The following is a 57,671-nucleotide window of genomic DNA, read 5'->3' as shown; positions in this document are numbered from 1 at the left end:
GGAGCCGCGCGTCCCATCCCATGGACGCCCGGGTCGCCGGGTCGCGCAGCAGCGCGAGCGCGGCCTTCGCCATCGCGGCGGGATCGCGGGGCGGGACCACCAGACCCGCTTCGCCGACCGCCTCCCGCACACCCCCGACATCCGTGGAGACGGTGGCGCGTGCGCAGGACATGGCTTCGATGAGGGTGAACGGGAAGCCCTCGCTGATGCTGGAGAGCATCACGACGTTCCCGGCCGCGTACGCGTCGCGGATGTCCTCGACGCGCCCCTCGAACGTCACCGCGTCGCCGACACCCAACTCGGCTGCCAGCGCGACGCATTGGTCGCGGTATCCCTCGCCGCCCCTCGGCGTTCCGCCGAAGAGCCGGAGCAGCGCCTGCGGGAGTTCGGCCCGTACGAGGGCGAAGGCGCGGATCAGGGTCTCCAGGTCCTTGATCGGGTCGACGCGCCCGGCCCAGCTGAGGGTGGGCACCGCGGGTTCCGGCCCGGCCATCGGGAAGGCGCCGGGGTCGACGCCGTTGTACACGGTGCGGATCCGGTCGGGCGCGGTCCCGCCGCGTTCCTCCCAGCGCCGGTTGTAGCGGCTGCCGGGGGTGACGAGTGCGGCGCGGCGGTACGACTCCTCGGCGAGCAGCCGGTAGAAGCCGAGCATGACGGCCTTGACGGGCCAGCCGTACGGGCCGGTCCGGTAGCCGAGATACCGCTCGCGCAGATAGACGCCGTGCTCGGTGAGCAGGAACGGTGTGCCGTGTTCGTGGTGCGCCAGCAGCCCGGGAAGGGTCGCCAGGCCGCCGCTGACGGCGTGCGTGATGCTTCCCGGCACGGGTTCGGCGGAGAGCGGACGCAGCGCGTGTTCCAGCAGGTCAGTGGCGGTGAGCGCGTCGTGCAGGGTGGGCCGCGCCGCCGCGGCGGCGACATGCGGCCGGTTCCAGACGTCGGTGAGGACGCGCAGGGCGTCCTCGGAGCGGAGCGCCGCGGAGAGCGATCCCGCGCGTGCCAGCGCCGCCAGCGCGTACAGCTGGGGAGCGAACTCCGCTTCCGCCGCCGGGTCGAGCAGGGCCAACAGGAAGCGTTCGTAGCCGGCGCGGAACAGCTGCGCCTGGCGGCCGCGGGGTGCGCGGCCGGTCGGCGGCTTGCCCCACAGCGGTATCTCGGTGAAGTCCCGTACGTTGCCCGGAAGATCCCAGGCGAGGGACTCCCGCCCCGTGCCGGTCACGGCTATCAGACGGAAGTCGAAGTCCGGTATTCCCCGGACGAGTTGGTCGCACCACACGCTCACTCCGCCGTGGCTGTGCGGATATGTGCCCTCGGTCAGCAAGGTCACCTGGGTCTGCATGGCGAATCGGTCCCCCCACGGGTCCGTCGGTGAATGCGCCGCGTACGGTCCTTCGCGGCACTGGAGGGCGCTGGAGCGCCGGCTGTGTGCCGGCGGCTCCAGCGCCTTTCCACGTGATCGTTCGGTCGTGCTCGGTCCTGCTCGGTGGTGCTGCGCGTGGTGCCTGTGCTGCTCAGCTGTGGTGCGAAGCCGTCGCCGAGCAGGCGCCGAGCCGGCGCTAGCGCCGTGCTGCCCTGGTGTTCTTGCGGTGCTGCTTCTGCTTGCCGGTGTCACCGGGGCCGTACGGAACCGGGTCGGTCGCACCCGTCGGCACGGGCAGTGCCTGTGCCGGGGCCTTCGCCTTGGCGACCTGGGCACTCTGCGCGGCCTTGGCCGGCGTCGCGGTGACGACGGCGGGTGTGACGGCGGCGGTGAGTTTGAGCGTCACCGAGCTCTGCAGCGATCCAGGGGCCACCCAGCCGGACAGCTGTCCGGCGTAGGCGCCGCCGAAGGCCGTGGTGCCGATGAGCTGTGCCTGGCGGGTGCCGACGGGCATGCTCGCGGTCGACTGAAGGCCGCTCGGCCCGGTGACGGTGACGGTGTCACCGATCCGGTAGGCGGTGACCTTGTTGGCCTTGACGGCCGTGTCCCAGGCGGCGCGCCTGGCCAGCTCGGCGGAGATGTCGGCCATCCGCAGGTTCACGATGGGCGTGCTGGCGGCGTACAGGTTCTTGTAGTCGCCGAGGATCTTCTCCATGACCGGATAGGCGATCCGGTCCTCGGCGAAGTTCGACTGGTGCACGTAGTGCGGCCGCGGGTTGTTGGACAGCACGTGCCCGAGGTCCGTCCGCGCCTCCAGCGGAACGATGTACGAGGCGTAGCCGGTCGCCGTGTCCAGCGGCGTGTCCAGGCAGGTGGACGTCGCGGAGCCCTCGCAGATGCCGCTGCCGCCGTCGGCCGCCCTGGTGTAGATCCAGTTGTACTCGTCGACCTCTTCGCTCGCCTTGCCCGCGTTGTAGAAGACGTTCATCGGGAAGCGCGGCACCGTCAGTGCCGGTCCGACCTTGCGCTGCTGCGGGTCGCGCGAGTTGTCGCTGCCCAGCACCGTCACCCCGGTCGCGCTCAGCGACGTGGCGAGGTTCGGGTTGTCGAGCGGCTGCTGCGGCAGGATCTTCAGGCCGGAGTGCTCACCGGTGAGCAGCTCCTGCTTGTTGACGGTGAGGCCGTGCTGCGTGGCCCAGGTCGTGTTGTCCTTGATCTGCGCGGTGATGTCCGCCTTGGAGGTCCACACCACCGCGCCGGTGGCGGTCGTCGAGCACTTCCACGGCACCACGGAGACGTCCTGGACGCAGCCGAGGTACGGGTGGGTGTAGGTGTGGTTGACCCAGCGGTAGGCGTTCTTGTCGGCGATGAGCTGCGTCGCGAGCGGGTCCGTCCCGCCGTGCTCCGCCTTGTAGCCCTCGCTGCCGCCGCCGTTGTACATCAGGTCCGGCGTGAAGCCGTTCGCCGCCGACCACTGCTTGAGGTACGTGGCGTCCGCGGGCGTCATCCGGATGGGGTCCGGGTCCGACTGGTCGGTGCCGACCGCGCAGTCCACGTCGCCCGGGGTGCAGTTGAGCGTGGGGTTCCAGCGGTCGTCGCCGAGGAGTACGTCGTCCATGTGCAGGGCGAAGTAGTTCCGGTCGGCGCCGAGGTGGATGCCCTGGGTCATCCACTCGACCATGCCGCGGGCGAGCAGCCGGAACTGCTGCTGGTACTGGTTGTAGACGAACGTCACGACCAGTTCGCGCCGGCCGTCGTGGCTGTACTCCCCGACGAGCGAACCGCGGGCGGTGCTTCCCTGGATCGGCGCGTCCACGTAACTGGTGAACGTGGCTCCGGCGGCCTGGGTCGCGAGCGGCGTGGCGAGGAAGGCGTAACTCTCGCCGACGGTGGGTGAGTTGTCCTCGAAGGGAACGTTCCCCTTGAGGTAGCCGAACGGCCCGGCGGTGGCGGTCGCCGCGGCGGTGACGCCGTCCAGCGAGCCGATGTAGCCGGGGTCCTGCGCGTAGTTCAGCCCGACCTCGGGCCGGGCGTAGGTGTACGCGTCGACCTGCGGGATGCCGAAGGCCGTCTCGTACGCGGCCAGTGCCGCCATCTCGGCGGATCCGGCGCCGAACGGGTTGTCGTTCGGCAGGACGACGGCCTGGAACTTGGCGCGCGGCCGTCCGCTGACCGTGTCGCTCAGATAGGCCGCGGTGATCTGCGGCCGTGCGGCGCTGTTCAGGTCGAGCGTGGTGTACGGCGTGCCCGCGCTGTCGAGTTCGGCGGTGATGGCCTGGGTGGCCGGCCCGCCGTCGTCGACGACGAGCACCCGCAGATCGATCCTGGGTGTGACGGCCGCGGCGGTCGCATCCGCGGAACTCGGGCCGGCTGCGGGCCAAGTGAGGGTGAGCATCGCCGCGGCAGTACACGCGGTGGCAAGGCGGGTCGTTCGACCCATGGATTCCTCCCCCGGGAGGGCACGCCAAGGCAGCCCTCTCAGGCGCCCCCGGCCCTCCCTATTCCAATGAACTGGGTTGCAGTGGGATAGGTGCGACCGTCAGATCTCCCCGTCTTGAGGTCGCCCGTGTCACATCGTGGAGCAAAGGGCAGGGTTTGTGGAGGGGAATCGTGAAGGCGGTGAAAAAGGCACAGCATTGTTCATTTCCGAAAGCGGGTTCTTGGCTCTCGGGGCAGCTGGTGGGGCGGGAGCGAACCGGATGGGGGGATGGGTTTCCGCTGGTTGACGTACGTGTGAGCGAATAGTAATCAGCGGAAATGTTAAAGCAATATCCCGAGGTCGGGGGTATCGGGATGCATAAATGTGCGCGCCGGGAGGCGGCGGGAATTCAGGGATAAGTTACTGTCCAGGATTTGTCTCCGCTGTGTTCTGATTTCGTAACAGCGGGGGGCGGCGGAGTTCTGGACGGAGTTTAGGGCGCGGCGCCGAATCGCGATTGCGGGTGCGGGGTGCGGGGTTCGGGTACGGGTTCGCTGCGCTGCGCTTCGGGGCGTCAGACTCCGTTGACGAGCCGGATGTACCGCACCCAGTCCCAGTTGGGCCCGGGGTCGGTGTGGTCGGTGCCCGGGACCTGGACGTGGCCGATGATGTGGTTGCGGTCCTTGGGGATGCCGTACTTGTCGCAGATCGCGGCGGTGAGCGCGGCGGAGGAGTGGTACATCGCGGCCGTGAAGTACGCCGGCTGGTCCACCCACCCCTCGTGCTCGATGCCGATGCTGCGCGTGTTGTAGTCCCAGTTGCCCGCGTGCCAGGCGATGTCGTGCTCGCGCACGCACTGCCCGATCGATCCGTCCGACGACTTGACGACGTAATGCGCGCTCGCCGCGTGCGCCGGGTCCTGGAAGACCCGGATGGTGTCGGCGTAGGTCTCCTGCGTGACGTGGATGACCACCAGGTTGACCGGGTAGCTCGTGATCCGGTTCGACGCCGTGTAGTTGCTCGTGCTCGCGGGGGACCAGACGGCCGACGGGTAATCGACGGTCGCGGCGTCGGCATGCTTCGAGCCGACGAGGCCTGCTGCCGCCACGGCGCCGAGGGCGAGGCCGCCGCGCAGCAGGGCGCGCCGGGAGGTCGCGGGGCTGCCGGGCGTGCCGGCGCTGCCGGGCGTGCTGGAGGTGCCGGGCCTGCGGTCCATGGAGGCTCCCTGGGACGTCATGGTGAGGTCGGGTGCATGACCATCGGGTGGGGCGTGACCATCGGGTGGGGCGTGACCATCGTGGGCCCCGCGCGCGAACGCTGCCAAGGGGCAGGGGAATTGGCAGTGGTCCAGACCGGTGAAGAGTACGCCGACGTGCCCTTCCGAGGCCGTTCCGCCATCGTTCCCGGCACGTCCTGGACCACTGCTTTCCGCTGTTACACGGAGGTGACGCTTCCCGCATGATCCAGGGATCGGTCGCGTGTGACGATCTCCCTACCGCAAGCCGCAGGGACCGAGCAGGAACGCTGAACGGAACGCCGCGCGGGGCGCAGAATCCAGCTCCACCATCCACGTTCACGTTCCCTGGGGGGATCACCATGTCTGCTCGCACCTTGTCGCGCCGTCCACGCCTCGCCGCCGCCGCTGCTGTCGCCGTGGCCGCCGTCTGCGGTACCGCGCTCATGCCGGCCGCCGCGTACGCCGACGCCCCGGCCACCAAGCCGCTGCACATCGAGTTCGGCACCCCTTCGCCGGCCGGCCCGCTCGCCCGGGGAGGGGCGACCGAGTCCTACACGGTCAGTGCGACGAACAACAACGACAAGGCTGTCGAGTTCAACGCGAACGTCTTCGGCATCCCCAGCGGCGCGAGCCCGCTCGACGGCTCCGAGGTGAAGCTCGCGGTCGTGCCGGTCTCGGCGCCGGCCACGGACATCGAGGTGGGGCGCCAGGACATGGCGATGGTGGTGCACCTCCACCCGCACGGCACGAAGTCCGCCCCCTTCTCGATCCCGGCCAACACCACCTACACCTGGAAGATCACTGTCGGGCTCAATGCCGACTTCCCCGCCAACGACGGAAATCTCACCCTGACCTTCGACACCGGCAACTACGAGGACAATCCCTCGCACTCGATCCCGTCGATCTCCTTCCAGGCCAGCCCCTCGATCAGGATCGGCACGATCAAGGATCACTTCGGCGGCGCCACCAAGGTGTCGGCCGCGAAGTCGGCGGTGTTCTCGCTCGATGTCGTCAACGAGGCGGGCGGTCACTTCAGCAAGCCTCTGCGCACCCAGCTCACCGCGTTCGGCGCCGGCGGCGACCCGGCGCTGGACCTGTTCGTGTGGCTCGAAGGCCGCTGGGTCGAGGTCGCGGCTCCGGACCACGTCAACACGTGGCTGCTGCCCGACATCCCCACCGGCTTCGCCGAGGGGACGTACCACTACAAGCTCATGTTCACGCTGCCCGCGGGCAAAGCCCCCAAGACGGCCAAGGTCCTCGAGCTGAACGCCCAGACCGGGCTGAGCAGCGGCAACACCAGCATCATCGCCGAGACCGACGAGAAGATCACCGTTCTCCCCACGGCCCCGGTCACCACTCCGACCGGCACCCCGTCGGCCACCCCGACCCCGTCGCCGTCCTCGACCACGAACAGCCCCGCCCCGTCGGCCCCGGCCGCCACGGACGCGCCCGTCGTCAACACCAAGGCCTCCCTCGCGCACACCGGTGCCAACGGCAGCAACGGCACCCTCGTCGCCGGCGCGGGCGCCCTGGTCGCCCTGGGCGCGGCCATGGCCTTCATCGGCCTCCGCCGTCGGCGCCAGCAGGGCTGACGCTCCGGTGTGACGCCCCCGTATGACGAGACCCCGGCCGGAATCCTCCGGCCGGGGTCTCGTCGTTCATCACGTTCCGTAGTGGGTCCACCCCACTCCGCATAACAACTGACCCACGCTCACATCACCGTCGTATCACTCCGATCACCCCTCTTCGTCCGATAGCATCCCGTCCGCCCGATTAGTCGCCACTGCCAACTCCTCCTTTCGGCTTGGAAAAGACCCCCGGCTCAATTACCGTTCGATAACGCAGCGCGGTCGTCACTGCCGCCGTAGAGGCGGCACCGTGCGCTTGCCGAATCCCGTCCGCGGGAACCGGGGACCCACTCATTGGGGTGAATCGGGCTGCACTTTGGCCCGTAGGAGACCTTCCTGCTCCGAACCCGTCAGCTAACCCGGTAGGCGAGAAGGAAGGAAAGGAGAGCGCCACCCGTGGCGTCGAACCAGTCTGCCTACGCCCCATCACCCGAGGCTCCGGAAGCCGGGGAATGGGACGAATGGAACCCCACCGCGGAGTCCGTCGCCCCGGATAGGGGCAACAAGCACCGGCTCCCCAAGCCGCGTTCCATAGCCCGTGGTTCGACCGTATTGAGCGTCGCGGCCGTGGCCGCGATGGGCGCGGGCGGAATGGCGGCGGCCGCCGACAAGTCGCCGGTGCCGATCTCGCTCCCGGACCTTTCCGGGCTGCCGGACGCGCCGGACCTTCCGAAGCTCTCCGAGATGCCGGGGATCAGCACCCTCGTGGGCGCGGACGACGCCCCGGTGGCCACGGCATCCACCGCCGCGCCCGGAGCGGCCACGACCTCATGGGCGACGGACGCCGGCGAGGCGCTCCGCACCCGCATCCTCGAACACGTCGCCCAGCAGCGCGACGCGGCGGACCAGGCGGTGCGCGACGCGGCCGCCGGACAGGCGGCGGCAACGGCCGCCAAGGAGGCCGCCGCGCAGAAGGTGCGGGACACGGCCGCCGCGGCGAAGGCGGAGGTCGCCGCCAAGAAGAAGGCCGCGGAGGTCGCCGCCGCGAAGGCCGAGGCTGCCCGCCTCGCCGCACTCGCGGCCTCATACACCAAGCCGGTCGCCTCGTACTCGCTCACCGCGAGCTTCGGGGAGTCCAGCTCCCTCTGGGCCAACACCCACACCGGCCAGGACTTCGCGGCGCCCACCGGTACGCCGGTGTCCGCGATCCACAGCGGCACCATCACCTCGGCCGCCTGGGCGGGCTCGTACGGCTACCGCATCATCCTGACCCTCGATGACGGCACCGAGATCTGGTACTGCCACCTCTCCTCCATGGTGCAGACCTCGGGCAAGGTCACCACGGGCGAGACCATCGGCCGGGTCGGCGCCACCGGCAACGTCACCGGGCCGCACCTCCACATCGAGGTCCGCCCGGGAGCGGGCGACCCGATCGACCCGATGCCGTGGCTGCGCGCCCGCGGCATCGACGTCTGACCGAAGGCGCCGGCAGCGCGGACTGGCCCAACCGCCCAACGGTCCAGCCGCCCAACAGTCCAACCGCCCAACAGTCCAACCGCCCAACGGTCCAACGGTCCAACAGTCCAACAGTCCAACAGTCCAACCGCAAACCCTGACGGCCGTGGTGACCCCCCGCTCCAGGGCCGTCGGCATGTCCGACCGTCCGACCGTCCGACCGTCCGACGAACTCTCGGGCCTATGACAGGTCGACGATGTCCTCCGCGTAGAGCGTCTCCAGGGGCCGCGGACCGATGTACTGCTGGCAGTTGCACGGCCGGGCCTCGTACGAGACGGGCTTCTTCTCGGCATCCCACGCGGTCGGCGTCTGGACCACTTCGTGGCACTTGCCCTGCTTGTCGTGCTTGGCCAGATGGTGCGTGCAGCCGCAGATCGCCTCCGGCGGCCGGTTCGCCGCCTGCAGCGCGCGCTGCTTCTCGCCCTCCGCGGAGATCAGCTCGACCTTCCGCTCATGCCGGGTGCGCATGGCGTGCCGGAACCGATTGCCCCACCAGCCACCGCCCGACAGGACGACCCACGCAATGGCCCACACGTACCAGCCCACGACCGACCGCCCCCATCCTCCGCTTGCACGCTCGCACCTCGTGTGACGTGAAGTTGCATCGTAGTAGCCGCAGCTGCCGCAATCACTGGGGCCGTATACCCCTACTGGCGATCTACCCGTCCGACCGCACGGCCGACTGCACGACCGACTACGCGGCGGAGTCCGCACGGCCGCGTGCCTCGGCCGAGCGCCGCCGCCGCACCCAGAACGCCAGCGGCGCGGTAGCGACGGCCGCGAGAGCTCCCGGCCCCTTGAACGTGTCCGGCACCGGCAGCGTCGCCCAACGGTTCATCGGCCAGGCGACCACGAACGCCCGCCCCACCACGTTCTTGACCGGAACAAAACCGTCACCGGCGCGCTGCCGCTGGTGGTACCGCGAGTCCTGCGAGCCGTTGCGATGGTCCCCCATGACCCACAACTTCCCCTGCGGCACCTTCACCGTTCCCACGGGATCGTCCCCGCACGGCGTCGCCCCGGCGAAGATGTACGGCTCGTCCAACGCCACCCCGTTCACCTTCACCGGCCCGCCGGCGTTGCACTCCACGGTGTCGCCACCCACCGCGATCACCCGCTTGATCAGATCCTTCTCGTCGGCCGACGGCATCAGCCCGATGAAGCTCAACACCCGCTGCGTCTGCCGCTGCACGGCATTCTGATGCTTCACCGGCTGGTCCTTCAGCCAGTCACCCGGGTCGTGGAACACCACGACCTCCCCTCGCTCGGGCTCGGCCCCGAACCACGGCGTCAGCTTGTCCACCAACACCCGGTCGCCCTCCTGCAGCGTGTTCTGCATCGACCCCGAGGGAATCGAGAACGCCTGCACGAAAAACGTCTTGATCCCCAGCGCCAACACCAACGCCACCCCGACCAACAACGGCCACTCCACCCAGGCGGGCCGCCTCCGCTTCACCCGCCGAGCCCTTATGCCTGTCGCGCCCCCGACAGCACCCGTCTCCGCCACCACCGCGCCCCCCCGCTCTTCCTCCGTACACACCGTCGGTTATCCAACGAACGAGGGTTCCCGCGGGCGTTCGACTGTTCCTACGTCACGATGGCTTATCGTCCCTCGTGATGCGCTCGATGGTAGGCGAGGAATTCTTCCGCAATCAGATGGGAAGGGCTCTCACGCAGATAGTCATTTCCCTGCGGGTTTCCGTGGATGACGATCCTGCGGTCGGTCGATATGGTGAGCATCCCCATGTCGAAGAGCACATGATGATTGGGGCAAAGACAGAGGACGTTGCTCGAGATGTCGGGTCCATCATGCGGGCGCCCCAAGGGGCGGATATGCGCCGCCTCCGCGTAGGCGCCTGAGGGAGTGACGAGTCGTGTATCGCACACCTGGCAGGTGTAGTTGTGAATCCGCTTGACGTGGTTGGCGACGGCGGTGCTGCGGATGATCCGCTGGGTGGAGACGCTTGCCCGGCCAGGAGCCAGCGTGCCCGGGGGCGGTGTGCGGGCGATGTTAGTGGCAGCATTCGCATCAGCGGACGTCGTATCGGCGGTGATTGCGCGTAGCCGATAGCGCCAGACGAGGAAGTTGGATTGGCCCCGATCTGACCAGTATTCTTCGACACGAAATAGCCCATCGTAGCGGAGTCCAGATGCGGGCGAGTGCTCCTTATCTCCCCCTTTTCCGCGTATGACTCGAACCGGCGTACCGGAGGATATGCTCGTTACCAACGCGGCGTTGCCGAGCTTAAGTTCTTGGTCGTGAGTGTGGCGATTCGAGCCAGCGGCCCTTCCTCCTTGGCCCGTATAAATAATCTCGTTTCCATAATCTTCGTCGTCTTCGTAGCCTCCGGAGACGACAATGGATTCGGCCCCTCGATCTGCTTTCCCGCATATGCCCGCCTGGTGCGGCCGGTGAACTTTGGCAGCTGCAAGGCTCTTCCGGTTGGCGAACTCGCTTCCCACGGGAACGTTCGGAGGATGGCCGAAGCCGTCGAAGGAACCGGGGTGCAGGCTGTCGGTCACGATTGCTGCCTTCGTCTCTATCGCGGTCGCAGTTCGGCGGGTTAGGCGGTGCCCGGGCGGCCGCAGTGTTCTGCGTACGGGATCTGGGCGCCGCACCAGCACGGGCTTGCGTGGGGTGGGGGCCAGGGGGTGGCGTGGCCGCGGGCGGCCAGGGAGGTGGCGTAGGCCGCGGGGAGGGACGGGGTGGCCGGCGGGAGGGTCTGGGTGCGGGCGTAGGCCTCGTACGTGGGGAGGGTGGCGGTGACGACGCCGAGGAACGGGGCGCCCGTCGCCGAGAGCGCGTGGAGGGCCTGTTCGACGCTGCGCAGGTGCTCGGGGTAGCTGCCGTAGTCGGCGGCGAAGACGGGGTACCGGGTGAGCAGCGCGATGAGTTCGGCCTCGGGCCAGTACAGGACCGCCAGCGGGTAGGGGCGGGACAGGGCGGCCCGGTGGTCGGCGAGTTCGGTGCGGAGGCGTTCGATCTCGCGGCGGACCTCGGCGGGGTCGTCGGAGCCCAGGGACCAGAGGCGTTTGGGGTCGTGCAGCTCGTCGAGGGGGACCGGGGCGCTGTGGACGTAGTCGGCGAGGTGGTCGCGGTCGTCGTGGGACTCACCGAGGAGCCGGCGGACGCGGTGCCGGGTGATGAGGATCCTGCGGGCCTCGTAGGTGACCTCGTCGGGGGTGAGGAAGTGGTCGGTGGCGTCCTCGAACCAGGCGGCGGCGGCCGGCAGGTCGTCGTGGACCTCGAAGGTCTCGCCGATGATCTGCCACGGCGGCAGGCTCGCCGGGGCCTGCGCGCGGACGGTGACGGCGAGCTCGCGGGCCTGCTGCTCGGCGCCGGTGTCCCACAGGGCGGCGGCCTTGAGCGCCTGGACGAGCGCGGGGTCCGAGACGGGGTCCGAGGCGGGGTCGAGAAGTGCATCGTAGAGGGGCAGGGCCTCGGCCGGGCGCTCGGCGAGGATCCACTGCGCGGCGGCGGCGAGAAGCAGCTCCTCGCGGTCGTCGGGTTGCTCGGGGACTTTCCGCAGGAGCCGCTCGGCTTCGGCGGCATATTCGCGCTGCTCGGACATGGTTGGACGCTACTGCGATGTGCCGTCGCAGGCCAGGGTGCGGGTGGGGCGCGGGCCGGGCGCAGGGAAGCGTCGGGTGGGTCAGATGTTCTGACCGCCGTACGGGGGCGGTTGCTGGCCGTAGGGCTGGGGGCGGAGGGGCTGCGGCCCGGGGGACGAGGGTCCGAAGGGCTGGGGCCCGGGTTGCTGCGGGCCGTAGGGCTGCTGTCCGTAGTGCTGGCCGTACTGGCGTTGCGGATACGGCCCGTACGGCGGTTGCTGCCACTGGCCCCAAGCCGGCGGCACCGCCGGGCGGGTCGCCCAGGCGGCGTGGGTGAGGGCGGGCTGGGCGACGTCCTTGCGCTGCCAGAGGTGGTGGAGGAGCTCCTGCTCGCGGGCCACGAAGTGCGGCCCGGCGGTGCCGCGGGCGGCGGCGGCGCGGAGGAAGGCGAGATGGGTCGCGAAGGCGATGTACTCGCGGACGGTGCGGGCCGCCGCGTCGCCGTGCGCGCGGCGGGCGGCGGCACGGGCCACGCTGCGGGCCTTCATCGAGGCGAGCGCGACGGGTTCCGGCGGGGTCAGCCAGCCGGCCATCGCGTAGACCGGCAGCTGGGCGCGGATCAGCCCCAGCTCCTTCGACCTCGACCAGATGGCGAGCCACACCACGAGCGCGAACACCGGGATCATGATCGCGCCGTACATCGCCAGGAAGCCGAGCGGGGCGAGTGACGCCGAGCTGTTCCAGACGCCGTGCAGGAGCATCGCGAGCAGCCAGCCGCCGATCGGGGCGAGCCAGCGCCAGGGGCGGCCGGGCCGGGTCATGGCGGCGATGGCGAAGCCGGTGCCGGTCATCGCGGTGAAGAGCGGATGCGCGAACGGCGTCATCACGACCCGGACGAAGAAGGTCGCCGCGGTGGAGGACTGCAGGCCGGAGGAGCCGTAGGCCTGGTCCTCGCCGAAGGCCGAGCCCAGGTACAGGATGTTCTCGGTGAAGGCGAAGCCGGTCGCGGTGAGGCCGGCCACCACGATGCCGTCGACGATGCTCTCGAAATGCCGGCGCCGGAAGAGGAACAGCAGCAGGATCGCGGCGCCCTTGGCCGTCTCCTCGACGAGCGGGGCGACGAAGGTCGCGCCCCAGGTGTCGGTCTGGGACGGGCTCGCGGTGAAGGTCGTCGCGAGGAGCTCGGTGGCGTACTCGTTCGCCAGTATCGCCACCAGGGTCGCGGCGCACGCGCCCCAGGCGAAGGCGAAGACCAGGTTCTTCCACGGACTCGGCTCGACCCGGTCGAGCCAGATGAACGCCCAGATCAGCACCGGCACCGGCAGGATCGACAGGGCGAGGCCGACGAAGAACCCCTCCGTCCCTATCTGCTGCCGCACCAGCGCGAGGATGATCACGCCGCACAGCGCGAGCAGGGTGAAGAGGGCTCCGGCGCGTACCGCCTTGCTCTCCCAGAAGGCGCGGCGCGGCTTGTAGTGCCACTGTTCCGGAGCGGTCGGGACGGTGGTGAACTCGGGCGCCTTCTGAGCGTGCTCTGGGTACTCGGGGACCGGGTGGTTCGAGGAGTCGGGCGAATGCGAGTACGAGGACACCAGTCGACAGTACGGGGGGATGGAGGGTGTGCGCGATGCCCTTCCCCATACGTCTTCGGCTGCGGCCGGAATCGACCGTTCCGGATTCCGCTTAGGCCGGGGGCGCCTCCCAGCGGCAGCAGGGGGCAAGGCTTAGCGGCGAGTGAACAGCAGGTCGTGGACGATGTGGTCCTTGGCCAGTCCCTGGCGCTCGAACTTGGTCATGGGACGGAAATCGGGGCGCGGGGCGTAGCCGTCGCCGTACTGGTTGGTGAAGTCCGGGCTGCCGGAAAGCACCTCCAGCATCTGTTCCGCATACGGCTCCCAGTCGGTCGCGCAGTGCAGCGTCGCGCCGGGGCGGAGGAGCGGCGCCACCAGGGCCAGGAACTCGGGCTGGATCATCCGGCGCTTGTGGTGCTTGGCCTTGGGCCACGGGTCCGGGAAGTAGATCCGCAGACCCGAGAGGGACTCGGGAGGGAGCATGTCGCGGAGCAGCACGATCGCGTCGCCGTTGGCGACCCGGACGTTCGTCAGGCCGTACTGGTCGGCCAGATTGAGCAGATTACCCTGGCCGGGGGTGTGCACGTCGACGGCCAGAATGCCGGTGGCCGGGTCGTCGGCGGCCATCCGCGCGGTGGCGTCACCCATCCCGAAACCGATCTCCAGGACGATGGGCAGGCCCGGGTCCCCGAAGAGCTTGGCCAGGTCGAGGGGGGAGCCGTCGAGCTCCACGCCCCACTCCGCCCAGTGCCGCTCCAGCGCGCCGGCCTGCGCGTCGGTCACCCGGCCGCGGCGGGCGTGGAACGTCCGGATGCGGTGCTCCTCACGCGAGCCCGCCGGGTCCGGAGCCGGACCGTCGGGGAACTTCGCGGGCCGGGCGGCGGGGCGGCCGGCGGAACGCTCGGAGGCCGGTGCTGCGGCCGGGGCCGGGGCCGCGGGCTCAGCGGCCGTTGCCGGTATGGCCACGACGACGGGCTCGGCGTGCGCGGCAGGAACCAGGGACTCGGCCGCGGGGGTGCTGGGGGGCGTGGGTGAACTAGACACGATGGGCCCAATTCTACGGGCGGGTGGAAGCACCCCCGCCCGGCCGGCGGCGGGGCCGGTCGTCAGCCCCCGGCCCGGCCCCTCCGCCCGCGAGCCCGGACCCGGCTACGCCGTCTGCAGGGTGGCCAGTGCCGACAGGGCCCGGCGGGCCACTTCGCGCCCGATCGGGAGGGACGCCGTCGCGGCCGGCGAGGGCGCGTTGAGGACGTGGACGAAGGGGCCGGAGCCGCCGAACAGGAAGTCGTCGACGAGGGTGCCGTCACGGAGCACCGCCTGGGCGCGGACGCCGGCGGGCGCCGGTATCAGGTCGGACGTGCGGAGCGCGGGCAGCAGGCGCTGCGCGGCGGCGGTGAAGGCGCGTTTGGACAGCGAGCGGTGGATCTCGCCGATCTCGTACCGCCAGTGGCGGCGGGCGATCCGCCACGTGCCGGGGTAGCCGGCGACCTCCGCCATGTCCCGGGCGCGGAACGTGCGGCGGTGGTAGCCCTCGCGGGCCATCGCCGGGACCGCGTTGGGGCCGAGGTGCACCCCGCCGTGCACGTCCCGGGTGAGGTGGACGCCGAGGAAGGGGAAGGCCGGGTCGGGGACCGGGTAGACCAGGCCGCGGACCAGGCCGGTACGGGACGGCTTCAGCTCGTAGTACTCGCCGCGGAAGGGGACGATGCGCATCCCGGGCTCGTCGCCCGCGAGGCGGGCCACACGGTCGCAGTGCAGGCCCGCGCAGTTCACGAGGGTCTTCGTACGGATCTCACCGGTGGTGGACTCGACGACGATCCCGGCGCCGTCCGGCCCGGAGCCGCGGGTGCGGGTGATCGAGCGGACCTCGGCGCCGTACTGGATCCTGGCGCCCGCGTCGGTGGCGAGCCGGGCCATGGTCGCGGCCACCGCGCCGTAGTCGCAGATGCCGGTGGAGCCGACGTGGATGGCGGCCAGGCCGGCCGCCTGCGGTTCGTACTCCTGGATCTGGGCGGGGCCCAGCTCGCGCACCGAGATGCCGTGCTCCCGGCCGCGCTGGACCAGAGCATGCAGCCGGGGCAGCTCGTCCCGCTCCGTCGCGACGATGAGCTTGCCGGTGATCTCGTGCGCGATGTCGTGCTCCGCGCAGAACTTCGCCATCTCGGCGGAGCCCTGGAGGGCGTAGCGCGCCTTGAGCGACCCCGGGGGGTAGTAGATCCCGCTGTGGATCACTCCGCTGTTGCGGCCGGTCTGGTGCCGGGCCGGGCCGGGCTCCTTCTCCAGGACCGTCACCCGCGTGCCCGGTGCCGCACGGGTCAGCGCGTAGGCCGTGGACAGGCCGACGATGCCCGCCCCGATGACGACGACATCGTTCACATCATCGGCGTACGGTCCCATGCCACCTCCCCGGCTCCGCGCTTCTGACCGGACGGCCAGTCGCCCCCATCATGGGCCCCCATCATGAGTCCCCTTCATGAAGCCCCCGCCATGACGCCATGAAGTCCTCGACCTGAAGACATCCCCATCATGAACTGGCCCACTGACAATCGTCGCAAACCCTTGCGGGGCAAGGTGTGCGACCCGTGGACGCAGTCCGTGGACCGCACAGGCGGTCCACGGGCGGCTCACGGGTTCGTGAGTTCCCGAACTCACGACGTCTACTGCTACAGCTACAGCTACAGCTACGGCTACAGCTACGACCAGGGCGACAACATCGGTTACGGCTTCGGTTGTGCCTAGGGCGGCATCACGCCGGCGCCGCCAGCAGCGGCCTGGCCCGTTCCCGCAGCTCGACGACCCGCGGTTCGTTGCCGTACGGCTCCAGCCGGTGCAGCAGATCACGGACGTACTCCGTGGTGCGCGCGGACGAGATGCGGCCGGCGACCTCGACCGCCTTGGTCCCCGCGGCGCAGGCGGCGTCCAGGTTCCCCGACTCGAGTTCGGCGACGGCGGACACGACGAGGCGCAGTCCGTGCGAGCGGACGTACTCCTCCGTGGGCCGGGCCAGCGCCTGTTCGGTGAACCGCTGCACCTGGCGGGGTACCCGCAGGTCGCGGTAGCACTCGGCGGCGTCGGCGGCGAGCCGGTCGTAGGAGTAGAAGCCGAGCCAGGCGGGATCGGCGTCGCCGTCCCGGGAGCGCTCCAGCCAGGACTCGGCCGCCGCGAGGGACGTGGCGCACGCGGCGGCTTCGCCGGCCTTGGCGTGGGCGCGGGCCTCGACGAGCTGGAAGAAGCTCATCGTGCGGGCGGTGGCCAGACCGCGGTTGCGTTCCAGGGCGGCCTGCGCGAGGTCGACGCCCTCGTCGGCGAAGTTCCGGTACGTGGCCTGCAGGGACATCGACGCCAGGACGTAGCCGCCCAGGGGGACGTCGGCCGCCGCGCGGGCCAGCCGCAGGGCCTGGATGTAGTAGCGCTGCGCGGCCTCCTGCTGGCCGGTGTCGAAGGCCATCCAGCCGGCGAGCCGGGTGAGTTCCGCGGTGGCACCGAAGAGCGAGCGGCCGACCTCGTCGCTGTACGAGCCGAGCAGCAGCGGTGCCGCCTCGACCCGCAGGCATTCGGGGACCATGCCGGAGCGCCAGTCGCCGCCGCCGTACTTCGAGTCCCAGCGGCGGGCGTCGTCCGCGGCCTCGCGCAGCTTCGCCACGTCCGAGTGCCCGACGTGGGCGGTGCCGGGCGCGGCGGCGTCGCGCGCGACCAGGGCGTCGGCGGGGGTGATCAGCCAGCGCGAGGCGGGGGTCACGTACGCGCTGACCGCGAAGGAGCCCGCCAGGCTCTGCCAGATGCCGGCACCGCCGGGGCCGCGGCGGCCGGCCAGGTCGAGCCGCCACAGGTCGGTGGCGGACTTCACCGCCTCGCCGACGTCGCGCGGGAAGGCGAGCCCGACCTCGGGCGCCGGATCGGCGTCCGCGAGCCCGATCTCGTGCAGCGGGACGGGACGGCCGAGCTTGCTGCCTATGGCCGCGGCGATGAGGTGCGGTGCGGCGCCCTGCGGCACCATGCCCTTGCTGACCCAGCGGGCCACCGAGGTCTTGTCGTAGCGGAGGGTCAGGCCCCGTTGCGCGCCCAGGTCGTTGACCCGGCGGGCGAGGCCCGCGTTACTGATGGCGGCCAGGGCGAGAAGGGTGCCGAGCTTTTCGTTCGGCCCGCGATGTTCCTTGTTCACTGCGGTTCACCTCGCGATGCCGCTGGGGGCAGGCCGGACGGCCTGGTTGTCTCTCGGGGGGTCGGTGCAGACGGGAGCCCGGGTGAGAACCCGGTTCGGTACTCGGTCCGGTCCCGGGTTCGGTACTCGGTCCGGTCCCCGGTTGGGTACTCGTTTCGGTCCCCGGTTCGGCACCCAGATAGGGGACCGAGGGGGGATGCGGGCGAGAACTCGGGCGAGAACGGGGGGCGGCGGAAGCTGCCTCCCGGGAGAGCACAGCATGGCCACTCCTCGTCGGACGCACCGGCCGTACCGGGCGCACCGGGCGCGACGGCCGTTCCCGGCGAGCCGGTCGGGCCGGACGGGCGGGTCGCTCTGATCGGGCCGGATGAGCCTGGGGCATCGGATGAGCCGGAAATGCCAGGTGCACCGGATGAGCCGGGTGGGCGAAGTGCACCGGGTGGGCCGGGCGAGCCGGAAGGGCCCGGTGGTCCTGAGGCATCGGGTAAGCCGGGGGTATCGGCGGGGCCGGGGACGCCGGCCGGGCCGGGGATGCCGGTGGGGCCGGGAACAGCAGCCGGGCCGGGAGTGTCGGACGCGCCGGGGATGCCGGACGCGCCGGTCCGTCCGGACACACGAGGGCCGCGCACGTGGACCACGCTCTTGCCACCCCCTCGACACAAAGAACGGCCGCCCCAGCCCCCTTGTAGAGGCTGTGATGTCTGTGGAGCCCGATTCGGCCAATGTCGAGGACAAACCGGGCCCCGAGATGCCGGGGCGTTCGCTACTCGGGTACACCCAGCGTAGTTCGCCGCATCCCGACCGTTAAGAGGCCTGTCCCGGATGGCGAGATTGCAGCCCCCAAAAAGTGCCCGTGCTCCCGGTATATGTGGCTGTGCGCCCGCCCGTGCGCTCTTTGCCGTCCTGATCAGGAGCGCTTCCATGGACGGGTGGGTCGGCCCGTGGCCTCGACAAGCGGCAATGGCAAGAGACGGCGGGCCAGGGGGCTCCGCCGCCACAATCCCCGCGGGCGGCGGACCGGTCCGGGAGGCGTGCGGACGCCTCCCGGACTGTTGTTTTTATGCGGCGTATGTCCCGTATATGAGCCCGTTCGACCACGCATCCGGCGACCGGCATATCAACTCCGGCATGTGCCAGCCACTTTGGCGTGAAACCGACGTTTGGCTTCACGCGGACGACCCGGCGCTCCTCCCTGCGCCCATGCGCCTCCTTGTGCGCCGTGCCATGGCAGCATGTTCCTCAGGCGGAGCGGCAGTTCGCATGCCGCACAGCCAGTGGTCCACAGCCTGTGGAGGCGGCGATGCGGTGGTTGGTGGGGTGGAGCAGTGCCGCCGCGGGGTCACTCCCGGGCACTAAGGCCCGTACGGTCCTCCCGGTTGGCGCGCAACTTCTGTGGGGCGACCCGGATCCGCTGTGGGCGGTCGGTGACTGGCGTGCTGACGAAGTCCGCGTGATCCACGCCGACCCGGCCGGCGCCTCCTACCAGGGCGGCAGCAGCTATTCCGGTTCGGGATCCAGCTCGGGTTCCGGGTCCGGGTCCGGTTCCGGCGCGGCCTACGGGAGCGGGTACGGCAGCGGCTCCGGAAGCTACGGGGACGGGAACAACGGGTACGGGAACAACGGCTACAGCGGCAACAGCAGCCGCGGAGCCTCCAGTTACCAGAGCGCCAACGGCTACGGCGACAGCAACGGCAGTACCTACGGCGGCGGTCACGGCAGCGGCTACGGCAGCAGCCACCCCGCCATCGCCCGGATCGCCATCCTCGGCCGCTGCCACGCGAGCGACGCCCAGCTGCGCGTCGGCCTCTTCGCCGCCCGCGGGGGCGCCCTGCGCCACCTCACCGCATGGCCCGGCAGCTACACCGCCGTACTCCAACTCGGGCGCCGCATCACGATCCTGGGCGATCTCGCCGGCGCCCGGCCGGTCTTCCACACCCGCTGGGCGGGCGGTACGGCCTTCGCGACGGCCGCTCTCCCGCTCGCGGACCTCACCGAGGCGGGGCTGGACGTCACCCACCTCGCCGCCACCCTCGCCTGCCCGGACTCGCCCGAGGCACTCGGCGACGGGACGCCGTACATCGGCGTCCGGCGGGTGCCGCCGGGCCACGCCCTCATCCTGCGCGACGGCGTCCCCGAGATCAGCGGCTACGAGGCGACCGCGTCGCTCGCCGTCGGCAACCAGACCTCCGCCTCCGACACCGAGGCGGCGATCACCGGGGTCCGCGACGCCCTCGTCGACGCCGTACGGGCCCGGCTCGCCCAGCCGCGCTTCATCCCCGAGGCCGGCGAGGCACCGTCCCCCGGCATCGGCGCGGACCTGTCCGGAGGCAGCGCCTCCGCCACTCTCGCGCTGCTCGCCGCCGGACTGCCCGGCATGCCCGGCACCCCGCTCGGCCACGGGTCCTCGGCCGGGCAGCGGCTGCTGGCCGTCACCTTCAACGATCTGGCGGGCGGCGGACTGCAGTCCCGCGACGCCGAACTCGAACGGGCCAGGGCCATGGCCGCCGACCCCCGGCTGCACCACGTAGTGGTGCCGGGCGGCACCGAGGCGCTCCCGTACGCCGACCTCGGCTCGGGCCCGCTCACCGACGAGCCAGGACCGTCCCTCATCACCGCGGAACGGCACCGCCGCCGGCTCGCCGCGGGCGGCGCCGACCACCTCGTGGGGCACGGCGCCCGCCAGGTCCTCGACGCGCACCCGGCACGCCTCGCCGACCTGCTCCTGGACCGGCACCGCCGGCACATGCTGCGTCCGGTGGCCGCGCTCGCCACGGCGGACGGCCCGACCGGCCGCTCCGTCCTCGTCCCCTTCACCGTCTACCGCGCCGCCCGGCGGCTGGCCCGTACGCCTTACCAGCAGGGCGTGCAGGACGCCGCGGCCCGGCTGTTGCGGCGCGACTTCGGCTACGGCTCCGGCTCGTCCGCGGCCTCCGGCAACGGCTTCGGTCCCGGCTCGAGCTCCGGTGACACAGGTCCTGGCGCCGCGCTCAACGCTTCCCTCGCCGCGCTGGCCTGGGTGCGGCCGGGCCCGGCCGCCCGCTGGCTCACCGGCGAGGCCCTCGCCGAAGTATCGGTTCGCCTCCAGGAGGCGGCCGCCCGGCCCGGACCGGTGGAACGTCCGGGCGACCGGCGCGCGCGGGCCGCGCTGGCCCGGCACGCCGCCGACCACCGCGTCTTCGAGCAGGCCGTCGAGGTGCGCAGCCAGCGGCTGCACGCCCCGTTCCTCGACAACCAGGTCGTCCGCGCCTGCCGGGCGCTGCCCGAGGCGCTGCGCGTGCAGCCCGGGGCGCGGGTCTCGGTGCTGCGGGCGGTCCTGGCCGGCTCCGGGATCCGGGAGCTGCCGCCGGGCTGGGGCGCCAACTCCCATGTCTCGACCGCCGCCGCGTTCCGCACCGGGCTGCGGTCCTCCGTCGACGACCTCATCGAGCTGTTCGACACACCGCTGCTCGCCGACGCCGGGCTCGTCGAGGCCCGCGTCGTCCGCCAGGCCCTGCGGGCCGCCGCCGACGGGGAGGCGCTCCCGCTGGACGGGCTCGGCGAGCTCGTCGCGACGGAGGTCTGGCTCCGCCGGCTGCTGGCCCGCCGCGGATCCTGCTGGACCGGGGCGGACGCTCCGGAGCAGCGCGCTGTGGCGGGCGGGGTGCGCCGGCTCACGATGTGAGCGGTAGGGCGGTTACACGATGTGAGCGGTAGGGCGGTCAGGGGTCGGCCGATGGGAGGCGATCCGTTGTCAGTGCGATGCCCGACAATGGTGTGCAGGTCCGATGGCATGCGATGGCAACGGGCGATGGAGCGAACGGCGACCGCAGAGGACTCGTAATGGCGGTGTGGGACGACCTGGTCGGCCAGGACGCGGTGACGGCGCAGCTGTCCGCGGCCGCGCGGGATGCCGATGCCCTGGTGACGGCCACGTCGGCGGGCGCGAAGGGCGCGGCGCTGCCGACCGCGTCCAAGATGACGCACGCCTGGCTGTTCACCGGCCCGCCCGGCTCCGGCCGCTCCACCGCGGCCCGCGCCTTCGCGGCGGCCCTGCAGTGCACGAGCCCGGACCGGGCGCTGGGCGGGGTACCGGGCTGCGGGTTCTGCGACGGCTGCCACACGACGCTGATCGGGACGCACGCGGACGTCGAGATCGTCCGGACGGATCTGCTGTCGATCGGCGTGAAGGACACCCGTGACCTGGTGCGGCGGGCCGCCATGTCGCCGGCGGGCGGCCGGTGGCAGGTGATCGTCCTGGAGGACGCCGACCGCCTCACCGAAGGTGCGGGGAACGTGCTGCTGAAGGCGGTCGAGGAGCCCGCGCCCCGGACCGTCTGGCTGCTGTGCGCGCCCTCGGTCGAGGACGCGCTGCCGACCATCCGCTCCCGGTGCCGGCTGCTGAGCCTGCGGACCCCGTCCGTGGAAGCGGTCGCCGACGTCCTGGTGCGGCGGGACGGGATCGACCCCGAGCTGGCCGCGACGGTCGCCAGGGCGACGCAGGGCCACATCGGCCGGGCCCGCCGGCTCGCCACCGACGAGCAGGCGCGGGCGCGGCGGGCGACCGTGCTGCGGGTACCGCTGCGGGTGGACGACGTGGGCGGGTGTCTGAAGGCCGCGCAGGAACTGGTGGACGCGGCCTCGGACGACGCCAAGCAGGTCGCCGTGGACGTGGACGGCAAGGAGACCGAGGAGCTGCGGGCCGCGCTCGGGGCGTCGGCGGGCGCCGGCAGCCGGATGCCGCGCGGCACGGCGGGCGCCATGAAGGACCTGGCTGACCGCCAGAAGCGCCGATCGACCCGTACCCAGCGGGACACGCTCGACCTGGCCCTCATCGACCTGGCCGGCTTCTACCGGGACGTGCTCGCGGTGCAGGTCGGCTCGAAGGTCGGCATCGCGAACGTCGAGGCGCGCGACGCGATCGAGCGCATCGCGGCGTCCTCCCGTCCGGAGAACTCGCTGCGCCGGATCGAGTCGATCCTGGCCTGCAGGCAGGCACTGGAACGGAACGTCGCGCCGCTGCTGGCGGTGGAGGCGATGACGCTGTCGCTGCGGGCGGGCTGACGGGGGCGGGCCGACGGGGCTTTCGCCCTCCTCGGCCCGCTGTCGTCACCTCGGCGTCTTTGGTGCCTTTGGGTGATCAACGGCAGGGACCCGTAACGCCGACCGCCCACCCGGCGTGCCGCGTTGCAGGCTGCTGACAGTGCCGCCGGAGCCCACCCGGGGGCCGTAGTCGTCCCTGAGGTGGTCCGTACCGTGGCTGATGCCGTCCTGTTCACTCTGCTCTTCCTCACCACTGCCGCCGCCGTGGCACTCGTGCGCTCCGCGCTGCGCTACTGGTGGTCGGAACGGTCCGGCCGCGTCTACGAGTTGGCGCAGGACCGCACTGGTACGGCGCTGCGCGCCGCCGCCGCGGGCGTGGCCGTCCTGGCGGTGGTCGCTGTCGCCGTGCCGCTGCTGTCACCGGGAGGCGGCGGGGGCACGGTGACGGCCGCCGCCCGTACGGCGGTGGACCTCCGGGTGCCCGCGCCTCCCCGGCCGCCCGCCCGCGCGGCCGCACCGCCCGCGTCCGGGTCCGGGTCCGCGGCGCCCCGTACGATCTCCCGCCCGGCGGGCGGCGTCCTGCAGGAGCTCGCCGACGGCACACGCGTCTGGACGCCACAGCAGTACGCGTACCCCCGCGCCGCGAAGGTCTCCTTCCCCGTGGTGGTCGCGGAGGTCGGCGCCGGGGACCAGGAGCTCTACGCGGGCTTCGCCGCCCAGGTCCAGCGGCGCCTGGCGGACCCGTTCCTGCTCGTGATCCCGCGCACCTGCGGCGGCGCGGGACCCGATCTCGACGCGGTCGCCCGGCACTACCGCACCCTGACGACCCGGTCGGCGCGCGCGATCCTGGGCGTCGGCGACCGTGCGGCGTGCGCGGTCCGCGAGGCGTTCGCCCACCCCGACCGCTACCGCGCGGTCGCCGGGATCTCCGGCCGGTACGAGGGCGTCGCCGTCCCGCCCCCGTCCCCGGCGGGCCGGCGCCCCGCGCTCCTCATCGCCTCCGGCTCCGGCGAGAGCGCCTCCCGCGACTCGGCCCTCAGGTTCCGCACGGCGCTGCGCCCCCGCGCCGACGAGGTACGCGTCATCGACGGCGTGAGCGGCCGCCGCGAACTCTTCGCCCGCGTCGCCGGCTACCTGACGGAAAAGGTCGACGGCCCGAAGCACCCGTAGCGGGAGCGCACCACCCGGCGCAGGCACCCCGCGAGACCCCTGGCCCCGGACACCCGCCCCCGGACACCCGCCGGGACACTCACCCGGACCCAGCCGCTCACCCGGACCCAGCCACTCGATCAACCCTCAAACGGCCCACAAAAAGCCTACAAATAGCCCATGAGCGGGCGGCGGAGCCCGCCTCCACCCCAGCAGGACGGATACGCTCCCCCTCACCCGACGGGAGGACCCGAGCCGCCGATGTACTCCAAGAGCCCGCTCCGTATCCCCGCCATCGCCCTCGCGGTGGCAGGCCTGCTCCTCTCCGGATGCAGCAGCGGGGGCCCGGGCCACAGCGCCGCCGCCTCCACCACCGCCAGCTCACTCGGCCCGCTCCCGTCGGCCGGCGACGCGAGCCTGGCGCCGTACTACACGCAGAAGCTGAACTGGCACTCGTGCGGCGTCCCCGGCTTCGAGTGCGCCACGATGAAGGCCCCGCTGGACTACGCGCACCCCGTCGCGGCCGACGATCTGAAGCTCGCCGTCGCCCGCAAGAAGGCGGCGGGCCCCGGCGCGCGCCTCGGCTCGCTCCTGGTCAACCCCGGCGGTCCCGGCGGCTCGGCCATCGACTACCTGCAGTACGCGGCGCTCGGCTACCCCGCACCGGTCACCGCCCGCTACGACATGGCCGCCATCGACCCGCGCGGCGTCGCCCGCAGCGAGCCCGTCGAGTGCCTCACCGACGCGCAGATGGACGCCTTCACCGCCGTCGACACGACCCCCGACGACGCCGCCGAGACCGGCAAGCTCGTCACCGCCGACACGGGGTTCGCGGCCGGCTGCGCGAAGCGCTCCGCCAAGCTCCTCGGCCATGTCTCCACGGTCGAATCGGCCCGTGACATGGACGTCCTGCGGGCCCTGCTCGGCGACGACAAGCTCACCTACGTCGGCAAGTCCTACGGCACCTTCCTCGGTGCCACCTACGCCGGACTGTTCCCGCAGCGCGTCGGCCGGCTGGTCCTCGACGGCGCGATGGACCCCTCGGTCTCCGCCCTCGACAGCAGCCGCACCCAGGCCGGCGGCTTCGAGACCGCCTTCACCGCCTTCGCGAACGACTGCATCAAGCACACCGACTGCGCCCTGGGCACGAAGAGTGCCGACGACGCCGGGCACCGCCTCGACGAACTCTTCCGCTCCCTCGACGCCAAGCCCCTCCCCACCGGCCAGGCCCGCCAGCTCACCGAGGCGCTCGGCACCACCGGCGTGATCTCCGCCATGTACGACGAGGGCTCCTGGCCGACGCTCCGCGCCGCCCTGGCCAAGGCCCAGCAGGGCGACGGCGCCGGCCTCCTCAAGCTCTCCGACGAGTACTACGAGCGCGACAGCAGCGGCAAGTACTCGAACCTCATGTTCGCCAACGCCGCCGTCAACTGCCTCGACCTCCCCCCGGCGCTCTCCTCCCCGGCCGACGTCGAGCGCGCCCTCCCGTCCTTCCGCTCCACCTCCCCGCACTTCGGCACGGGCCTGGCCTGGGCCAGCCTGATCTGCGGCTACTGGACGGTCCCGGCCACCGGCAAGCCCCAGCGCATCGAAGCCAAGGGCGCGGCCCCGATCCTCGTCGTCGGCACCATCCGCGACCCCGCCACCCCGTACTCCTGGGCCGAGTCCCTCGCCTCCCAGCTCTCCTCCGGCCACCTCCTCACCTACAACGGCGACGGCCACACCGCCTACGGCCGCGGTTCCGACTGCATCGACACCGCCGTGAACCTCTACCTCCTCGAAGGCACCACCCCGCCCAAGAACAAAAAGTGCGACTGACCCGCTGACCTGCATTTCCGCCCGATCCACCCCTGCACGGAGCACCCCCAACAACCCTGTAGACTTGGCGCCGCTGCTCCCGCCACACTGGCCGAGCGCAGTATGCCGCCTTAGCTCAGTTGGCCAGAGCAACGCACTCGTAATGCGTAGGTCTCGGGTTCGAATCCCGAAGGCGGCCCCACAGGAGAAGTCCCGGTCAGCTTGCTGACCGGGACTTCCTCGTTCTACTGGATGCGGCGACGGCGCCGTGCACGGGCCGCCCGGGTGTCGCCTGTCTCAGTAGCGGTCTCAGTTTTCGGCTTTTCGGCCTCCCCCATCTGGAGGGACTGCGCCATCTTCAGCACCGCGGCGCGGGAGAGCGGACCGGTCGCGTGCACGTACCGCTGAGCCATGCTGAGCTGCGAGTGTCCGAGGATCGCCATGATGGTCCGGATGTCCACCCCCAGCTCGTTGAGGATCGTGCCGGCCGTGTGCCGACTGTCGTGCGGCCGGGCATCCCGAAGCCCTGCCTCCTTCAGCAGGTCTTTGAACTCCTGCCAGTCGTCCCGCGGCGAGATCGGCGTTCCGTCCGGTCGCGCGAACACCACGTCGTGCTCCTCCCACATCTCGCCGGCCGCGGCCTTGTCCACCTCCTGCTGGAGCCGGTGCGCGGCAAGCAGCGGGATGAGCGGCGGCGGTAGGGGGATCGTGCGGCGGCTCTTCTTCGTCTTGGGCCGCGTGAACACCAGCCCGCCATCCTTGCGCTCCGGACACACGCTGGCGTGCCTGGTGCACGTCGCAGCGCAGGGAGCGGGACACCCGCGCTTGTAGCGCTTGTGGGTGGTGCAGTCCGCCGGGCACGGCTCGAACCGGTGCAGCCGCGCGCCGCACGCATGAGGGTCTGAGCAGCCATGCCGCCACGTGAGCCGCTGAAGCTGCCAGAGCGTCTTCATGACACCCGCCTCCAGATCGACGTACGCCCACCGCAGACCGAGCGCTTCCCCCTGCCGAATGCCGAACCCCACACCGATCGCCCACCGCAGCGCGGTCGGCCGCTTGGCAGCAGCTTCGAGGAAGGCCCGCGCTTCGTCCTGCGTGAAGGGGTTGATCTCGTCCTCATCGACAGTCGGCGGATCCACGAGGGTGGCCACGTTCCTGCCGACCAGCTCCCGGCGCAGGGCGATCTTTAAGGCACGCGACAGGATGCGGTGCACTTTCAGCACGTGCGACGGCGCGTGCCCGTCGTTGAGCATGTCGGCGTACATCTTGTCGAGGTGCTCAGGTCGCAGCCTGTCCAGCCGATGCTGGCCGATGCCCGGCACGATGTCGTTGCGGGTCTTGGACCAGTAGTCATCGAGCGTCCGCGGCTTGAGCTTGTGGACGACGATCGTGCTCAGGTAGGTGCCCATCCACGTCTCGACCGTCGGGGCCCTGCCTGCCTTGGGCGCTCGGCCGGCGTCCCGTAGCTTCTCCAGCGTCTTGACCTTGCGGGTGACCTCGGCTTCCGTCTTCGCTGCCCGGTGCCGGCGGTCAGGGCTGCCGTCGCTCTTGATGCCCATGGTCACGCGACCGTGCCAAAGCCCGTCCGCGCCCTCGTAGATGGACGACTCCATGTTCGGCTTACGGGTACCCACGTCTTCCTCCCCATGAGAAAGGCGGGCCGGGCGTGGACCCGGCCCGCCTCCTGTGTGGTGTGACTAGTTGGGCTGTGCGGTGAGGCTTTCTACGAAGGCGACAAGATCGCTCGCCTTGATGCGACGAGACCGGCCGCGCTTGCACCACTTCAGTTCGCCGGAGGCCATCAGCTCGTAGACCGTGGAGCGGCCAAAGCGGAGAGCTACAGCAGCCTCTTCGGGGGTGTAGAGGAGCTGGGCAACGTGCGTGTTGGCGGAGCTCATGGGTGACGTCACGTGTTCCTCCACAGCAGATCGGATGCGCTCTGAGAACCGGACAGCCCGGACAGCTGCGTTTTTTGCTGTCCGGTGAGTTCTTGCAGGTCAGGTGGGGTAACCGGACACCCGGACAGTTGGGACACCTCCGGCAGGGTGGCTGTCCGGGTCTCGGTGTCCGGGTAGTACCGCCCGCTGCCGTCCTTCGTGACCTGTCCGTCTGCGGCCATACGCGAGCAGGTGCGACGGACGGTTTCGACATCAACGCCCGGAAGGCCCGCAGCCACGTCTTTCGGCTTCGCCCCGGGGTTGGCCCGCACGAACCGCAGGATCGCGGCGCGGGTGTCACCCACGGTGTGATCCGTAACGGGGCCGTCCAGCATGTGCCAGGCCCCGGAATCGGATTGGAACTGAAGCGCGTACTCGGCTTCGTCCACATCCCGCCCGGTCACGTGCAGGATGCCGTCAGCCTGCCCACGGGCCCGCTTCAGGACGAGCGTTGCGTCTGCGGCGCCGGCGATGCCGTTGGTCCCGGAGACCTCCGCGAGGAAGTCCTCGGACGCCATCTTCCGGACGTGATGAACCAGTACGAGGGCGACCCCGTAGTGGTCCGCGAGCCGCTTGGCGTAGCCGACCGCGACGTAGTCCGCGTCGTATGCGGAAGCACCCTGGGGGGAGGCTCCGCGCATCTTGGCGAACACGTCGATGACGACCATGCGGGCGGTGGGGTTGCGGTCAAGCCATCCGGCGATGGCTTCCACACCGCCCTGTGGAAAGGGCGGGCATTCGGTGACGAGCGTCAGCCCGGCCGGCGCTGGTTCGCCCTGGAGGAGCTTGGCCATACGGGTCTGCAGTCGGCGCGGCGTGTCCTCCAGCGCGAGGTACAGCACCGGTCCGCCCTGCACGGGCAGGGAGTTCAGCGCGGTACCGCCCGCCGCGACGGAGAGTCCAAGGCCCAATGACAGCCAGGACTTCCCGACTTTCGGCGGACCTGCGAGCAGGCTGACGCCTTCGGCGAGGATGCCGGGCACGGCCCATTTGGGCTCCGGAAAGTTCGCGGCCATGAGTTGATCCGCGGTCCATGCGGTCCGGGGCCGTTCGCGTTTCGGAGGGAGCTCCGTGACGGGCTGTGGGTCGCTGGGGACGGAGTACAGGTGCAGCGGGGGAATCGGGTTGCCGGTCATGCCGCGACCTTTCGGGGGCGCTTAGCTCCGGTCCGCAGCCCTGATGCGATGGTGCGGAGTGCTTCTCTTTCGCCTTGCCCAACTCGGAGAGCGGCGGTGAGAAGCCGCCCGGTCACGTCGGCATCGGACAGCTCTCCTCCGGCAACGAGCTGTCCGAGCGCGATTGAGGCGAGGTAGAGCGCATTGTTGTGCTCGTCCGATGCGGATTCGGTCACCCGGTCCATCTCGCCCTGCACGGCGGCGTTCAGCCATGCTCCGTGCCGGTCTGTGGCCAGTGCCACCACTACAGGGTGCTGAGGCGGCAACGGTGTGGGCTGCAGCAGTTCGGTAAGCCACTTCGGCAGCGGCGCGGCCACGGCGTCGCAGGCGACCCCGTACGACCGGCCGTTGACCGTGCTGCCAGGACCGACGACATATCCGCCGCCCGCGCGGGTGTCGACCTTCCACCCGAGGGTTCCCGCGCTGTTCCGTAGCTCCGTATCGGCAGGTGCCGTGAAGTACAGGTGCGTCCCGCCGCTACCGGTTCGCACTGTGTACGTGTCCGTGGGGTAGGGCTGGCCGTGACGCTCGCACAGCGCGGCGAGCACGTCCGCGCCATCCGTGATGCCCGGCAGGTTCCACGGTTCGCGCGGCCCGTCGTCGCTGTCTTTCGGGGTGTCCAGGTCGACAACGACCAACCCGGCCGGGCCGGTAGGGATGCCGACGTTGTACGGCGCGTGCGTCCAGCAGCGTTCGATACGCGCCGGATCAGTTGTTGCGCGGCTTTCCCACTCTTTGATCGCGGGGCGCTTGTCAGCAGGACGCAGGGGGAAGACCGGCCATCCAAGAATGGCGGTGTCCATAGCGGCCCGCAGCAGCGCGGCGCATTCGGGATGAGGCATTCTGGAGTTCTCCTGTCTGTCTTCGGGCGGGCGGGGAGAACCGCGGCGGCGGGCGACCTTGCTGGGGAGTCCCGCCGCCGCGGCGTTGCTACTGGTCCTTGTGCCAGGCTGCGTACTCCTGGCGCACGTACGGGCGATAGCTGGGGTCCCACTCGGTGGAGTCGGGACCATGCGGGCCGGCTACCGACGTCGGCTGCCCCAGGTCGAACGTGACCAGGAGCCCGGCCGTCTCAGCCGCGGCAGCGATGGCGTCCGCAGTGGCGTCCTCCAGTGCGACACGATCAAAGAGGGCGGCTTTGCGGAGCCAGAACTCCCGGTCGTCGACCGAGGCAGGGGTTAGGCCCAAGCGCCACTCGGTGGATCGCTTCGTGATCGAGGTGAGTACCGCGGTGATCTCGCTCGGAATGCTCGGCGCATCGGCATAGGCCAGCGCGGGTGTGGGGGCGTCGAAGCCTTCGCCTGTCTGCGGATCGTTGATCATTTGGGTCCTCCAGTGATGTCGAGGGTGGGCTGGTTCCAGGACGGGAGTCCGTTCAGGGCGCGGGTGCGCCATTGCAGGGCGTAGGGCTGGCAGTTGGCGCAGTTCTTGTGGGTGTGGCCGGGCAGGGGTGGTCTGCGGCGTGCGTGGGCTGACCAGGCGAGGGAGTCGGCGGAGGTGAGGGAGCTCCCGCAAACGCCGAGACCGTGGGTTTTGAAGCCGAAGCCATGCAGCGCTATGCCGCGTCCTGCGAGCGTGGTGATGATCGCGGCGGCTTGTGCGGTGGCTTGGCGGCGGCAGACGGAGCCGACCCCGACGACAGGTTCGCCAGCCAGGTCGATTCCGGCACGGGTGTAGAGATCGGCACAGTCCTCGTAGTCCGAGACCTCCCAGCCCTGAAGGACCGGGATGATCGGCAGGTCCGGAGCGAGAGTCCGCAAGTGCAGGAAGTTGTCCACGGTGCGGCGCTGGTGTTCGGCAACGCTGAGGTGCGTGCCAGCGAAGTACTGCCCGCCGTGCCAGCCGCCGTGAATGATCGCGGGCTCGCACATCCAGTCCATTGGCGCTGCCCAGTCCAGCAACCCAACCTCGTCGCGGACCCGGCGCACCTCCTTGACGTACTGGGCGGGTGTGACGGTCCACTGACCGTGCTTTTGGATCTCGGTGAAGCCGGAGGAGTCCATGGCGTGGCGGACCGTGGCTCGCGGCAGCGTGACACCCTCCCGCCAGGTCCGCACCGAGATGAACAACGGCACCCCAGCCGTCTTCACCCAGTGCCGCTTGTGCGTGCCCAGGTAGAACATCACCAGCGCTCCCCTTCCCGAGCCGGGAGCTCCGGCAGGCCGCCAGCGGTCAGTGCTGCAGGATCGAATCCCGGCAGAGCCGCACGGGCTGTGAGCGCAGCGGCCAATGCCGTTGCGTAGGCGCCCCCTTCACGGGCGGTTTCGATCTGGGCATGAGCCCGAATGCTTTCCACGCGTTCGACGTGCGCGTGTTCCTCGCTCCGCACGGCGGAGTGTCGTTCGTAGGCGAGCGCGTCGCGTCGGTCGGTGCGCCAGTAGCGGGCGGCGAGCCCGTAGGCGACGGCGGTGGCAAGCGCCCACAGCAGCAGCGGTAAGGACATCCCGTCGGCGTATCCGGCGACGCCTGCCAGGGCGAGCGCTCCGGAGGTAGCGAACGCGGTTCCCGCGATGACGCTGTCGCCGGCGCGGCCGGCTGACGCGAAGGCGCCGGCCGCTGCGGCTCCGGCAGCGAGCACGACCATCAGTGCGGCATTGCCGATGGAGTGCTGAGCGCCGTTGGCGTTCCACACGCGGGCCAGGATCAGCACGGTGGTTGTGGCGATGGCCGGGGCCGCTTTGGGGGTGGCGCTGGCGAGCCAGTGACGGGCAGTGATCTGTTCGTTCACGGCCTGCCTCCTTAAAAGTTGGTGGAGCGGATCGAATCGATGACGTCGGCGGTCAGGTGGTTGATCGGGCCGGCCGCTCCGGTGGAGGCGAGGAAGAAGCCGAACCCGATGGCGATGAACGCGGCGCCGTAGCTGAGGGACTTGGAGCGGAGCAGGAAGAACAGGACGAGCCCGAACAGGGACACGACGGAGACGGTGACGGCCATGAGCGGAACCTCTTTCGGGTCGCTGGGCGGGGTGGTCAGCGGTTGCCTTCGCGGTAGATCCGCTGGGCACGGTTGAAGATCCAGCGGCCGATGCGTATGCGTTTGCCGGTGGTCTTGCAGCGGCGGCAGCTTTTGCCGCGCTGGGGCCGTCCCTTGCGGTCGGTCTTGATCGAGTAGCCGAAGCCGTTGCACTTGCGGCAGCGGCCGAACGGGCTGCCCGCGCACATCGCCGCGTAACAGACCGTGATGATGAACAGGCAGGCGATAGCAGCGGCAATGGGGGTCATCGGAGCCCTCCCAGGGCGGTTCTCGGGGTTTTCGCAGGTGGGGTGCTATGTGCTAGATCGCAGATGGGACCTGAGATGGGGTGCTAGCGGGGGTGCTACCGGTAGCAGGTCACCCCGCTACCGGTAGCGGTCGAACGGGCCTACGCCGCGCCTGCCTTTCCGTCACGCTCCGCGATGGCCTGGATGACGTCGGCGCGGACGATGCCGCGGCGCGTGGTGCGGGCTCCGTCGTCGGTCGTGCCGGCGATCCCCTGGGTCTTGATGCCGTGCGGCTTGAGCGCGCTGGTGACGTTTTCGCCCTTCCAGCCGCGGTAGACCTCCGGCCGCAACTCCTCCAGCCGGGCGGCGATCCGCTCGTTCCACACGCGCTCTTCACTCGCGGGAAGGACGGCCACGACGTCGGCGAGCAGGTCGTACGTCGGGCCTGCGGCGGTCTCGCTTGCTTCCCCCAGAGCGTGTCCGGACAGCGTCCCAACGGCCTTGCGCAGCGCCAGAGCCCGCTGGGCGTTTGCGTCGGTAGCCGGGCCGTTCAGGTACGCGGTGCGCACCACGGACGGCATGGTGCCGGCGCCGGCGAGGTAGCCGTTGCCTGCGTCGATCTCCGGACGGAACGCCGTGGCGCGCACGCCGTTCTTGTACGCGGAGGTGCCGAGGATCATGTCGTTCTCGATCTGACCTGCGACTTTGAGGCAGAACCGGATGGAGACGTTGCCGCTGATCCCGGTCGGCAGGGAGTCCTTGTCCGGTCGCTGGGTGGCCAGCACCAGCATCACGCCGAGCGCGCGTCCGAGCTTGATGATGAACTCGGCGTCCTCGCCTGCCTGCTTGCCGTATTTGGCGTGCGCGAACAGGTTCTGGCACTCGTCAAAGATGGCCAGCAGCGGCCAGAGCTTCAGCGACCGCTTGTCGGCGATCTCCCGGGTGATGCGCTTGTCCGGGCACAGGTCCCGCGGCAGCTTCTTGATGGCCGCGGCCCGCCGCATGACCTCCTTGCGGAGCAGCGCCAGGGACTCGGCCGCGTAGGCGACGGCTTCGTCATGGATGCCGGAGACGAAGCGGTGGGAGACGCATTCGAGGGCGTCCAGGTCGCCGGTGCCCTTGTTCTCGTGTAGCCACAGTTCCACGCTCGGATCCATCGCCGCACCGCAGGCCAGCACCCGCACGGCGCTGGTCTTGCCCTGCCCGGGAAGCGAGCCGACCAGTATGTTGTGCTGGATCATCGGCACCGACTGAGCCCGCCCGCGCGGGTCCACTCCGAACGGGACGCGACGGAAGATGTCGTGCCGCTTGGCGTCGGACAGCGCCCATTTGACGTCGCCCATCTTGGACAGGTCCCGGTCTCCGACCCACAGAACGAGCCGCCCTTCGTGCTCGTTCGGGTCGGCGTCCGGCCACACGCAGCCCAGCGGGCGACGGAGCCCGGAGGCGAGGCGTGAGCGCCGGTCGGCCACGTCGGCGACCGTCACACCGAGCGGCAGGTCGATGTCCGCCCGCCAGCCCAGACCATCGCGGGTGATCGGGGCGACGAACTTGATGCCGTCCCCGCCCTTGGCGACCGCGGAAGCGATCTGGCCAATGCCGATGGAGGCCATGGCCTTGACGACCATGTCGCCGGTCAGCTTCTGTACCTCGGGCTTGATGACCGCCCGAGAGGATAGCGGCGCATCGGCCGGCGCCCCCGCCCACCCGAACCCGACGATTGCCACCGCGGCCGCGATGAACTGTGTCATCGGTCCCGCCCCGCACACGAGGTAGATGCCTGCGAGCAGCGCGGACAGCGAACCGAAAAGGGTGACGATCATCCGCAGGCGTACCCGGCGGTCGCGCTGCCGGGACAGCTTCAGGTACAGCTCGGAGTTCTCGCGGCGTGCTTCGGCCTGCCGTAGCGGGTCTCCCTCGGCGTCGACCGACCAGCGGGCCACCCGGGACAGGGTGGTGAGCAGTCCGCGGGGGGCGCGGATCACGAGCTTGGGCACGTACGTGGTGAGCGTGCGGAGCGCGTGATAGCGGGCGGTGTGCCAGAAGTGCCCGACGAACCAGCGCATCGCGTCCCGGAACTCCGGCATCGACTTCATCCACGGCGGGACGATCGCGAGCCGCTTGGAGGTCTTGATCTGATCCAGCAGTCCCGGGCCCGACGCCGCGGGTGCGGTCAGGTCGACCAGCGTCGGGCGGGAGTTGCCCGACGCGTCGGTGTCCGGGTCGGTCGACTGCGGCGGGGTGGAGTTGCCTCCCTCGTCGGGCGACCGGTCGGGCTTGGCGTCGGTCGCATCCGCGCGGGCGGATCGCGCCTTGTCCAGGTCGACTACGTCGCCGTGGGAGTCGGCGTTCATCTCGGCTTCCAGCCGGTTGAACAGTTCGTTCTCGTCATCGGGGTGCTTCACTGGTTTTCCTTCCAGTGCGAGGGATGACGGGCCCGACCGACGCTGTGAGAGGTGAGCGGTCGGGCCCTGTCGTTGGCGTTACGCGGCGCGCTGTTCCTCGGGATAGGCGCAGGTCACGCACGTCCCCAGCGATGTGGGGATGACGTATCCGGCGTCGGTGTGGCACTGCGGGCAGGTGCGGCGGGCGGTCATCGCCTTGGCGAGCGCGGCGCGCTTCGCCGGCGTCATCGGCCGGACGGGCTTGGCGTCGGTGATCGCGTACAGGTATGCGACCAACGGCCCACGGCGGTAACGCGGGAGCATCACCTGTGCCCGGACGGGCTGGCCTCCGGGCCGTAGGCCCAGGGCGCGCAACTGTCGGCGGGTGGCCATGCCGTCAGGGGCGAGGCGCCATGGGTAGGTCGGTATCCCGTGCGTTGCGCCGTGGGGGTCGTAGCACTTGCCGACGATCCAGGACATCAGGCCACAGCCTCAGCGGAGGCGTTCTCCTGAACGGGGTGCAGGCGCCGGTTGTCGGCTCGCTCGGTCAGCAGCGCGTCGCGCAGGATCCGAGAGTTGGCTGCCGAGCAGCGCAGCGTGGTGCGGATGGCTTCGGCGTTGATCCCGTCGTCCGGCCATCCGGCCGTGGTTTCCCGCGCCTCGGCCAGCAGCTCGGCCGGTGTGCGAGATGCCTTGGGCGCCTTCGCCCTCGCCTTCCCGCTGCGCTTGCGCGCCGGCTTGGGCGCCGGCGCCTGCGGCAGCTCGGGTACCGGCGCAACGACCGGCGGCAGGACCTCGGCCGCGGGGACCAACTCCCCCAGCTTGAGGAGCACGCGCTCCCGCCGCGGGGTACGCGAGCGCCACCGCCGACCGTGCCGCTCCCGGAGCTCCGCACGGGCGAGCAGGCGTTCCCGCTCCCGTCCCAGCACCTCGGAGTAGGAGGTGATCTCCCACAACGTCATCCGGCGCCAGAGGGCGAAAGTGGACAGCGGGGCGAGCAGCCAGCGGGAGCGGCGGATCTTCTCCATGCGCCGGCCGGTCACCGCTCCGATCCGCGAGGCGTACACGTGCGCGGCTACCTCGGACAGGACCACCCACAGCAGCGGCATCGTGCCGTGCGCGATCTTCGCCGACAGGGACTGCCCTGCGGCCACGTTCAGCCAGCAGGTCACCGCGGTCAGCGCCCACGGTAGGAACCGCACCCAGCCCAACGGCATGTCCGTGCGGATCAGCAGCAGAAATGCCGCGGTGAAAACGGGAATCGCAACGTCGATACCGACGGGCAGCATCCACGGGGACGCGAAGCCCCAGCGAGCGCCGGCACCGGAGACCGCCTCGAACGAAGAAGCCAACCCGAGCCCGCCCACTCCGGCTGCGAGCACGGCGACTACGCCTAACAGCCACGTCTCGGACTCCGTGAGGGGCGGGACCGTGGGCCGTACGGTCTCGGGTGCGGTTGTCATGCCGCCACCCCGTTTCGCCGCGCCTGCCGGCGCCGGCCCTGGTTGCTGGGAAGCGGGACGACATTGAAGAGCTCCGGGGCGTACGCCTCGATCGCCTCGGCGGCGATCTGGCTCACGCGGTCGGGAAGGTCGGGATCGTCCGCGAGGATGTCGCGGGCCGCGGCCAGCCGGGCCGCTCGTTCCATCTCGGTCTCGCCCTCGACGCCGAGCCACAGTTCGACCGGTGTACCGAGGGCCAGTTCGACGAAGTCGGTGTCACTAACGGCCTGGTGGCCGCCGATATACGTACGCATGGGGCTCTCCTGAAGACGAAGGAACAGGGAGAACCCGGCGGCAGGCGACCTTGCTGGGGGAGTCCTGCCGCACGGGCAAGTACAGGCGCGCATCATTTCTTGATCCAGATTGACCTAGGCTCATTTGTTGGACATGAAGCTACTCAGGTCGATCCGGATCGTCAAGACAGGGCGGAGGATGAAATTGACCTAGCCCAGTTACGCTCGGACGCATGGAGAAGAGCCCCGGCACACCGCGCCCCACGGCCAAAGACATCGCCGCAGACGTTCGACGATTGCTCGTGCGCGGAGAGCTCGGCCCCGGCGACCAACTGCCGGCAGCCCGCGAACTGGCGAAGAAGTACGGGGTGACCATCGTCAAGGTGCAGAACGCCTACCGAGAGCTTGGAGACGAAGGCCTCGTGTTCTCCGAAGTGGGACGCGGCACCTTCGTGGTCGATCCTTCTCGGCCCGTCGATGGCGCGCAGCGCGATGGATCCGCGTTCCTCACGCTCGCCACTGAGATCAGCGCTATGCACGAGACGATCCGTCTTCTTGGAGAACGCCTTGAGCGCCTTGAGCAGATCGTTGACTCAGACGGTTCAGCACGAGCTCGGTGACGGTATCGGCTCGATGAACCAGCCGCTCCGTCTCCATCCGCGCCTTGTTGAGACTCGCTCTGATCAGGGCGCACTGAGCGGGCGTGAGGCCCGCTTCGCCGCAGTTCCGTTCGAACGTCTCTGACATGTGGAACAGCCTGAGCTGGTGAACGACGATGGACCCGGACAGAGTGTCCGGGTCCATCATCGTTGCAGGTCAACCGTATTGACGGAACGTCATTTCGTCGCTTGCTCCACTGCGTCCAGGACTGCGCTCCACGGGAGCTCCCGTCCGGCCGGTGCATCGCGAGGTTCGTACAGCGGCCACACGTCCGCTCCGTAGACGAGGTGAACCTCCGCCTCCGTCAGCACTTCGAGGTGGCGCCGCCACATCGGATGTCGCGCATGCGCAGCGTTCACCCGAGGAAAGAGGACGACCGGCAGGCCGAGCGTCCCAATGGCTTCGCCCACCTGGGTAAGCGCCTGATTGTCCGCGATGCCTGCCGCGATCTTGGCGACTGTATTGGCGCTGGCAGGGGCAACGGCGTAGCAGTCAACGAGCGGATGCGGGCGGGCTTCTCCGGGGAATCGCGGTGCATCCCGTACTGTCAGACCGGTCAGCCTCTCCAGTCGCTCCACCTCGCCGTTCTGGCGCAGCCAAGCCCCCGCGGTAGGCGTCAGGGTCACGGCCACCTGCCAGCCGCGCTCGATCGCCGGCTCGACCAGCCCCGTGCGGAGTGCTTCCACTCCGCCTGCGGCCGAACCCACTACGCCGAGAACGCCACGCTTCCCTGTGCTCACTGCACCGCCCTGCACCGTTGGGCCATCACGAACACTTCCGACGAGCGAGAGCCCGCAGTCACGGGAGACTGCTTGGTCAAGTCCCGCAGCGTCTCGCGCACCCTTGGATTGTTGCGTACCAGCTGCGGCGAAGTCCGTTCCGCCTTGCGCAGTTCGGCGAAGGCATCATCGCCATGCCCCGTGAGGGAGAGGGCCCGCGCGAAATCGATCCGGTGCGAGACGCTGCGCTCCTGCGGCATGTGATCAACGTTGATCCGCCCGTTTTCCACAACATACGAGACGTTGTCGAGATCCAGCTCCACAGATAGCCGGTGCAGGATCACGTTCGTCGGGCCAAAGCCGGTCTGCCAGTAGTTCTCATCCGAGCCCAGATCGTCCGCGAGCTCCGCGGCACGGCCCAAGAGGCGAGTGGCAGTGGGCCGATCCTGATGGCGCGCTGCGGCGACCGCGGCCCGCAAATGAATCATGCCGAGCAGGCTTAACGCCGCAGGGTCGTTTTCCCCCACACGTGGAGCCAGCCAATTTGCAGTCGCATCGCCCAACGACATCGCCGCTTCGTACCGTCCGTTGGCCAACAGGGCATGCGTCCCGGACCGCGCAGCAGATGCCAGGACCAAGGGATCGTCGGAGGCATCGGCCGCTTGCATGGCGCGCTCCGCAGCAAGCCATGAGATGTCTGATTCTCCGATCTTCGCGAGGGTCGTTGCGGCAAGGTGGTGTGTCCGCGCGGATACCGCCCAGCAGTCGTGATGGTCCTCCTCACGGCGCGCAGCCCGGTCTTCCAGCTCTTGAGCAGCGAGGAGAAGCGCGGGAAGGGCAGCGAGAACGCTTCCGAGACGACCGCCCTGGTAGTCGCTCCATGCCTTCTCAACACGGACCGCGGCCGGCGCGGGTGTCGGGAGTTGAGCATCCACCTCCGGCCCGAACAGCAGACGCGAGAGCCGCCGCGGGCTCATCAGCGCATCACGTACAGCAGGCACGTCGTCCTGCTGCTTCTCGTCTTCCACGAGCATCGACTGACCCACGAGGTCCCCAAGCGGAACCCGCAGGATGCGCGCGAGCTCCGCGAGCATGTCGATCCGCGGCGGCCGGCGCCGCCCAGACTCCGCCTTCGCCAACCAGTCCGTACTACGTCCCACCAGCCCGGCAAGCACTTCTTGCGTGTACCCGCGGCGCTTCCGGTAGAACGCGATCCGTTCGCCGATGCTGAGGTGATCTCCAAGGCCACGCATGGGTGTTGCCTCCCGCTGCCGAGTAGGGGCGTCTCTCACGGTACCGACCTGGCGTTGGATCGGTGACTTCGATCAGGTCTCGGCACCCAGCGTGATGGGTCTATCGGGAGTCGACCCGGACAGAGTGTCCTGGTCTATATATTCGAATTGGATCAATCAATCCTCGTTATTTAGATCCGGAGTGATGTTGGAGCGCTGGATCTTGCGGTAAATAGCAAGAGGAGTTACTGCGATGGCAGGCCATGTTGGTGCTTCACTCAATCCCATTCCTTCCATAGCCCTGCTGGCTTCCTGAATCATCACTTCTAGAGCTCTCCGACTGATGGAATCGGGCCCATTTTGGAAAGCGCTCTGAATCGAGTTCATAGCATTTTCAAATCGAGTGCTTGGCGGCACATTATCTCGCGATGGAATCCTGCTAATAGAGGCGACAACGGTCCATTCTTGCGGGTCTGCCCCCAGTCGAGAAAAAAGCGCTGACCGCTCTGCCGCCAGATACCCTCCAGGGTCGGCAATCAAACCGCAGTATTGATACTCCCATTCATCCACTCCACAGGGAAACACCCTCAAGGCCAGATGGCCCCGATACATTGCCTCAGTGATGGCTACTACATTTTGCGAAAACGAACTATCTTCGCTAAATTTATCAAAAGCAGACGCCGATGCCGCAAATGCCGACGGGTCGATAACCTGAGTGGGGCCAGTTACTCGAATGAGTGAGCCCAACAGAAGTTCTCTATGAAGTCGCCCCAGGTTCCAGCTCTTCTTTTTTTGGGAAATTCCGCTAACATCAACCAGCATATCTAGCGATTCAGCGTCCTCTTCCAGCATGGCAACGTGGAGGTCCGCGAGCGATCGGTATTCCTGTTCATTCGACCCCTCTACATTCCCCAGTTCTTCGACCTCCGCAAAAGAAGCAGTCCAATTTCGCGTTCGCTCCGAGCGGCGTCCTTCCGGAAGTCCCGCGCCGAATTGTGTTAGCAGAGTTCGAACCCTGGGTGTGTCGACATAGAGGTATTCGCGCACATCCGAAACGCCGCTTCGGAGTTGACTAGTCATTTAGACCTCCCGGTAGCTAATTCCTCCTCAAATCATAGCCAGAACCTGCGTATCATGTGCAATATTCGACAGATGCTAGCAAAATTCCACACCCTGTGGTACGGGGACTTGCCATGAGATCCGCATGCGAAAGATCCGAGTAGATGCGGAGCTCACCCTGAAGCGGTAAGGTTGCAGGCGTGGACTTGACGATCAAGGATAACGCCCTTCTCGAATATGTGTGCGATCAGACACGCGACGACATTCGTGGTCGCGTTGATCTACAGAACGCACCAATGGACCACGAAGTCGCGATATCCAGTGCCCGCAAGTTGATTGCCGAGGGTCTGCTCATACTCCCTTCCGTGGGTGACGATGTAAGCATCACCCCATTCGGAAGAGAGTTCTGCTCGCGCATGCGCGAGCAGAGGAACAATGCCCCTGCTCGCATTGTAGCTCTTCGGCTCGCCATTCTGCATTGGCTTTATGATCACCATCTCCACAATGCAACCCCGCATAGCATGGCGGATTTTAGCGCGTCACAGCACGCCATCTACGCTGGCCAATATTTCACATCTTCTGATATCGCGCACGTCGTATCATATTTGCGCGAAGCTAGCCTCATCTTCGGCGCGCAGAGCGAACAGGAATCTCACCTTACTAACCCTGCATTGACAGCCAGGGGTGTAGCCTGCTCAGAAAGCGAGAAATCAGTGTCTGAATTTTTGAACCCGCCTGCATCCAGTGGGCCAAAATTCGACGTTAAAATTGAGGGATCTCAGAACGTTGTCGTGGGAACCCAATCTGACTTCACGCAGAACAGCAATCCCGGAATTGATCCGGACGTGTTGGTCCGACTGATTCACTTCGCAACAGTTGCTCGCGAGGGACTACCGTCCCTTAGTTTGGATGAGGCACAGCAAGCCGAAGTTGAATCCGTCTCAAGGGAACTTGAAGCGGCAGCCGGAGAAAGCGAACCCGAAAGAGGACGCCTCCGTCGCCTGACTAATAGACTGGTGACAGCCCTCGAACCCGCTACTGCATCTGCCCTAGGGGCTGTTGTATCGGCCCTGGGGCAGCAGGCGGCAAGTTCGATCTCTGGATGATTCCTGAATCTATCCGCATTGCTCATCTGTGACGGATGCGAAGGAGTGGCAGTAGGTGTCTTGAATCTCCGCCTGCTACTGCCACTCCTTTGGCGCGATCAGGTGCCCGGAAGGGAAACGGGCTTCGACCTTCCCGATCCCTGCACCGCTCACCCAGAGCACCGGCCCTTCGGCCGTGCTCAGAACGGGAGCACGGCCGGCTTGGTGGTTCCGTAGCCCTTCTTCTCTGGCCACATCACTGCGCAGCCCTGGCTCTCAGCGAGATCCAGGAGGTCCTGGCGAGGCTTGGACGGCAGGAGGATGGCGCGGATGGTGTGGTCTACGAAGCGGCCGTAGTCGGCGAGCTGGCCGATGGCCATCCGGACGTTCTCCCGGGTCACGCTGCCCTTGGCCTCGACGAGCAGACCGAGCTTCTTGGCGTACAGGTCGGTGAAGAGGGGCCGGGTCTCGCCGAGGGGGAGGATCCGGTGGCGGCAGGTCTGGTGACCCTTGTTGCTCAGGTAGTCGGCGAACGCTGAGACGAGGGCTGCTTCCTTCCGCTCAGCCTCGTAAGGCTCACGGTTCGGGTCGACGAACGTCTTCTCCGTCTCGTTCCGCTCCAGGGCCAGTTCATCGACCGTGTTGGGGTCGCTGTTCAGCAGCCGGCCCAGCCGGGTGACCGGGGCCTGAGGGTCGGTGTCGACAGGCACCAGCCGGAAGACGATGACCTTCCGCAGGGGCCCATCATTGGTCTCCGGCGCATCGGCTTCGTACCAGGGGTTTTCCTCGTCAACGACGAACTCGCCCCGGTAGGTGACCGTTCCGCGGGCGCCCTGGAAGACGCGAAGTGCGCGCCCTTCTGCCTTGTGGTTGAGGATGCTGGCGTTGCCGGAGATCATCCGCTGATCGCCGTACTGTCCCTCACCGCTGTAGTGGAAGCGCCCGTCGGGCATCCAACCGTCGTAGTAGCCGTGCTTCTCGCCCGCTACGGGGTCAGTGAAGATCATGACGTTAGGCGTCTTCGCGGACGGGCCGATGCCGCCCTGCGTGCGCCCGCCGAACGTGCCGTGCAGGACCTTGCGCTCAATGGTGTCGCCCGGCTTGAGGGTCCAAGCGGGCTCTGAAGGATCGATGGTCACGGGCCACCTCAAGGGAGTTGTCCGGCCGCGATCGCTGGTGCAACCACTTCTCGCCGTGATCCAGATCTTTGCATATCCACATCGCATGTGGCAATCGGATGACGTATTTCGGCATCGGATTTGGATACGCGCCAGGCTCCGGATGTGTCGATTGGCACCATCGCCCCTGCCGGCGCCAAGGTGTCCCAGCTGTCCGGCTGTCCGGTCACCCCACTTGACCTGCGGAAATTAACCGGACAGCAAAAAGGGGAGGTGTCCGGGCTGTCCGGTTACAGAGGGCTGCAACACCAGGGGGTGTTGCAGCCAGTCGGCGAAGCCGGCTCTCATGGGTCGCAGGCGCCAGAGGCGGCTGCCTCTCCGTCCTAGCACTGGTGCGAGTGGTGGCGGTATGCCACACCCGTGCCAGAGCGTGCAGGGACCAGCGGGGATGGGTGGCGGGTGTAGCTGCGGCCTCAAGATCGGCCCGCCGCAGGTCAGCGCAGCAACTGACTCCAGAAGGCGTGAGCTTCCCAAATTGAGGCGTCGGCTCGGCTTGCGGATCCGGCCCTCTAGGCCGTAGTACGCCCCGCCCGTACCATCAGACCGTGGACTGGGGGACTCTGGCAGGCACTGCGCTGGGCGCGATCCTGGGCGTCAGCACCACCCTCATCGCCGAACGGTCGCGTTGGCAACGAGAAAGCTCGGCTCGCGAGCGTGGCATAAAGCGGCAGCTCTACGCCGAATACCTCGGAGCGCTCTCGCTCACTACGCATCGCCTACGAGACCTGAAGCGCAGCCCTGGGCTCGCCAGGGAAGAGCGCGTCGAGCAGGCAGGTGAGATCCTCGGATCGACCAACGCCTACCACCTCCGCTACCAGATGCTGATCATCGCTCCTGCGATGCTCAGTGAATCGGCCGAGCAGGCGTTCATGCGTGTTCGAGACTTACGAGACCGCTTTGACGAACCCGACATAAGCGCAGATTCCGAGTGGTCTTCAACAATGCGTTCGGTTAGCGATGCACTCGACTCCCTCCGCAGAGCCATGCGATCCGACCTAACCACGGACTGATGGCCTTGTTTGGGACCAGAGGCGAGCCGACAGTTGTTCGCCGGCGAAGGTCCAGGCGTCCAGGACTGGCCATGACCGCCGGCAATTGCAGAAGCACGGAAGGCACGGGAGGAGAGCGCATGGCAGAGAAGGAAGCGGCAATCCGGGCTCTGGCGCAGCTCGCTGACCACGTGCATTGGGTACGAGAGTGGCCCGACAAGCCGACCTGGCGCGACCGGATCCGCAGATGGGCATACCCCGAGTCCTACTGTTTCGACCGGACCTCCACCCCGCCGAGGCCCTGGGTCGATAGGCCCGCCGGGCACTTTGAGCGGACTGGTTGGCGCATACGAGCGGCATACTTCAGAGCTGACCTGGCATTCGAGGTCGAATACGTAGTCTGCGATCTGTGCGCAATCGGCTGGGTGGAATCCCCTTACTCCTATGAGGGCTACAAGCGGTGCGGCCTCGCTTCAGCCTCTCTCCGATCTCTGCGACACGGTTACCCAGGAGTCCAGTGGCACACGGGCGGCGGGCACTTCCGCGAGTCGGAGCCCTTTTGGAGCTCCGTCAGCGTGGGCGTTGCTGGCGGTTATACCCAGCAAAAAAGGTGTCATCACGTGGAACCGCGGCAAGCATGAAGATCTGAGGCCGGGTCCATGACCAGGCAACTTGATGTGGCCGAGTAGATCGGTTGACTAGCTGAGGACCTGAATCACTGCAGCCGTCAAGCTGGCCAGAGCGGTAAGCGAAACGCCTAGGAGCAGCCAACGCTGGGATGCCAAGTGGAGGCGTACCTCTCTCTCCGCCCTAGCTTGGTTTGTAACGAAGTCCAAGAGAGCCCTGAGAGTCTCCGCGTCCAACTCTTCCCCTGTGCCGTCTTGAGACGATTCGGGGTCGCTCAAGAGGGCAAGATTCTGCGGGCTGAGTGCCTGACCATCGGCGGGGTCTTGTCCCCGCGGGCGGCGTCGTGCGAATCTGGCATGCAAGGTGTAGGAGTTCTGTCTACCTACCTCTGTGAGGTAGAGGTTGCTGCTCCTGCGGAATAATCCAGGAAAACCTGTCAAGGCCTGCAACACTTCTGCTTCGGATAACCCCAAGTCCTTGGCCAACCCGTAAGGTGACCGGCTCCGCCATCTGGTCAGTGCCAGATATGTTATGAGCGCCATCAATGTATCCAACTGGCTGTCGTAGCGCGGATTCGCGGTCACACCCTGAGAATCGTCGATGAGGCCGCTGACGGCAAGAGGACCAGCCTGGCCCAAGCAAACCCGCACCAGAGATGCGGATCCGCGCTCGTCCGTCCTGAACTGATGACTACAGCGACAGTGGCTCGTTGACTGCGCACGTGCCACCCGGAGATCGCCCAACCGCCGAATCGGCAGTTGGGCTACATGTGTCCCAGCTGTCCGGGTGTCCGGTTACCTCACTTGACCTGCGGAAACCAACCGGACAGCAAAAGAGGGAGCTGTCCGGGCTGTCCGGTAGGCTGTAACACCAGTGCGTGTTACAGCAGTCGGCGAAGCCGGCTCTCGTGGGTCGCAGGCGCCGGAAGCGGCTTCCTCTCCATTCCTGCGCACGACTGAGTGTCTGACTGAGGTACTACGCGCCGTACTGAGCCGGACAGCCCCGGACGACCGGGGACTATCGCCGCAGCTCAACTGTCGCACAGGGGCAGGTCGAATGGGCGATCGAATTGATTCGGAGTCCAGCGCACGTAGGAAGCGGATCGCGGCCTAAGCGTCCTCGCAATGTGATCCGGGCGCGGTACGGTCCCTGACCATTGGCGCACTAGTTGGCCTCCTCTCCGGTCTCTTCTCTGCGGTGCTCTTGCTCAACCTCATGGAGATACTGCTCCAGTGCTGGCGATGTGACCAGTTCAGTAACAACGGCCTGCACGAGTATGTCGTTGGCTTGCCGCGCCAGAGCAACTCCTCGAATCATCAGAATTGCGCTCACAAGGAGAAGCAGAAGCCATAGAGAGCTGAATTTCCAGCTCAAAACGATACTCAAAAAAGCACCCGCTAGCGCCACATTAGCCCGAAGGTCCGACTCGCTAGCCTGTCGGTCGCTTTCACCGTAGAGGTCAGTATTCGCAGCGAATAGCCGCGTACGAACTTGATCAAGATCAGCTGTGAGAATTTCTCTCGCGCGAAAGGACTCCTTGGCAAGCCACTTCCCCGCACTCTCCGGTACGGCCGTTTGGACTTTGTTGTGAACATACCTTTCGAGAGTCTCAGATGCTGGCCCGGTCAGTAGCGGGCGGAATTTCAAAATACGATTAGGCTGAGCCAGCTCGTCCCAAGCTTGTCTCCCGTGAATGTCCTTCTGCACGTCTCGTCTAATGCGAAGAATCGGGCGGAGAGCAGTCACCGCTTTAATCTCTAGCAAAGTACCGGCCAGGTAGGCAATGAAGGTGACCACGGCCAGAATTGCCGACTTCCCGAAGAAGTCAGCGAAACTGTAGACTTGCCTTATCTGGCCTGGCGCCTGGCGCCTTCCCGGAATGTAATCCCCAAAGATCAGCCACAGGGAAATGAGCCAGATGTAACCCGTAACCAACGGCGTCCGAATTTCACGGATACCAGGCAGCAGCGATGCAAGCATGAGGTCATTATGCCTGCGCGCCCACGCAACTTCCAACGCCACGCCGCCTGGCGAGTGTTGCATAAACACCTAGGCCAGTAGGACGATCCTATCCCAGCTGTGCGCTCTCCGCCGCTCAGGTGGCGCACTTCTCCCAACCGAGGTATGCCGGATAAAGAGACCCACCTCGGAGGAGGTGCCGACATGAAGGTTCAACCGGGCCAGAAGATGTTCTTGAGGGAGCCCGAAGGGCACCAGACGCAAGTTACCGTAGTGAAGATCAAGCAGCCCGCCATCGGCCGCTGTGTCTTGGTGGTGGATGCGATTGGACGTGAATCCTGGGCGCCCAAGAGGCGCCTAGAGAGCGTTCCCGAGTTCGTTGATCGAGGTGGCTCAATCTTTGGATCTTGACCCGCAACTGCTGTCCGTGTGGGCGGGCGCCGACGAGCGCAAGGATTAATTGGGCCCGGGCCGCCTGTGCGACGCTCTCAGCACTTCGTAGATCACCTGTTGATGGCGAACTCGTCGACTGTCAGCGGTACATCCTGCCCTTGCTGCGCGAGGTGCGAGGGTAGAAAGGTTTCGTGGTCTCAGTGCTGGTCTCGATTGCCACTCTGTTCGGAGGCGTCCGTGGAAGTCCACGGGCGTATGCCTTGGCCTGTGACCTGCGATGTTGGGCGATGCGCGGACGTTACTGAACCTCCCCGGAACAAGATCGGACACCTCGTAATGCGTAGGTCTCGGGTTCGAATCCCGAAGGCGGCCCCAAGAAGGCCCAGGTCACATAGCCCGTGACCTGGGCCTTTTGCTTGTCCGCGGTGATTCAGCGCATGCGGCGGCCAAGGCGCGAGATCCCGTGCGTGAGCGATGCGTGAGCGCGAGCGCGTCAGCCCTTGCTCTTCGCCTTCTTCCGCTTGGCCTTCTTGGCGGCCTTACGGGCCTTCTCCTCATCGGCCTTGCGCTGAAGGGGGATCAGCTTGGCCATCGCCTCGGCGGCGCTCTTCCCGACGCGGGGGAGGACGCTCTGGTAGATGTCACGCGTGATCCGGGTGTCGCTGTGCCCGAGCGTGTCCGACACGATCTTCACGTCGATGCCGGCGGCGAGCATGAGCGTGGCCGCCCCGTGCCGGAGGTCGTGCAGCCTGATCGGCGGGAGGCCCGAAGCCGCGACGAGCCGTTCGAAGTGATCGGTCACCTTGCCGGGGTGCAGCCACGAACCGTCCTCCTGCGTGAAGACGTGCCCGGTCTCCACCCAGGCCGGCCCCTACTCCTCACGGTCCGCGTCCTGCTGCTTGCGGTGCCGCTCCAGGACGCCCACCGTGTCGTCGTCGAGGGCGACGACCCGAAAGCCGCTGTCCGTCTTCGGCTCCGAGGCTTCGACCCCCCAGCCGTCCTGGACGAGCTGGACCATGACGGTGAGGGCATGCCGGTCGAGGTTGGTCTCCGACCAGGGTTGTCCGCACGCCTCGCCCCGGCGCAGGCCGCGGAAGGCGATCAGGTGCCACATCCCGTACAGCCGGTCGCCAGCGACGAAGTTGAGGAACGCGCCCGTCTGCTCGGGCGTCCAGACCATGACGGGCGATGGTTTCTCGCCGCTCTGCTCCCACTTGGCGACCCGTTCGTCCGTCCACACCAGGGCCTTGGGCTTGCGCACCGGGTCGATCTCGACGTGGGCCGCCGGGTTGAACGTGATGATCTGCTGGCCTATCGCGTCGTTCAGGGACGCGCGGAGCGTGGCCTTGATGTGCTGCCGCGTGGCAGGGCCGGTGACGCGGCGGAAGGGCGACATCGCGTCGATCGCCGCAGTCAGCGCCTTGCGGCGCACAGTTCTTCAGCCCCTTCCATGGCACGGTCGCCAACTCCTTCACGACGGCATGCAGCTGGGCGTTCTGCGCCAGGATCTCGGTGTTGGCGTCGGTCTGCGAAGTCCATCTCCTCGTCCGTGACAATCAGCTGCTGTTGAGCCTGCGCAAGGGCGGATACGACGCGGGACTTTGGCAAGTTCTGGCCGGGCACCTGGCGGCCCGGGAACCTGCACACGGCGGGACCGCCCGCGAGGGGCTGGAAGAGATCGGTGTCCGCGTCGCCTCCCAAGGCCTGGAGTTCGCGCACTTCATACACCGGCCTCCGGGAGAGGAACCCCGCCTCGGCGCCTTCTACCAGGCCATGTCATGGGAGGAGAGCCGTACAACGCAGAGCCGGACAAGTGCGGCAGCCTCGTCTGGTGCGCGTTCGACGAGATCCCCGACAACAAAGTCCCATGCCACGCCAGGGCACTCGCCCACATCGCCGGCGGCCGCTTACGCTCCAACTTCGCATAGGAACCTGCGTTGACCTGAGTATGCCCGTCAGCCGTGAGAGGACCGTGCCTCCCACACAAACCACCGTTGGAAACGAGGTACCGCGCAGGCGGAGCCGGCCACTCTCACGTGCCCGAAGAGCAAGCACCACGCGCATGAGGTCCGCTGACCCTGCGCGTGAGTAGCTCAGTAGGGTCGGGGACTGGCACGGTGGTTGGTGCTCCGATTCCAGTCCCCGACCCTACTAAGGCGCTGCCGAACGTGAGTTCTCGGACATCAACTGCTCGGAGACGGGCGCCATTTATTGACGAAAGCCATTGTGGCATCCGTCAATTCATTGATTACCAAATTCTCCGAGTTCGCCGATCAGTCGTTGACGTGCTGATTCCAACAGTGCGGAGTAATTGGAGTCGAAGATTGTCGACGTTTGCGTCTCGAGCGTCCCGCTGATTCTGAACAGAGCCGACCAGACAGCTCGGTCATCAACGAGCAGTGAGAAGTCCTCTCTCTGCAGGACGCGGCTTATCCAGTCGAACAGGACGAGAGCTTGGTCATCCGACAGCTCAATCTTCACAGCGACATTCCTTTCGAATCCTCGAACGGGGCGAGTCCATCACGCGAATTACCGGCGCTACAACTTCCCGTCTCGGAGCAGGAACTCTAGCTGCGCGCCGTCGGATCGCCATCCCCCAAGATATTCTCCGATATTCGGACCGCTTGTGGCAAATGATGCGTGAAGTCCTGTGTCGTCGACATAGTGGGCGGCGGCTTGTCCTCGAAATGTACCTTCGATTTTTCGCGTTCCAGGATTTTTCACGAACTGCTCAATGGCGCGAATGAATGCTTCGGCATTGGCTTTGTTATAGGGACCCTTTACGCCGAACTCCTCGGCGTGCATAATGCCCTTGTCGTTCGTTCGCATATAGTGGTGCGGAAGTGCGCTGGGTGATATCCAATTTGATCCGCACCCGGGACCACTGTTGTGTACTAGTACGGGTGTGTCGCCTGCGAGTACATAGTACGTGTGGAGGTCGTCGACGGTGAGGTTGTAGGTGCGGGCGTGCTGGTCGAAGGCGCGGTTGGCCTGGACGGGGACGGTGGTTCTGTCGTTGCTGAGGAGTGTGGTGCCGGGGGTGAGTTCGTTTGTCTGGAGCCAGCGGTGTGCTGATGGGCTCCAGAAGGGGTGCTCGTTGGTGGCGGTGAGCTTTTGCGGTCCGTTGCGGGTTGTGAGGGTGAGTTCGTTGAAGTGTTTGTCGTCGTCGGTGACGATCTGGCGGGTGACTTTGCGGGTGCCAGTTTCACCGGTGATCGGGTCGGTGGCCAGGACGCTGTCACCGTTGTGGACGTCCTCGATGTTCTTGGTGGAGTTGTCTGCCATGAGGACTTTGGTGCCGGCCAGGAAGCACTTCGGGCACGGGATGTGCCGCAGCTTCTTCATCAACGCGGTCAGGAGGTGGAGTTTTTCCCCGGTGAACTGGTCGGGGTGGAGGAGGTCGCACCAGTCGGTGTTGTCCGGTGTGCCGCCGGTCACTTGTGCGACGCACAGCATGACGGCGCCGTTCGGTGACAGGGATATCACCATTTCCTCGACCGCGAGAAGCTTCTTCGCGGCGTCGAGGACGACCGGTCCGTAGTTGATGATTTGGCAGACGCCGTCGTTGTGCTGGCAGAAGTGGGGGTCTTCGACGTAGCAGCCCAGGGGTGTGTCGCACCGGTATTGGCGGCGGGCGATCGCTCCGGGGTCTTCGCGTTCGAACTTGGCGGCGGCTTCCTCGTCGGCCTTGACCTTGGCGGTGGCGGTGATAAAGGCGTCGTGGGCGGCTTGCTGGGCGCCGGCGGCGTCCTTGCCGGCGGCCAGCGCGGAAGCACGCGCCTCGTTCGCGGCGTTCCAGGCGCCGGTGGCCGATGCGTGGGCCGTCGCGGTGGAGATCGCCGCTTCGGTGGCGGAGTTGGTGGCCTTGGCGGCAGAGGTCGCGGCGTCGGCGGCGGCTCGCCGGGCGGTCCTGGCCGATTGTGCGGCGCTGGTTGCGGAGGTTTCGGCGTCCTTGGCGGAGGCCTTGGCCTGCGCGGCGAAGCCGGCGGCCGAGGCGGCGGAGGCCTTGGCCTGGTTCGCGGCGGTGGTGGCTTCGGCGGCGGCCTTGCGGGCGAGGGCTGCGGCCTTGCGGGCCTCGGCGGCGTTCTGCTGGGCGATGGCCGCGATACCGGCGGCTTCCGCGATCAGCTGCTGGACCTGCGCGGTATGGGTGATGGTGAGCAGGTCCTGACGCTGGGCCTTGTACTGCCCGTCCTGCAGGAAGTCGTGCAGCAGCTGCGGCGGGCCTTCCAGCGCGATGGTGGCCGCGGACTTCACCTCCGGGCTGCTGCTGTCGATCAGCTGGGCGGCCCGGACACGTTCGTCCTGGGAGCGGGCGGTGTACTGCCCGTCGGTGATGAACTGCCGGTACTGCTCGACGGACTCCGAACTCAAAGCGGCATTGGCCGCGTCCTGGACGCGGCGCCCGCCGGTGGAGGCGACCTGCGCGATGTAGAGGCGGAAGTCCCGGACCGCGGCCTGGTACTGGCCGGTGGTCAAGAACGCGGTGATCGTGGCCGCGTCGCCCTTGAGGGCCTCCTCGGCCGCGGAACGCACCGATGCCAGCGGGCTCTGCCCGGCCAGATCGGCCACCGCCGCACGCTCGTCCTGCTGCGTGGCCCCTTGCCCGCCGGTACGCAAGTACTCCACGACGTCCTCGTCGGACCCGGACAACGCTGTTTCGGCGGCGGCCACAGCCCATGGCCTGCCGGTCTGCATAGTCAGCAGGGCGGCCTTGCGGCCCTTGGCCGCGACGACCTTCGGATCGACACCCGGCGCGGCGGCCTGGGCGGCCAACTGCACTGCCTGGGCGGCGAGGTCCTTGTTCTGCTGGACCGCCCGCGCCCGGTCCGCTGTCTGCTTGGCGTCGGTCGCCTTTCGGTCCTGGGCCTGCTCGATCCCGGCGTTGGTACGGCCCAGGAGTTCCTCGGCGTCGACCTCACGGGCCAGCGCGTAAATGGTCTGGGCCTTGGCGACCGCGGCGCCGGCGTCGTTGGCCGCGGCGGTGGCCTCATTGGCATGCCGGGTCGACTCGTTGGCAGCGGTGACCGCGTCATGCGCGAGAGTGGCAGCCTTGTCGGCGTCCGCCGCGGCGGCCAACGCGTGCGTGGCAGCCGACCGGGCCGCATCACGCGCCTCACCGGCCGCCACCGCGGACTTACGGGCCAAAATCACCGCAGCGTTCGCAGCGCGCCGGGCCTCCCCGGCATGACGACGCGCGGCCGCGGCCGCAGCCTTGGCCTGCGCGGTGTGCCCATCGGACTGGTCCGCGTAACTGCTGGCCTCCTCGGCCGCATCGGCAGCCGCACCAGCATCCACGCCCGCCCCCACCGCAGCCAGCGCCGCATCCCCCGCATCGGTGGCCGCCTTGCGCGCCTCCTCAGCGGCATTGGCCCCCGTCGTTGCCGCAGCAGCCGCAGCCCGTGCGACATCGGCCGCCTGATGCGCAGCCACACCCTTGCCGGCATCAACAGCCGCATCGGCCGCCGCACTACGCGCCCGCGACGCCGCCTGAGCAGCCCCCGCCGCCGCCGACGCGGCCTGCGCTGCCGCATTGGCCGCAACCCGCGCCGAATTGTTCGCCGACCGCGCCGCACTGATCGCCTGCTGCGCAGCACTCGCAGCCTGATTGGCCGCGGACGCGGCACGCCCGGCCGCGGACGCCGCCTTGTTCGCGTCACCACCGGCCGCCTTGGCCTCCGTGGCGGCCTCCTTGGCCGCGTTCTTCGCCAACTGCGACGCGGTCACCGCACGTGCCGAGGCATCCTTGGCGGCCACGGTCTCAGCCTTGGCCTGACGGCCCGCCACCCGCGCCTGCTCCGCCAACTGCACGACACTGGTGTACTCCTGGTCATGCGCCCGCGCCACATACAGGCCGACCTGCAAGAACTCCCGCACATCATCCGCGGAACCGTTCAACGCCAGCTCACCGGCCGCCTGCACCTCAGGACCCGCCGTATCCAGGATCTGCACGAGCTGCACTCGCTCGTCCTGATCCCGCAACGTGTACTGACCCTGACTCAAAAACGCCTGCACATCAGCCGGCGTACCGCTCAACGCAGCATTCCCCGCCGCCTGCACACGACGACCCGCCACATCAACGACCTGCGCCACCCGCACCCGCTCATCCTGCTGGTACGGAACACGCCAACCGTTCTGCAGGAACTCTTCCAGTGCAGTTGGGGTCCCTGACAACGCCGTGTTCACGGCTTCCTGCAGACGCCGACCACCCACACTGCCGATCTGGGCAGCAGTCACCCGATCATCCCGGAACGCCTCATTCTCCGCTAGACCCAGGAAGCGCTGGACGTCCTCGTCGGTACCGGTCAGAGCCACCTCCGCAGCGGCCTTGACCCCTGGCCCCCCAGCCTTCCAATACTCGACGACAGCGCCCCGCTCGGTAGGCGGTACACCACTGACAGTCCCGTCACTGACGGAAGCATCATCGGCGATGGCGGGTGTGGGCCCCAGCAGGCTCGCCACGAACGCCAGGAGCAGCAAGGTCAGGCACAGCACGCGTGTAGCGTGAGATGTCCTCCCTCTATTTTGACTCAAATGCAGTCTCTGCCGCAAGGGAATACTCATCTCACTGACTGACAACTCCCGTTGCCAGATACCGAATCTCGGCGCCGTGAGCATAACCGTGCCTGCTTTACGAAGTCTTCACACATTCAGATTCGGCCGGGGAGAGAACCGGCCGAACGGTGACACCGTGTTCCCCCGGTGATCGACCTGCGGTGCGTGCCGTCCGGACCGAGTCCAGGTACAGTCTCAGACTTGCGGCGAAGTGCACCGTACCGCACTGCCTAGCATCGAACACCCCGCGCCCGTAAGCCTCGGTGGCTTCCGAGGGGGCAGCGATCCGGTGTGCTATTTTCCTGCCGTATCTTTACGTATTGATTACATCTGTGGGGGGCCGCGGATAAGGCAGTCGCCCACGTCCGGAAGGAATTCGTCGGTGACATTTCGCGCCCGCAGACTGATACTTGCCGCTGGAATCGTCAGTGTGCTCACAGCCTTGGTCGGTGCACCTGCCCTGGCTTCCACCACTTCCGCTCCTGCCACGGCAGGAGCCGCTGACACGGCGCCGCCCTCCGCGGTGGAGGACTTCCAGTACCCCGATGCGGCGAAGATTCTCCAGCAGCGGGGCATCAAGCTCATCAAGGGCGACGGCCACATCCTGCTCCTCGACGCATGCGGCACCTCCGCCCAGCAGATCAAGGTCTGGACGGGCGCCTCGGAGATCTGCTTCCAGGCCAACGCCAAGACGGGCAACCTCACGCTGGAAGTGCCCGACGTCATTCGCCTGCAGACCGCGGACCACCCCATCAGCGCCGACCTCACCGCCGAAGGCACCACCCAAACGGTCGACGTCGCCAAGGGCAGCGCCAAGAGCGTCGGCGAAGGAACCGCAGACGGCGCCCCCTCGGTCCTGGTCGCCCTCCGCGTCACCGGCTGAAACACGATCGGATTCCACCACACCGACCGGACAACACCGGGATTCCCCAACGTCTGAATCCTGACCCGCGCTCCCGTCGGCGCTCTTCGGACTGCTTCGGCCTCTTCGGAGCAGACCCTCCACCGCCTCGGCGGTCCCCAGACTTTTGGCATAAAGGAAGCACATCGTGGCAGGCATACATTCACGCACCGGTTGGACCACCGGACTCCTCGCAATCACCGTCGCCGCCGGAGTGCTCGCCGCCCCGTCGACCCAGGCCGTAACAGGCGACGCCACGGCAAACGGACAGTTCGCATTCACTACGAAGCTCGACATCGGTGGCGGTCAGCGTTCTTGCACCGGAACTCTCCTGAACAACCAGTGGATCATCACCGCTGCGAGCTGCTTCGCCGATGACCCTGCCCAGCCGCAGACACTCCCGGCCGGCGCCCCGAAGCTGAAGGCCACTGCGACGATCGGCCGCACCGACCTGACCGGTACCGCGGGCGCAGTGCGCCAGATCGTGGATCTGGTGCCTCGTCAGGACCGGGACTTGGTGCTGGCCAAGCTCGATGCCCCGGTTATCGGTGTCAGGCCCCTGCACCCGGCGACCACTGCCCCGGCCCAGGGCGAGGCGCTCAAGGGTGCCGGTTACGGTCGCACCAAGGACATCTGGGTTCCCGGCACCCTCCACACCGCGGCGTTTACCGCCACCCAGGTCAACGGCACCTCGGTCAATATCGACGGTACCGCGGTCTGCAAGGGTGACACCGGCGCCCCGGCGTTCCGCGCCGTCAACGGCAACTTCGAGCTGGCGGCTGTCGCGAGCACCTCCTGGCAGGGTGGCTGCCTGGGCTCGGACGAGACCCGCACCGGTGCGGTCGCCACCCGTGTCGACGACATCAACGCATGGATTCGTCAGGCCGTCGCTGCGACGCTGACGCCATGGAAACTGCAGATGCTCACCACGACCAGCACCGGCCTGTTCCATTCCTCGCGGGACAGCAACGGCGACTGGTCGGTGTTCGGCGACGTACAGCAGGCCGCGGGCAGCATCGGCGAGGTGAAGGTCACCGCCGACGCCGCGATCTCGGGGAAGAACTATGTGTTCGCCATCGGCGGAGACGGCCACGTCTACGAGGGAGCCCGTAATCCCAACGGCACGTGGGTGAAGTTCCGCGATCTGACGGCCGAGACCGGTGCTCTGCCGGGCCTGACGAAGATCGCGGCCACGTCCGCAGGCAGTCAGGTCAGTTTGATCGCTCTGGCGAACGGCCGGATCTACCACACCATCCAGGACGCGAGCGGCAAGTGGCTCAAGTGGGGAGACGTCACCGCGTCCCTCGGCGTGCTCGGCAACGCCACCCAGGTGACTACCGCGCAGACCGGCGATGAACTCCAGATCGGCGTCGTCGCGGACAAGAAGGCCTTCCACGCTGTTCGGCACGCCAATGGCACCTGGTCCGCGTGGGGCGAGCTCAAGCAGCTCGCCGGCACACTGGGTCCGGTCACCGGCATGGCTTTCGCCGGCATCGGGAGCGACCTGCAGGTCGTCGTCACCAACGCGACCGGCGGCATCCAGCACTCGACCCGGGCAGCCAACGGCACCTGGAGCGTCTTCGGTGACCTCAGCGGCGTTCTCGGCCAGGACCCGGTGATCAGCATCGACGCGGCTGCTGTGGACGGCGAGTTCCAGACCGCGGTCGTCACCGCCGACGGGCACATCAAGCACACTCTGCGTCACGCCAACCGCCAGTGGGACGCCGCGGACGAGCCGACCGGCATCCCCGGCACCCCCACCACCGTCGCCATCACCGGCAGCTGGAACTAACACCCCACACGGTTCATCGACACAGGCACGAGGGCGGGCAAGCACCCCATGGGATGCTTGCCCGCCCTCGTGCAGCGTCCGGGCCGGATGAAGCTCTACCAGCGCCCCTTATGCCGACCGGCCTAGGCGGGCGCGGTCATGCCTGGGCGTGTGCCGTCCTGGGTCGCCGGGAGCGATGGCCTGGGACCGGCGATGCGGCAGGTCACGACGGTGCAGAGCCCGCAAGCTGTGATCTTCCTTTGACACCCATACGTTCTCCACACAAACTGATCAGTCCTGTCACAACAGCAGAGCGCCCCTCTGGGAACCGTTCGCGAGGAGCGCCATGCACGGCCGTAGTGCCCCTTTGTCCCGTTTCCGCTGGTCGCTCGGCCCTGTCTCCGACCTGTTCTCCGGTCGCAACAACAGCCTGGGCCTGTTGCGGCTGCTGCTGGCTTCAGCCGTCGTGGTCTCTCATGCACGGATCCTCGGGTTCGGCGGCCGTGAGTTCGGCCACACGTTCTCGGGTGGGCAGATCGACCTCGGGAAGATGTCGGTGTTCGGGTTCTTCTTCCTGTCCGGCATTCTCGTGACGCGCAGCGGAAACCGGCTCCCCGTCGGGCGCTTCCTGTGGCATCGCGGACTGCGACTGCTGCCGGGTCTGTGGGTCTGCCTGGCGGTCACGGCGTTCGTCGTGGCCCCGTTCCTGTACTGGCGGCAGCACGGTGGCCTGGCGGGTTTCCGGGACCAGGCGTACGGTCCGTTCGCCTACCTGCGGGCGAACTGGGCCGTCGGCATCGATCAGTGGGGCGTTTCCGGTGTGATGGAAACAGCCACAGCCAAAGGGCTGGCATTCAACACGGCCTTCGACGGCGCCCTGTGGTCCCTCAAGTACGAGGTTCTCTGCTACCTCGGGGTGGCACTGCTCGCCCTGACCGGATCCCTGACCCGCGCCCGCCGCGCCGTCCTCGCGGTGACCGTGGTCCTGGGCGGGTTGATCCTGAGCGACGCGATCGGCAACCGATACATGTACGGAGCCCCCGCCGCAAAGCACGGCGGGCTCTTCGACGTTCCCCTGATGGGCGCGCTCGACGTGGACTGGGTGGTCTACCTGGGATTCGCCTTCGCCCTCGGTGCGCTGATCGAGCTGTACAAGGAGCGCGTACCGGTCAGCGATCCACTGGGCGTCGTCTCCGGCCTCGTACTGCTCCTGACCCTGCGCTACGGCTACTTCTTCGCCCTCGGCGTCCCGGCTTTCGCCTATCTGTTGCTGTGGCTGGCCATCCGGCTGCCGAAGCCGTTCCAGCGAATAGGCCGCAAGCACGACTACTCGTACGGCATCTACATCTATGGCTTCGTGGTGGAACAAGCGCTTGCCGCGCTAGGTGGAGCACGCTGGGGCTTCGGCGCCTACCTGGGTCTCGCCATGGGCGGCACCCTGATCGTGGCAATGCTCTCCTGGCACCTGGTGGAACGCCCGGCCATGCGGCTGAAAGACCTCGGAGCTCGCCGCCGGAATGATCGTCGCCACGAGGCGACAACACCCGACCTCGACACCCACCCAATTCGTCAACCCTCACACGTGGCTTGAGGATCATGACCACCGCAAGACGTCGGGCCGCAGAAGGGTGGGGACGGCGGCGATGGTCGCGTCTCAGTCCTGCCGGACGATCACTGCGAACTGCTCGATGACTGGTCCCTTCGGAGAGTTCGCGGAGTGATTTGCGCTGATCCCTTCGTTAGGCGTAGGGGGCGGACTGACCCTGGAGCAGAGGTGATTGCGCGAGCGGATTCGGTGCGAGGTGGGCGGGCAGTCCGCTCGCGGTGAGAAGACCGCGATAATCGCAAAGGATCTGCGGGTCAGTGAGCGGTCGGTGGAGCGCTGGCGTCACTTGCGCGAACGGGGGATCCGTACCTGTTTCTCGGTGGGACACGCCATCACCGAGCCGGTGCGCCGCGCTGTCCGGCGGTGGCCGAGCCGACCGGCGTGATCGACCCGGTCGGCATCGGCATCACGGTGCCAGGAGTGACCGCACCCCTGAGCCCAGTTGTCCCCGTTCGACCACGACGAGGCCTGCGGCATCCAGGTGTTCCTCCCGACACTCTCCACCCGGTGTCGGGCCGGCTCAGGTCAGGGTTGCGTAGACGATGAGGTTGTCGACGGGGTGGCCCTGGGGGTCTATCGAGCCGTCGCAGGTAATCAGGCGGAGGGTGGGGGTCGGGGTGGGGGCGTAGACCTGTTGGGTGGGGAAGGTCTTCTTGTTCACCGTCTGGGTGGTGGTGACGGTGAAGTGGACGGTCTTTCCGTCGGCGCCGCGGACGGCGATGTCGGCGCCCTTCTTGATCTTCGCGAGATCGTGGAAGACGGCCTTGCCGTACCGGGTGCTGTTGTGGCCGATGACGACGGAGGAGCCGCGCTGGCCGGGTACCGCGCTGTTCGTGTACCAGCCGGCGGTCATGCCCTGGTCCGGCGGAGGGACTTGAACCGTCTGGTCGGCGTTGAGGCCGAGCCGTAGGAGGGAGCTGTCCACGCCGATGGAGGGGATCACCACGCGAGTGGGGTCACCGGGTGTGCTGGGCGCCGTCGCGGGGGGCTGGGTCGATGCGCCGGGGCCGGGTGCGTCCGGGGCGGTGGCGGAGGGGGAGCCCGACGAGCAGGCGGCCAGGGTGGTGAGGGTCAGCGCGATGAGCGGGGCTCGCAGGGCGCGCGCCGGGTTCGGGATGCGGGCCATGGGTGTCCTTATAAGGGGGTGGTGGGGCGCGCC

Annotated in this window: 45 protein-coding genes, 1 tRNA gene, 2 pseudogenes and 1 riboswitch (1 of these 49 running past the window's edge); of the genes and pseudogenes, 15 read left to right on the top strand and 33 right to left on the bottom strand. The window is 68.2% G+C overall.

Features of this window, described 5'->3' with window-relative positions; translation table 11 throughout:
• From O3W51_RS06830 to O3W51_RS06820, 3 genes are all read right to left on the bottom strand, one after another.
• On the bottom strand, positions 1–1,336 hold the 5' portion of the coding sequence (locus O3W51_RS06830; protein WP_138355799.1) for a DUF3492 domain-containing protein. The gene continues 188 nt to the left of window position 1, outside the view; the window shows 1,336 of its 1,524 coding nt (coding positions 1–1,336); its start codon is at positions 1,334–1,336; its stop codon lies beyond the left edge, outside the window.
• A gap of 217 nt (positions 1,337–1,553) precedes the next feature.
• Entirely contained in the window at positions 1,554–3,797 is a 2,244-nt protein-coding gene (locus tag O3W51_RS06825; RefSeq protein WP_269284625.1) for a hypothetical protein, read from the bottom strand.
• A 553-nt stretch (positions 3,798–4,350) separates the two neighbouring features.
• A complete protein-coding gene (locus tag O3W51_RS06820) occupies positions 4,351–4,992 on the bottom strand; it encodes an N-acetylmuramoyl-L-alanine amidase (protein WP_138355797.1) in 642 nt (213 codons plus the stop codon).
• 380 nt (positions 4,993–5,372) lie between these two features.
• Here O3W51_RS06820 and O3W51_RS06815 point away from each other — a divergent pair, with 380 nt between their 5' ends.
• The gene (locus tag O3W51_RS06815) at positions 5,373–6,605 is read left to right on the top strand and encodes an LPXTG cell wall anchor domain-containing protein (RefSeq protein ID WP_187144930.1); all 1,233 of its coding nucleotides are present in this window, start codon (positions 5,373–5,375) and stop codon (positions 6,603–6,605) included.
• A gap of 283 nt (positions 6,606–6,888) precedes the next feature.
• Positions 6,889–7,025, top strand: a riboswitch (cyclic di-AMP (ydaO/yuaA leader).
• Positions 7,026–7,037: 12 nt separating this feature from the next.
• Positions 7,038–8,057, top strand: coding sequence for a M23 family metallopeptidase (locus O3W51_RS06810; protein ID WP_198359246.1), 1,020 nt, complete (start codon positions 7,038–7,040; stop codon positions 8,055–8,057).
• 220 nt (positions 8,058–8,277) lie between these two features.
• On the opposite strand, the gene O3W51_RS06805 is transcribed toward O3W51_RS06810, so the two are convergent.
• The 8 genes from O3W51_RS06805 to O3W51_RS06770 form a co-directional block, all read right to left on the bottom strand.
• Positions 8,278–8,643 carry a hypothetical protein gene (locus O3W51_RS06805; RefSeq protein WP_164295135.1) on the bottom strand — a complete coding sequence of 122 codons (366 nt, stop codon included), beginning with the start codon at positions 8,641–8,643 and terminating at the stop codon, positions 8,278–8,280.
• A gap of 148 nt (positions 8,644–8,791) precedes the next feature.
• Entirely contained in the window at positions 8,792–9,637 is an 846-nt protein-coding gene (lepB, locus tag O3W51_RS06800) for a signal peptidase I (protein WP_443048246.1), read from the bottom strand.
• 62 nt (positions 9,638–9,699) lie between these two features.
• Positions 9,700–10,620: a YDG/SRA domain-containing protein gene (locus tag O3W51_RS06795; RefSeq protein ID WP_269284616.1), complete on the bottom strand. Its 921-nt coding sequence runs from the start codon at positions 10,618–10,620 to the stop codon at positions 9,700–9,702.
• A 41-nt stretch (positions 10,621–10,661) separates the two neighbouring features.
• Positions 10,662–11,669, bottom strand: a complete 1,008-nt coding sequence (locus O3W51_RS06790; RefSeq protein WP_164295133.1) for a tetratricopeptide repeat protein — start codon at positions 11,667–11,669, stop codon at positions 10,662–10,664.
• An 81-nt stretch (positions 11,670–11,750) separates the two neighbouring features.
• Positions 11,751–13,241 (bottom strand): PrsW family glutamic-type intramembrane protease, encoded by a 1,491-nt coding sequence (locus O3W51_RS06785; protein WP_269284609.1) that lies wholly within the window; start codon positions 13,239–13,241, stop codon positions 11,751–11,753.
• A gap of 132 nt (positions 13,242–13,373) precedes the next feature.
• Entirely contained in the window at positions 13,374–14,264 is an 891-nt protein-coding gene (trmB, locus tag O3W51_RS06780; RefSeq protein WP_244809250.1) for a tRNA (guanosine(46)-N7)-methyltransferase TrmB, read from the bottom strand.
• 105 nt (positions 14,265–14,369) lie between these two features.
• Positions 14,370–15,617, bottom strand: coding sequence for an L-2-hydroxyglutarate oxidase (lhgO, locus tag O3W51_RS06775; protein WP_198359243.1), 1,248 nt, complete (start codon positions 15,615–15,617; stop codon positions 14,370–14,372).
• A 349-nt stretch (positions 15,618–15,966) separates the two neighbouring features.
• Entirely contained in the window at positions 15,967–17,382 is a 1,416-nt protein-coding gene (locus tag O3W51_RS06770; RefSeq protein WP_138355779.1) for an MFS transporter, read from the bottom strand.
• Between the two features lie 1,300 nt (positions 17,383–18,682).
• On the opposite strand from O3W51_RS06770, the gene O3W51_RS06765 reads away from it, so the two are divergent.
• From O3W51_RS06765 to O3W51_RS06745, 5 genes are all read left to right on the top strand, one after another.
• Positions 18,683–21,043: an asparagine synthase-related protein gene (locus O3W51_RS06765; RefSeq protein WP_244809248.1), complete on the top strand. Its 2,361-nt coding sequence runs from the start codon at positions 18,683–18,685 to the stop codon at positions 21,041–21,043.
• A gap of 158 nt (positions 21,044–21,201) precedes the next feature.
• Entirely contained in the window at positions 21,202–22,422 is a 1,221-nt protein-coding gene (locus tag O3W51_RS06760) for a DNA polymerase III subunit delta' (protein WP_138355778.1), read from the top strand.
• Between the two features lie 192 nt (positions 22,423–22,614).
• Positions 22,615–23,571, top strand: a complete 957-nt coding sequence (locus tag O3W51_RS06755) for a hypothetical protein (RefSeq protein ID WP_138355777.1) — start codon at positions 22,615–22,617, stop codon at positions 23,569–23,571.
• Between the two features lie 240 nt (positions 23,572–23,811).
• Positions 23,812–25,368, top strand: coding sequence for an alpha/beta hydrolase (locus O3W51_RS06750; protein ID WP_269284595.1), 1,557 nt, complete (start codon positions 23,812–23,814; stop codon positions 25,366–25,368).
• Positions 25,369–25,472: 104 nt separating this feature from the next.
• A tRNA-Thr gene (locus O3W51_RS06745) sits at positions 25,473–25,549 on the top strand.
• 43 nt (positions 25,550–25,592) lie between these two features.
• On the opposite strand, the gene O3W51_RS06740 is transcribed toward O3W51_RS06745, so the two are convergent.
• From O3W51_RS06740 to O3W51_RS06680, 13 genes are all read right to left on the bottom strand, one after another.
• Complete coding sequence (locus O3W51_RS06740) at positions 25,593–26,960, bottom strand: tyrosine-type recombinase/integrase (protein ID WP_443048245.1); 1,368 nt, start codon at positions 26,958–26,960, stop codon at positions 25,593–25,595.
• 84 nt (positions 26,961–27,044) lie between these two features.
• Positions 27,045–27,245: a helix-turn-helix domain-containing protein gene (locus O3W51_RS06735; protein WP_269284778.1), complete on the bottom strand. Its 201-nt coding sequence runs from the start codon at positions 27,243–27,245 to the stop codon at positions 27,045–27,047.
• Between the two features lie 8 nt (positions 27,246–27,253).
• Positions 27,254–28,420, bottom strand: coding sequence for an AAA family ATPase (locus O3W51_RS06730; protein WP_269284589.1), 1,167 nt, complete (start codon positions 28,418–28,420; stop codon positions 27,254–27,256).
• A complete protein-coding gene (locus O3W51_RS06725) occupies positions 28,417–29,262 on the bottom strand; it encodes a bifunctional DNA primase/polymerase (protein ID WP_269284586.1) in 846 nt (281 codons plus the stop codon). Before O3W51_RS06725 ends, O3W51_RS06730 begins: the two co-directional genes overlap by 4 nt.
• Positions 29,263–29,389: 127 nt before the next feature.
• On the bottom strand, positions 29,390–29,782 hold the full coding sequence (locus tag O3W51_RS06720; protein ID WP_269284583.1) for a hypothetical protein: 393 nt from the start codon (positions 29,780–29,782) through the stop codon (positions 29,390–29,392).
• Entirely contained in the window at positions 29,779–30,582 is an 804-nt protein-coding gene (locus O3W51_RS06715; RefSeq protein ID WP_269284774.1) for a deazapurine DNA modification protein DpdA family protein, read from the bottom strand. The genes O3W51_RS06720 and O3W51_RS06715 overlap by 4 nt, the downstream gene beginning before the upstream one ends.
• A complete protein-coding gene (locus O3W51_RS06710; protein WP_269284580.1) occupies positions 30,582–31,187 on the bottom strand; it encodes a hypothetical protein in 606 nt (201 codons plus the stop codon). Before O3W51_RS06710 ends, O3W51_RS06715 begins: the two co-directional genes overlap by 1 nt.
• An 11-nt stretch (positions 31,188–31,198) precedes the next feature.
• On the bottom strand, positions 31,199–31,393 hold the full coding sequence (locus tag O3W51_RS06705; RefSeq protein ID WP_269284577.1) for a hypothetical protein: 195 nt from the start codon (positions 31,391–31,393) through the stop codon (positions 31,199–31,201).
• A gap of 35 nt (positions 31,394–31,428) precedes the next feature.
• Positions 31,429–31,680 (bottom strand): hypothetical protein, encoded by a 252-nt coding sequence (locus O3W51_RS06700; RefSeq protein WP_269284574.1) that lies wholly within the window; start codon positions 31,678–31,680, stop codon positions 31,429–31,431.
• Between the two features lie 140 nt (positions 31,681–31,820).
• The gene (locus O3W51_RS06695) at positions 31,821–34,064 is read right to left on the bottom strand and encodes an FtsK/SpoIIIE domain-containing protein (RefSeq protein WP_269284571.1); all 2,244 of its coding nucleotides are present in this window, start codon (positions 34,062–34,064) and stop codon (positions 31,821–31,823) included.
• Positions 34,065–34,142: 78 nt separating this feature from the next.
• A complete protein-coding gene (locus O3W51_RS06690; protein WP_269284568.1) occupies positions 34,143–34,523 on the bottom strand; it encodes an RRQRL motif-containing zinc-binding protein in 381 nt (126 codons plus the stop codon).
• Positions 34,523–35,506, bottom strand: coding sequence for a DUF2637 domain-containing protein (locus tag O3W51_RS06685; protein WP_269284565.1), 984 nt, complete (start codon positions 35,504–35,506; stop codon positions 34,523–34,525). Before O3W51_RS06685 ends, O3W51_RS06690 begins: the two co-directional genes overlap by 1 nt.
• Positions 35,503–35,799 carry a hypothetical protein gene (locus O3W51_RS06680; RefSeq protein WP_269284562.1) on the bottom strand — a complete coding sequence of 99 codons (297 nt, stop codon included), beginning with the start codon at positions 35,797–35,799 and terminating at the stop codon, positions 35,503–35,505. Before O3W51_RS06680 ends, O3W51_RS06685 begins: the two co-directional genes overlap by 4 nt.
• Before the next feature lie 212 nt (positions 35,800–36,011).
• On the opposite strand from O3W51_RS06680, the gene O3W51_RS06675 reads away from it, so the two are divergent.
• The gene (locus O3W51_RS06675; RefSeq protein ID WP_269284559.1) at positions 36,012–36,398 is read left to right on the top strand and encodes a GntR family transcriptional regulator; all 387 of its coding nucleotides are present in this window, start codon (positions 36,012–36,014) and stop codon (positions 36,396–36,398) included.
• 216 nt (positions 36,399–36,614) lie between these two features.
• Here the strand turns inward: O3W51_RS06675 and O3W51_RS06670 are convergent, their stop codons facing one another.
• From O3W51_RS06670 to O3W51_RS06660, 3 genes are all read right to left on the bottom strand, one after another.
• Complete coding sequence (locus tag O3W51_RS06670) at positions 36,615–37,124, bottom strand: flavoprotein (protein WP_269284556.1); 510 nt, start codon at positions 37,122–37,124, stop codon at positions 36,615–36,617.
• 50 nt (positions 37,125–37,174) lie between these two features.
• Entirely contained in the window at positions 37,175–38,410 is a 1,236-nt protein-coding gene (locus O3W51_RS06665; protein WP_269284552.1) for a helix-turn-helix domain-containing protein, read from the bottom strand.
• Positions 38,411–38,566: 156 nt separating this feature from the next.
• Positions 38,567–39,469, bottom strand: coding sequence for a DUF6414 family protein (locus O3W51_RS06660; RefSeq protein WP_269284549.1), 903 nt, complete (start codon positions 39,467–39,469; stop codon positions 38,567–38,569).
• Positions 39,470–39,648: 179 nt separating this feature from the next.
• Here O3W51_RS06660 and O3W51_RS06655 point away from each other — a divergent pair, with 179 nt between their 5' ends.
• Positions 39,649–40,554 (top strand): hypothetical protein, encoded by a 906-nt coding sequence (locus O3W51_RS06655; RefSeq protein ID WP_269284546.1) that lies wholly within the window; start codon positions 39,649–39,651, stop codon positions 40,552–40,554.
• Positions 40,555–40,733: 179 nt separating this feature from the next.
• Here the strand turns inward: O3W51_RS06655 and O3W51_RS06650 are convergent, their stop codons facing one another.
• Positions 40,734–41,672, bottom strand: a complete 939-nt coding sequence (locus O3W51_RS06650; RefSeq protein WP_269284543.1) for a restriction endonuclease — start codon at positions 41,670–41,672, stop codon at positions 40,734–40,736.
• Positions 41,673–42,256: 584 nt separating this feature from the next.
• On the opposite strand from O3W51_RS06650, the gene O3W51_RS06645 reads away from it, so the two are divergent.
• Positions 42,257–42,721, top strand: a complete 465-nt coding sequence (locus tag O3W51_RS06645) for a hypothetical protein (protein WP_269284540.1) — start codon at positions 42,257–42,259, stop codon at positions 42,719–42,721.
• Positions 42,722–44,491: 1,770 nt separating this feature from the next.
• Here O3W51_RS06645 and O3W51_RS06640 read toward each other — a convergent pair.
• Together O3W51_RS06640 and O3W51_RS48400 are read right to left on the bottom strand one after the other, a co-directional pair.
• Positions 44,492–45,307: a hypothetical protein gene (locus O3W51_RS06640; RefSeq protein ID WP_269284536.1), complete on the bottom strand. Its 816-nt coding sequence runs from the start codon at positions 45,305–45,307 to the stop codon at positions 44,492–44,494.
• 865 nt (positions 45,308–46,172) lie between these two features.
• Positions 46,173–47,217 (bottom strand): annotated as a pseudogene (locus tag O3W51_RS48400) (tyrosine-type recombinase/integrase); the annotation flags it as partial.
• Between O3W51_RS48400 and O3W51_RS48755 the strand changes: the two are divergent.
• A complete protein-coding gene (locus tag O3W51_RS48755; protein WP_368860188.1) occupies positions 47,192–47,620 on the top strand; it encodes an NUDIX domain-containing protein in 429 nt (142 codons plus the stop codon). The pseudogene O3W51_RS48400 and the gene O3W51_RS48755 sit on opposite strands and share 26 nt — an antisense overlap.
• Before the next feature lie 300 nt (positions 47,621–47,920).
• Here the strand turns inward: O3W51_RS48755 and O3W51_RS06625 are convergent, their stop codons facing one another.
• Complete coding sequence (locus O3W51_RS06625; RefSeq protein ID WP_198358805.1) at positions 47,921–48,160, bottom strand: hypothetical protein; 240 nt, start codon at positions 48,158–48,160, stop codon at positions 47,921–47,923.
• A gap of 57 nt (positions 48,161–48,217) precedes the next feature.
• The gene (locus O3W51_RS06620) at positions 48,218–52,174 is read right to left on the bottom strand and encodes a polymorphic toxin-type HINT domain-containing protein (protein ID WP_198358807.1); all 3,957 of its coding nucleotides are present in this window, start codon (positions 52,172–52,174) and stop codon (positions 48,218–48,220) included.
• Positions 52,175–52,676: 502 nt separating this feature from the next.
• Between O3W51_RS06620 and O3W51_RS06615 the strand changes: the two genes are divergently transcribed.
• The 4 genes and pseudogenes from O3W51_RS06615 to O3W51_RS48750 all read left to right on the top strand — a co-directional run.
• Complete coding sequence (locus O3W51_RS06615; protein WP_232485923.1) at positions 52,677–53,117, top strand: hypothetical protein; 441 nt, start codon at positions 52,677–52,679, stop codon at positions 53,115–53,117.
• 166 nt (positions 53,118–53,283) lie between these two features.
• Complete coding sequence (locus tag O3W51_RS06610) at positions 53,284–54,927, top strand: trypsin-like serine protease (protein ID WP_269284523.1); 1,644 nt, start codon at positions 53,284–53,286, stop codon at positions 54,925–54,927.
• A gap of 325 nt (positions 54,928–55,252) precedes the next feature.
• Positions 55,253–56,497, top strand: a complete 1,245-nt coding sequence (locus O3W51_RS06605; RefSeq protein WP_198358811.1) for an acyltransferase family protein — start codon at positions 55,253–55,255, stop codon at positions 56,495–56,497.
• Between the two features lie 187 nt (positions 56,498–56,684).
• A pseudogene (locus O3W51_RS48750) lies at positions 56,685–56,813 on the top strand (helix-turn-helix domain-containing protein); the annotation flags it as partial.
• A 219-nt stretch (positions 56,814–57,032) separates the two neighbouring features.
• On the opposite strand, the gene O3W51_RS06600 reads toward O3W51_RS48750, so the two are convergent.
• Positions 57,033–57,638, bottom strand: coding sequence for a class F sortase (locus O3W51_RS06600; RefSeq protein WP_138355775.1), 606 nt, complete (start codon positions 57,636–57,638; stop codon positions 57,033–57,035).
• Positions 57,639–57,671: the final 33 nt, after the last annotated feature.

This window comes from Streptomyces sp. H39-C1 (assembly GCF_027158125.1).
GTDB classification, from domain to species: domain Bacteria; phylum Actinomycetota; class Actinomycetes; order Streptomycetales; family Streptomycetaceae; genus Actinacidiphila; species Actinacidiphila fildesensis.
The sequence above is the reverse complement of the archived record's forward strand: the minus strand, read 5'-3'. Positions and strand labels throughout refer to the sequence as shown.

Coding starts and splice junctions, on each gene's coding strand:
- O3W51_RS06825 (WP_269284625.1), bottom strand. CDS start 3,797: ATGGGTCGAACGACCCGCCTTGCCACCGCGTGTACTGCCGCGGCGATG.
- O3W51_RS06820 (WP_138355797.1), bottom strand. CDS start 4,992: ATGGACCGCAGGCCCGGCACCTCCAGCACGCCCGGCAGCGCCGGCACG.
- O3W51_RS06815 (WP_187144930.1), top strand. CDS start 5,373: ATGTCTGCTCGCACCTTGTCGCGCCGTCCACGCCTCGCCGCCGCCGCT.
- O3W51_RS06790 (WP_164295133.1), bottom strand. CDS start 11,669: ATGTCCGAGCAGCGCGAATATGCCGCCGAAGCCGAGCGGCTCCTGCGG.
- lhgO (WP_198359243.1), bottom strand. CDS start 15,617: ATGGGACCGTACGCCGATGATGTGAACGATGTCGTCGTCATCGGGGCG.
- O3W51_RS06765 (WP_244809248.1), top strand. CDS start 18,683: ATGCGGTGGTTGGTGGGGTGGAGCAGTGCCGCCGCGGGGTCACTCCCG.
- O3W51_RS06760 (WP_138355778.1), top strand. CDS start 21,202: ATGGCGGTGTGGGACGACCTGGTCGGCCAGGACGCGGTGACGGCGCAG.
- O3W51_RS06750 (WP_269284595.1), top strand. CDS start 23,812: ATGTACTCCAAGAGCCCGCTCCGTATCCCCGCCATCGCCCTCGCGGTG.
- O3W51_RS06740 (WP_443048245.1), bottom strand. CDS start 26,960: ATGGAGTCGTCCATCTACGAGGGCGCGGACGGGCTTTGGCACGGTCGC.
- O3W51_RS06735 (WP_269284778.1), bottom strand. CDS start 27,245: ATGAGCTCCGCCAACACGCACGTTGCCCAGCTCCTCTACACCCCCGAA.
- O3W51_RS06730 (WP_269284589.1), bottom strand. CDS start 28,420: ATGACCGGCAACCCGATTCCCCCGCTGCACCTGTACTCCGTCCCCAGC.
- O3W51_RS06725 (WP_269284586.1), bottom strand. CDS start 29,262: ATGGACACCGCCATTCTTGGATGGCCGGTCTTCCCCCTGCGTCCTGCT.
- O3W51_RS06720 (WP_269284583.1), bottom strand. CDS start 29,782: ATGATCAACGATCCGCAGACAGGCGAAGGCTTCGACGCCCCCACACCC.
- O3W51_RS06715 (WP_269284774.1), bottom strand. CDS start 30,582: ATGTTCTACCTGGGCACGCACAAGCGGCACTGGGTGAAGACGGCTGGG.
- O3W51_RS06705 (WP_269284577.1), bottom strand. CDS start 31,393: ATGGCCGTCACCGTCTCCGTCGTGTCCCTGTTCGGGCTCGTCCTGTTC.
- O3W51_RS06700 (WP_269284574.1), bottom strand. CDS start 31,680: ATGACCCCCATTGCCGCTGCTATCGCCTGCCTGTTCATCATCACGGTC.
- O3W51_RS06690 (WP_269284568.1), bottom strand. CDS start 34,523: ATGTCCTGGATCGTCGGCAAGTGCTACGACCCCCACGGCGCAACGCAC.
- O3W51_RS06685 (WP_269284565.1), bottom strand. CDS start 35,506: ATGACAACCGCACCCGAGACCGTACGGCCCACGGTCCCGCCCCTCACG.
- O3W51_RS06680 (WP_269284562.1), bottom strand. CDS start 35,799: ATGCGTACGTATATCGGCGGCCACCAGGCCGTTAGTGACACCGACTTC.
- O3W51_RS06675 (WP_269284559.1), top strand. CDS start 36,012: ATGGAGAAGAGCCCCGGCACACCGCGCCCCACGGCCAAAGACATCGCC.
- O3W51_RS06665 (WP_269284552.1), bottom strand. CDS start 38,410: ATGCGTGGCCTTGGAGATCACCTCAGCATCGGCGAACGGATCGCGTTC.
- O3W51_RS06660 (WP_269284549.1), bottom strand. CDS start 39,469: ATGACTAGTCAACTCCGAAGCGGCGTTTCGGATGTGCGCGAATACCTC.
- O3W51_RS06640 (WP_269284536.1), bottom strand. CDS start 45,307: ATGCTTGCATCGCTGCTGCCTGGTATCCGTGAAATTCGGACGCCGTTG.
- O3W51_RS06605 (WP_198358811.1), top strand. CDS start 55,253: ATGCACGGCCGTAGTGCCCCTTTGTCCCGTTTCCGCTGGTCGCTCGGC.
- O3W51_RS06600 (WP_138355775.1), bottom strand. CDS start 57,638: ATGGCCCGCATCCCGAACCCGGCGCGCGCCCTGCGAGCCCCGCTCATC.